This is a genomic window from Peribacillus asahii (assembly GCF_004006295.1).
GTDB classification, from domain to species: domain Bacteria; phylum Bacillota; class Bacilli; order Bacillales; family DSM-1321; genus Peribacillus; species Peribacillus asahii_A.
Genome location: NZ_CP026095.1, coordinates 4112844 through 4170514, shown reverse-complemented (window position 1 = coordinate 4170514; position 57671 = coordinate 4112844). Strand labels below are relative to the sequence as shown.

53 protein-coding genes (1 of these 53 only partly in view) are annotated in these 57671 nt (G+C 37.7%); 44 read left to right on the top strand and 9 right to left on the bottom strand.

Going from position 1 to position 57671, the window contains the following annotated elements; genetic code table 11:
• Positions 1-583 carry the 5' portion of a glycosyl hydrolase family 18 protein gene (locus tag BAOM_RS20565; RefSeq protein ID WP_127761875.1) on the bottom strand. 704 nt of this gene lie to the left of the window's left edge, so only the first 583 of its 1287 coding nucleotides appear in the window; its start codon is at positions 581-583; the stop codon falls past the left edge of the window.
• Positions 584-709: 126 nt separating this feature from the next.
• Between BAOM_RS20565 and BAOM_RS20560 the strand changes: the two genes are divergently transcribed.
• From BAOM_RS20560 to BAOM_RS20540, 5 genes are all read left to right on the top strand, one after another.
• Positions 710-904, top strand: coding sequence for an alpha/beta-type small acid-soluble spore protein (locus BAOM_RS20560; protein WP_119117277.1), 195 nt, complete (start codon positions 710-712; stop codon positions 902-904).
• 213 nt (positions 905-1117) lie between these two features.
• The gene (locus BAOM_RS20555) at positions 1118-1936 is read left to right on the top strand and encodes an undecaprenyl-diphosphate phosphatase (RefSeq protein ID WP_127761874.1); all 819 of its coding nucleotides are present in this window, start codon (positions 1118-1120) and stop codon (positions 1934-1936) included.
• A 246-nt stretch (positions 1937-2182) separates the two neighbouring features.
• Entirely contained in the window at positions 2183-3388 is a 1206-nt protein-coding gene (locus tag BAOM_RS20550; protein ID WP_252282664.1) for an MFS transporter, read from the top strand.
• A 155-nt stretch (positions 3389-3543) separates the two neighbouring features.
• On the top strand, positions 3544-3873 hold the full coding sequence (locus BAOM_RS20545; protein WP_127761872.1) for an HU family DNA-binding protein: 330 nt from the start codon (positions 3544-3546) through the stop codon (positions 3871-3873).
• 499 nt (positions 3874-4372) lie between these two features.
• Positions 4373-6736, top strand: a complete 2364-nt coding sequence (locus BAOM_RS20540) for a penicillin acylase family protein (RefSeq protein ID WP_127761871.1) — start codon at positions 4373-4375, stop codon at positions 6734-6736.
• A gap of 162 nt (positions 6737-6898) precedes the next feature.
• Here BAOM_RS20540 and BAOM_RS20535 read toward each other — a convergent pair whose 3' ends face one another.
• A complete protein-coding gene (locus tag BAOM_RS20535; RefSeq protein WP_127761870.1) occupies positions 6899-7774 on the bottom strand; it encodes a TetR/AcrR family transcriptional regulator in 876 nt (291 codons plus the stop codon).
• A gap of 209 nt (positions 7775-7983) precedes the next feature.
• Here BAOM_RS20535 and BAOM_RS20530 point away from each other — a divergent pair, with 209 nt between their 5' ends.
• The 3 genes from BAOM_RS20530 (at position 7984) to katA (ending at position 11546) form a co-directional block, all read left to right on the top strand.
• Positions 7984-9486, top strand: a complete 1503-nt coding sequence (locus tag BAOM_RS20530) for a DHA2 family efflux MFS transporter permease subunit (RefSeq protein ID WP_127761869.1) — start codon at positions 7984-7986, stop codon at positions 9484-9486.
• A 57-nt stretch (positions 9487-9543) separates the two neighbouring features.
• On the top strand, positions 9544-9723 hold the full coding sequence (locus BAOM_RS20525) for a hypothetical protein (RefSeq protein WP_127761868.1): 180 nt from the start codon (positions 9544-9546) through the stop codon (positions 9721-9723).
• A gap of 374 nt (positions 9724-10097) precedes the next feature.
• A complete protein-coding gene (gene katA / locus BAOM_RS20520) occupies positions 10098-11546 on the top strand; it encodes a catalase KatA (protein WP_127761867.1) in 1449 nt (482 codons plus the stop codon).
• Between the two features lie 49 nt (positions 11547-11595).
• On the opposite strand, the gene BAOM_RS20515 is transcribed toward katA, so the two are convergent.
• Positions 11596-13782, bottom strand: a complete 2187-nt coding sequence (locus BAOM_RS20515; protein ID WP_252282662.1) for a methyl-accepting chemotaxis protein — start codon at positions 13780-13782, stop codon at positions 11596-11598.
• Between the two features lie 317 nt (positions 13783-14099).
• On the opposite strand from BAOM_RS20515, the gene BAOM_RS20510 reads away from it, so the two are divergent.
• From BAOM_RS20510 to BAOM_RS20480, 7 genes are all read left to right on the top strand, one after another.
• Positions 14100-15014, top strand: coding sequence for a proline dehydrogenase family protein (locus BAOM_RS20510; protein WP_127761866.1), 915 nt, complete (start codon positions 14100-14102; stop codon positions 15012-15014).
• Positions 15015-15030: 16 nt separating this feature from the next.
• Complete coding sequence (pruA, locus tag BAOM_RS20505; RefSeq protein WP_127761865.1) at positions 15031-16578, top strand: L-glutamate gamma-semialdehyde dehydrogenase; 1548 nt, start codon at positions 15031-15033, stop codon at positions 16576-16578.
• A 110-nt stretch (positions 16579-16688) separates the two neighbouring features.
• Positions 16689-17036 (top strand): hypothetical protein, encoded by a 348-nt coding sequence (locus BAOM_RS20500; protein ID WP_164853300.1) that lies wholly within the window; start codon positions 16689-16691, stop codon positions 17034-17036.
• A 162-nt stretch (positions 17037-17198) separates the two neighbouring features.
• A complete protein-coding gene (locus BAOM_RS20495) occupies positions 17199-17852 on the top strand; it encodes a hypothetical protein (protein WP_127761864.1) in 654 nt (217 codons plus the stop codon).
• Positions 17853-18049: 197 nt separating this feature from the next.
• On the top strand, positions 18050-19207 hold the full coding sequence (gene purT, locus BAOM_RS20490) for a phosphoribosylglycinamide formyltransferase 2 (protein ID WP_127761863.1): 1158 nt from the start codon (positions 18050-18052) through the stop codon (positions 19205-19207).
• 458 nt (positions 19208-19665) lie between these two features.
• Positions 19666-20040: a nucleotide excision repair endonuclease gene (locus BAOM_RS20485; RefSeq protein ID WP_127761862.1), complete on the top strand. Its 375-nt coding sequence runs from the start codon at positions 19666-19668 to the stop codon at positions 20038-20040.
• A 203-nt stretch (positions 20041-20243) separates the two neighbouring features.
• A complete protein-coding gene (locus BAOM_RS20480; protein WP_127761861.1) occupies positions 20244-20807 on the top strand; it encodes a tyrosine-type recombinase/integrase in 564 nt (187 codons plus the stop codon).
• A 94-nt stretch (positions 20808-20901) separates the two neighbouring features.
• Here the strand turns inward: BAOM_RS20480 and BAOM_RS20475 are convergent, their stop codons facing one another.
• Positions 20902-21594: a universal stress protein gene (locus BAOM_RS20475; RefSeq protein WP_127761860.1), complete on the bottom strand. Its 693-nt coding sequence runs from the start codon at positions 21592-21594 to the stop codon at positions 20902-20904.
• A gap of 128 nt (positions 21595-21722) precedes the next feature.
• Between BAOM_RS20475 and BAOM_RS20470 the strand changes: the two genes are divergently transcribed.
• From BAOM_RS20470 to BAOM_RS20420, 11 genes are all read left to right on the top strand, one after another.
• On the top strand, positions 21723-24122 hold the full coding sequence (locus BAOM_RS20470) for a Na+/H+ antiporter subunit A (protein WP_127761859.1): 2400 nt from the start codon (positions 21723-21725) through the stop codon (positions 24120-24122).
• A 2-nt stretch (positions 24123-24124) separates the two neighbouring features.
• Entirely contained in the window at positions 24125-24550 is a 426-nt protein-coding gene (locus BAOM_RS20465; RefSeq protein ID WP_127761858.1) for a Na(+)/H(+) antiporter subunit B, read from the top strand.
• Positions 24551-24552: 2 nt separating this feature from the next.
• The gene (locus BAOM_RS20460; protein ID WP_127761857.1) at positions 24553-24891 is read left to right on the top strand and encodes a Na(+)/H(+) antiporter subunit C; all 339 of its coding nucleotides are present in this window, start codon (positions 24553-24555) and stop codon (positions 24889-24891) included.
• Positions 24884-26374, top strand: a complete 1491-nt coding sequence (locus tag BAOM_RS20455) for a Na+/H+ antiporter subunit D (RefSeq protein WP_127761856.1) — start codon at positions 24884-24886, stop codon at positions 26372-26374. The genes BAOM_RS20460 and BAOM_RS20455 overlap by 8 nt, the downstream gene beginning before the upstream one ends.
• A 42-nt stretch (positions 26375-26416) precedes the next feature.
• On the top strand, positions 26417-26905 hold the full coding sequence (locus BAOM_RS20450) for a Na+/H+ antiporter subunit E (protein ID WP_164853299.1): 489 nt from the start codon (positions 26417-26419) through the stop codon (positions 26903-26905).
• Positions 26893-27177 carry a Na(+)/H(+) antiporter subunit F1 gene (locus tag BAOM_RS20445; RefSeq protein WP_127761855.1) on the top strand — a complete coding sequence of 95 codons (285 nt, stop codon included), beginning with the start codon at positions 26893-26895 and terminating at the stop codon, positions 27175-27177. Before BAOM_RS20450 ends, BAOM_RS20445 begins: the two co-directional genes overlap by 13 nt.
• A complete protein-coding gene (gene mnhG, locus BAOM_RS20440; RefSeq protein ID WP_127761854.1) occupies positions 27155-27508 on the top strand; it encodes a monovalent cation/H(+) antiporter subunit G in 354 nt (117 codons plus the stop codon). Before BAOM_RS20445 ends, mnhG begins: the two co-directional genes overlap by 23 nt.
• Before the next feature lie 269 nt (positions 27509-27777).
• Positions 27778-28812, top strand: a complete 1035-nt coding sequence (locus BAOM_RS20435; RefSeq protein WP_127761853.1) for an FtsX-like permease family protein — start codon at positions 27778-27780, stop codon at positions 28810-28812.
• A 1-nt stretch (position 28813) separates the two neighbouring features.
• The gene (locus tag BAOM_RS20430; protein ID WP_127761852.1) at positions 28814-29500 is read left to right on the top strand and encodes an ABC transporter ATP-binding protein; all 687 of its coding nucleotides are present in this window, start codon (positions 28814-28816) and stop codon (positions 29498-29500) included.
• Positions 29501-29672: 172 nt separating this feature from the next.
• Complete coding sequence (locus BAOM_RS20425) at positions 29673-30353, top strand: response regulator transcription factor (protein ID WP_127761851.1); 681 nt, start codon at positions 29673-29675, stop codon at positions 30351-30353.
• Positions 30350-31726 (top strand): sensor histidine kinase, encoded by a 1377-nt coding sequence (locus BAOM_RS20420; protein ID WP_127761850.1) that lies wholly within the window; start codon positions 30350-30352, stop codon positions 31724-31726. Before BAOM_RS20425 ends, BAOM_RS20420 begins: the two co-directional genes overlap by 4 nt.
• 229 nt (positions 31727-31955) lie before the next feature.
• On the opposite strand, the gene BAOM_RS20415 is transcribed toward BAOM_RS20420, so the two are convergent.
• Positions 31956-32138, bottom strand: coding sequence for a hypothetical protein (locus tag BAOM_RS20415; RefSeq protein ID WP_127761849.1), 183 nt, complete (start codon positions 32136-32138; stop codon positions 31956-31958).
• A gap of 343 nt (positions 32139-32481) precedes the next feature.
• Here BAOM_RS20415 and BAOM_RS20410 point away from each other — a divergent pair, with 343 nt between their 5' ends.
• The 3 genes from BAOM_RS20410 to BAOM_RS20400 all read left to right on the top strand — a co-directional run bounded on the left by BAOM_RS20410 (position 32482) and on the right by BAOM_RS20400 (position 37456).
• On the top strand, positions 32482-33261 hold the full coding sequence (locus tag BAOM_RS20410) for an N-acetylmuramoyl-L-alanine amidase (protein ID WP_127761848.1): 780 nt from the start codon (positions 32482-32484) through the stop codon (positions 33259-33261).
• A 260-nt stretch (positions 33262-33521) separates the two neighbouring features.
• Entirely contained in the window at positions 33522-34871 is a 1350-nt protein-coding gene (locus BAOM_RS20405) for a 3' terminal RNA ribose 2'-O-methyltransferase Hen1 (RefSeq protein ID WP_127761847.1), read from the top strand.
• Positions 34871-37456: a polynucleotide kinase-phosphatase gene (locus BAOM_RS20400; protein WP_127762666.1), complete on the top strand. Its 2586-nt coding sequence runs from the start codon at positions 34871-34873 to the stop codon at positions 37454-37456. Before BAOM_RS20405 ends, BAOM_RS20400 begins: the two co-directional genes overlap by 1 nt.
• A 65-nt stretch (positions 37457-37521) precedes the next feature.
• Here the strand turns inward: BAOM_RS20400 and BAOM_RS20395 are convergent, their stop codons facing one another.
• Genes BAOM_RS20395 through BAOM_RS20385 form a run of 3 tightly spaced genes read right to left on the bottom strand, consistent with a single transcriptional unit; the run spans position 37522 to position 40416 of the window.
• The gene (locus BAOM_RS20395; protein ID WP_127761846.1) at positions 37522-38346 is read right to left on the bottom strand and encodes an ABC transporter ATP-binding protein; all 825 of its coding nucleotides are present in this window, start codon (positions 38344-38346) and stop codon (positions 37522-37524) included.
• Between the two features lie 13 nt (positions 38347-38359).
• Positions 38360-39415, bottom strand: a complete 1056-nt coding sequence (locus BAOM_RS20390) for a FecCD family ABC transporter permease (protein WP_127761845.1) — start codon at positions 39413-39415, stop codon at positions 38360-38362.
• On the bottom strand, positions 39415-40416 hold the full coding sequence (locus tag BAOM_RS20385) for a FecCD family ABC transporter permease (RefSeq protein ID WP_127761844.1): 1002 nt from the start codon (positions 40414-40416) through the stop codon (positions 39415-39417). The genes BAOM_RS20390 and BAOM_RS20385 overlap by 1 nt, the downstream gene beginning before the upstream one ends.
• A 198-nt stretch (positions 40417-40614) precedes the next feature.
• On the opposite strand from BAOM_RS20385, the gene BAOM_RS20380 reads away from it, so the two are divergent.
• From BAOM_RS20380 to BAOM_RS20340, 9 genes are all read left to right on the top strand, one after another.
• The gene (locus BAOM_RS20380; RefSeq protein WP_127761843.1) at positions 40615-41607 is read left to right on the top strand and encodes an ABC transporter substrate-binding protein; all 993 of its coding nucleotides are present in this window, start codon (positions 40615-40617) and stop codon (positions 41605-41607) included.
• Between the two features lie 198 nt (positions 41608-41805).
• Positions 41806-42957, top strand: coding sequence for an ABC transporter substrate-binding protein (locus BAOM_RS20375; protein ID WP_127761842.1), 1152 nt, complete (start codon positions 41806-41808; stop codon positions 42955-42957).
• Positions 42958-43086: 129 nt separating this feature from the next.
• Positions 43087-43971: a branched-chain amino acid ABC transporter permease gene (locus BAOM_RS20370; RefSeq protein WP_127761841.1), complete on the top strand. Its 885-nt coding sequence runs from the start codon at positions 43087-43089 to the stop codon at positions 43969-43971.
• 4 nt (positions 43972-43975) lie between these two features.
• Positions 43976-44944, top strand: a complete 969-nt coding sequence (locus BAOM_RS20365) for a branched-chain amino acid ABC transporter permease (protein WP_127761840.1) — start codon at positions 43976-43978, stop codon at positions 44942-44944.
• The gene (locus BAOM_RS20360) at positions 44928-45701 is read left to right on the top strand and encodes an ABC transporter ATP-binding protein (RefSeq protein WP_127761839.1); all 774 of its coding nucleotides are present in this window, start codon (positions 44928-44930) and stop codon (positions 45699-45701) included. The genes BAOM_RS20365 and BAOM_RS20360 overlap by 17 nt, the downstream gene beginning before the upstream one ends.
• A complete protein-coding gene (locus BAOM_RS20355) occupies positions 45694-46404 on the top strand; it encodes an ABC transporter ATP-binding protein (RefSeq protein WP_127762665.1) in 711 nt (236 codons plus the stop codon). Before BAOM_RS20360 ends, BAOM_RS20355 begins: the two co-directional genes overlap by 8 nt.
• A 248-nt stretch (positions 46405-46652) precedes the next feature.
• A complete protein-coding gene (locus BAOM_RS20350; RefSeq protein WP_127761838.1) occupies positions 46653-48335 on the top strand; it encodes a methyl-accepting chemotaxis protein in 1683 nt (560 codons plus the stop codon).
• Between the two features lie 102 nt (positions 48336-48437).
• Entirely contained in the window at positions 48438-48851 is a 414-nt protein-coding gene (locus BAOM_RS20345) for a YkvA family protein (protein ID WP_252282648.1), read from the top strand.
• A gap of 129 nt (positions 48852-48980) precedes the next feature.
• Entirely contained in the window at positions 48981-49160 is a 180-nt protein-coding gene (locus BAOM_RS20340) for an H-type small acid-soluble spore protein (protein WP_127761837.1), read from the top strand.
• A 301-nt stretch (positions 49161-49461) separates the two neighbouring features.
• On the opposite strand, the gene BAOM_RS20335 is transcribed toward BAOM_RS20340, so the two are convergent.
• Entirely contained in the window at positions 49462-49677 is a 216-nt protein-coding gene (locus BAOM_RS20335; RefSeq protein ID WP_127761836.1) for a DUF1450 domain-containing protein, read from the bottom strand.
• A gap of 239 nt (positions 49678-49916) precedes the next feature.
• Between BAOM_RS20335 and hppD the strand changes: the two genes are divergently transcribed.
• The 6 genes from hppD to BAOM_RS20305 all read left to right on the top strand — a co-directional run bounded on the left by hppD (position 49917) and on the right by BAOM_RS20305 (position 57371).
• Positions 49917-51035, top strand: coding sequence for a 4-hydroxyphenylpyruvate dioxygenase (hppD, locus tag BAOM_RS20330; protein WP_127761835.1), 1119 nt, complete (start codon positions 49917-49919; stop codon positions 51033-51035).
• A gap of 33 nt (positions 51036-51068) precedes the next feature.
• Positions 51069-52043, top strand: coding sequence for a hypothetical protein (locus BAOM_RS20325; protein ID WP_127761834.1), 975 nt, complete (start codon positions 51069-51071; stop codon positions 52041-52043).
• Between the two features lie 16 nt (positions 52044-52059).
• A complete protein-coding gene (gene fahA / locus BAOM_RS20320) occupies positions 52060-53340 on the top strand; it encodes a fumarylacetoacetase (protein WP_127761833.1) in 1281 nt (426 codons plus the stop codon).
• Positions 53341-53379: 39 nt separating this feature from the next.
• Positions 53380-54540 (top strand): homogentisate 1,2-dioxygenase, encoded by a 1161-nt coding sequence (locus tag BAOM_RS20315; RefSeq protein WP_127761832.1) that lies wholly within the window; start codon positions 53380-53382, stop codon positions 54538-54540.
• Between the two features lie 214 nt (positions 54541-54754).
• Complete coding sequence (gene nhaC / locus BAOM_RS20310; protein WP_127761831.1) at positions 54755-56182, top strand: Na+/H+ antiporter NhaC; 1428 nt, start codon at positions 54755-54757, stop codon at positions 56180-56182.
• Between the two features lie 31 nt (positions 56183-56213).
• The gene (locus BAOM_RS20305; protein ID WP_252282647.1) at positions 56214-57371 is read left to right on the top strand and encodes a Leu/Phe/Val dehydrogenase; all 1158 of its coding nucleotides are present in this window, start codon (positions 56214-56216) and stop codon (positions 57369-57371) included.
• Positions 57372-57671 lie beyond the last annotated feature (300 nt).

Here is a 57671-nt window from a genome sequence, read left to right as displayed (position 1 = left end):
TGTTTTGTACAGATGTACTGTTTAATAGGATATAACCAAGCTCTTCGCTAAATTGGCCGTTTTCCAGGTTGTTGATGACCATCATTAAGATTGTCCGATTATCTCTAGCGATGTCTGAGAAATTACTTAGTATCGGTTCCTTTAATGAGCCATCCCGAAGTGCTTGAAAGCTAAAAGGGGCAAGGTGAGTTAAATAAGGAGCACTTTCTATGGCGGATGCTTCTAACGTTTTTGAAACAGTTTCATCGCGGGACTCCACATAACCGACAAATTCAGCTGTTGTTTTTTGACGAGCTGGGATGTAGAGACGAGTGTTAATGGTTAATTGGGCAGCAGGGGAAATGCCGTTGGCTCTTACAATTTGTTCATATGGAATGCTTGCTTTTTCTGAGATTGTATATAAACTGTCGCCTGGTTGTACGAAATGATAACTGCCGATAATCGGAATGACAAGTGCTTGACCGGTGACAAGATTGTTGGGATTTGGAAGCTGATTTGTTTGAATAATTCTATCGACACCGACGCTATATGTTTGAGCGATACTAAATAACGTTTGACCTGGTTTGACAACGTGGATTTGCAATGTACTTCCCTCCTAAAACACTACGATATAAGAATTGTATGTATTTGAATAACGATTCATGATGCATTAATTTGGCAATTATAATTTTTGAATGATGAAAGATAATAGTACTAGGAGGTGATAAACATGGCAAATAACAATAGCAACAACTTATTAGTGCCTGGAGTAGAACAAGCTCTTGAGCAAATGAAGTATGAAATTGCTAGTGAATTTGGTGTGAATTTAGGGCCTGACACAACTTCCCGTGCAAACGGATCAGTTGGTGGAGAAATTACAAAGCGTTTAGTACAAATGGCCGAACAACAACTAGGCGGTCGTTAATTAAACTTAATAAATATGGATTGAAAAAGAAGGAGCATAGTTCTCCTTCTTTTTCTTGTTTGTAAGGATTTGTTGATAATAAAGCGTTTTATAAAGTATAGGATGTTATTATTTTACTTATTGTACATAAAGATTTCAGCAATTTACATTAGACTTTATAGTGAACAAGCGATAGAATCTAGCTATGTAAGTAAAAAATGCTGAGGTGGCAAGATGAATTTATGGGAATTATTCGTAGCTGTTATTTTAGGGCTTGTTGAAGGACTAACAGAGTTTGCTCCTGTTTCGTCAACAGGACATATGATTATTGTCGATGATTTATGGTTAAAATCGCAAGAATTGCTAGGTAGTGAAGTTGCAAATGCATTTAAAGTTGTGATTCAACTTGGTTCTATTTTAGCGGTTGTTGTTTTGTTTTGGGGTCGATTTATGGACCTATTAGGTTTGAAGAAAAAAGAGGCTGCAAACGGTCCGAAGTTGAATTTATTACAAATTTTTGTTGGACTTTTACCTGCGATGGTGTTTGGTCTATTGTTTGAAGATTGGATTGATGAATATTTATTTTCTGTTGAAACGGTTGTAGTAGGTCTCTTTTTTGGAGCATTTTTAATGATTGCTGCAGATAAGTTCCGTCCAAAGGTAACGGCACAAACTGTCGATCAGATTACATATAAACAAGCATTTCAGGTTGGTTTGTTTCAGTGTATCGCCCTATGGCCAGGATTTTCACGCTCCGGTTCAACCATTTCAGGTGGGGTATTACTTGGGATGAGCTACCGAGCGGCATCTGATTTTACCTTTATTATGGCTGTGCCAATTATGGCTGGTGCAAGTTTATTGAAAATGATGAAATATTGGGAGTTCTTTACACCTGATATGATTCCATTCTTCATTGTCGGTTTCGTAAGTGCCTTCATTTTTGCGCTTATTTTTATTAGATTCTTCTTACAGCTGATTGATAAAATTAAGCTTACACCATTTGCGATTTATCGTATTGTTATTGCTGTTATTTTAATGTTTATTATTTGGTAAAGTGCAAGGGCCTCCCCATTCGGTGAGGCTTTTTTCGGCTGTGTGAAACAAGCTTATGTTCATTTCATTATAGCTGAAAAGCGTGTGAGAACATGGTCTCACACAAGCGGGAGTTAAAAATCAACAGCGTATTCCAATAAACATGTTTATGTCGTTTTAACAGGTAGAACCTATATATATGGAAATAGACAATATTCGGAAAAAGTATTACGATAATAGTAGTTTATGTCGAAAGGTCTGAAGATTGTGAAGTATATTGATCTATCAGGAAAGTCATTTCGAGTCACCCTTTTAGCGTTATTTCTTGGAAGCTTTGTCACGTTTGCGGATTTATATAGCACACAGCCAGTGATTCCAATGTTTGTTAAACAATTCAGTGTGACGCCGGCTACAGCGAGTTTAACGCTTTCGTTTTCGACGGGGACATTAGCCATTTGTTTGTTGATTGTTTCGTTTTTATCGGAAAAGATTGATCGAAAAAAAACGATGGGGATAGCGTTAACCTTATCTGCTATTTTATCAATATGTGTCGCTTTAACGTCTAATTTGTATACGCTCATTGCTATTCGGGCTTTGCAAGGTGCAGTATTAGCTGGATTTCCAGCAATCGCAATGGCTTATATTAATGAAGAATTTCACCCCAAAAGCTTAGGGTATGTGATTGGAGTATATGTGAGCGGTTCGAGTATTGGCGGACTTTCAGGCCGGTTGATTATTGGAGTACTAACAGATCATTTTTCTTGGCAAGTAGCCATTGGAAGCCTTGGTGTGTTAAGTTTACTCATTAGTTTCGCTTTTTGGTGGATGTTGCCTGCACCTCAACATACGGTTCGTCACTCTATTTCGCTTTCTTGGATGAAGCAATCGTTACTAAATAATTTGAAAAAACGAGAGCTTATTTGTTTATTTCTGATTGCCTTTTTTTTAATGGGCTCGTTTGTTACTGTTTATAATTATGTAGGCATTCCGCTTATGGAACCACCATATAATTTGTCACAAACAGTGATTGGTTTCATTTTCCTTATCTATTTAGTAGGTACATTTAGCTCGACATGGATGGGGAAAATGGCGGATCGGTTTGAACGGACAAAAGTAATGGCATTAGGTATTTTGATTATGGCTGTAGGCGCTCTCGTTACATTAGCTGCTCCTTTAGCATTGAAGATAATCGGTTTAGCATTATTTACGTTTGGTTTCTTTGGTGCTCATTCGATTGCGAGCAGCTGGGTGGGGCTACTTGCGGATAAAACAGAGAAAGCTCAAGCTTCTTCTCTCTATTTATTATTTTATTATGCAGGTTCGAGTATCGTTGGGGCTGTAGGCGGACTATTTCTGCATCGATTCGCATGGCCCGGCGTGATTGCTTCTGTATCCATTTTACTTATGTTGGCTATGATGTGTTCGTTATCGATTGAGAAGGTGAAGAAACGAGCATATTCACGCTTGTTCTGAAATATATTTTCTTGTACTACTAAAATGTATGATTGGTTGCTGAGAAGTAATCTCAGTTTAGTAGCCAATTTAAGGCTGATAGTATAAGGAGAACAGAGTCTCTGTCTTAAAAGCGAACTAGAGTCGAGTTTTCTAATCAAAAGGGAAGTGTGTGATTGAATCCTAAAGCAATTATTCTAGTATTCTTAGTCGGAGTATTTGTTACACTCACCATTTTCACTTCTGTAAATCCGAGAGGCCTAGAAAAAGTCGTGATTGAAGAAAAATATTATCCTCACTTCGGTGATGGGAAAGCCATTGGATTTAAAACAGAAAAAGTCATTTCTGTTTCGCAAACAGAAGAAGGGTCAAATTGTGCGATGGATTTTAGTAACGGTGAGACGTTAGAAATCGATTGCGATCGCTATATTAATTATAAAATTGGTGAAACGGTTTATATCACCTATGATAAAAAGGAAGTCATTGAAATTAGACGAAAGCGATGAAAAAGTAGAGACAGCAACAGAAAGTGTGATGAACGCGGTTAATGAACAAGCGGCAGCTACCGAAGAAATCAGTTCTTTTACGCACTCTTTATAAGAATTGGGTGCCGAAATGGAGAGCATAGTACATACGTTTAAAGTATAGGAATGATAGAGAAAAGGGCTGATTAAATGTCAGCTTTTTTGTCGTCTAGGAAACTATAAAATTCTTGAATTGTGGATAAGCGTTTCGATATCCAGTTCCAGCGCCTAGTCCCTCAAGGTCGCAGTCTGCCCCAGTCGATGAAGTCAAAGGGCGACTTCACCTTCTGGCTCTCTACCGCTTGTCGGGGCTAATCAAGGCGCTTGCGCTTTTGTTCTGTGAATTTTTAGATAAATGTGTAATTTGAGATAGGAAAGATAGTATACAAGGCGAATATGTATTAATAAAGTTATATGGGATAATATGGTTATTGGCCAGGTCCTATAACTAAGTTCTTAGTTTAAGAAAGCAGGTGGGGAAATGGAGACAGTGCTGCCGAAGCAAAAGCCAAAACGGAAGTGGAGCAGGCGAACATTATGGGGTGTGGCGATTCTTCTATTATTAGCTGCAGCAGCCCTTATTGCCTTTAATCTATATGTGACTAGATCTCTTCCAGAAACGAAAGGAGAGGTGACTCTTTCTGGGCTGTCACAATCTGTTGAAGTGATTCGCGATGCACATGGAGTTCCTCATATTCGGGCAAAAAATGAACAAGATTTATATATAGCGCAAGGCTATATTCAAGCGCAAGATCGTTTGTTTCAAATGGACTTAAGCAGAAGGCAGGCATCAGGGAGGCTCAGTGAGGTCGTGGGTGAAGCGACAATTGAGAAGGATAAATACTTTCGAACGCTCGGATTGCGAAGAGCAGCGGAAGCTTCTTATAATCAATATTCTAAAGAAGGAAAAGCTGTGCTTCAGGCTTTTGCAGACGGAGTGAATTTGTATATTAAACAATTGCAGAAAAGTGGAAAGTGGCCGGTTGAATTTACATTATTAGGATATGAACCAGAGTTCTGGAGTCCAGTCGATTCTCTGACGATTGCTAAGTATATGGCTTTTGATTTAGGAGGACATTGGGAAGACCAAGCTTTTCGACAGTATTTATTGCAAAGCTTCTCAAAGGAGCAAGCTTATGATTTATTCCCAAGCTATCCAGAGAATGCGCCATATGTGATTTCGAAAGAAGAATTAGATATTGAGCAAAGTTTCGCCAAAGCTTATATCCCTAATCAATTTAACGGCAGCAATAACTGGGTTGTTAGTGGTGAGAAAACTGAATCAGGCTCCGCTTTATTAGCTGATGATCCTCATCTTGGCTTAGCTACTCCATCGATTTGGTACCAAATGCATTTACAAGCTCCAACTATCAATGTAAGCGGTGTTATCTTTGCTGGTATTCCAGGAATTATTCTCGGTCATAATGAACACATTGCTTGGGGGGTGACCAACACAGGACCGGATGTACAGGACCTCTATATTGAAAGAAGAAATCCGGAGAATAAAAGTGAATTTTTATACGCAGGCAAGTGGAAAAAAGCGAAGATTATAGATGAACCAATTCAAGTAAAAGACGGAAAAACAATAGATTATCAAGTAACAGTGACAAGACATGGCCCTGTCATTTCTGAATTCGCTGGTGCAAGCGGAAAGAATACTGTTTTAGCGTTACGTTGGACAGCGCTTGATCCATCTACTGAGCTGGAAGCCGTTTTAAATATGAATCGAGCAGAAAACTGGGATGAATTCGAACGAGCGCTATTTAAGTTTGAAACACCAGCCCAAAATTTTGTGTTTGCGGCTAAGGATGGCACAATTGCCTATAAGGCGAATGGTAAAATCCCAATTAGAAAGAAAGGGGATAGCTTGCTTCCTGTTCCAGGTTGGACAAAGGAATATGAGTGGGAAGGGTATATTCCATTTGAAGAGCTGCCAAAAACAATCAATCCAAAAGAAGGATTTATCTCAACAGCGAATAATAAAGTGATTGGTGACGATTATCCGTATCATATTAGTCATAATTGGGCGCAGTCATTTCGGCAAATGCGCATTCAAGAATATTTGAGAGCTAATAAGAAATTGACAGTAGAAGATATGCAGAGGTTGCAGATGGACGAAATGAATTTACAGGCGAAAGAATTTGCTCCACAATTTTTACATGTGTTGAATGGTTCAGTGGGTGTACAGGAAGAGAAAGCTCTAGCTGCACTTCAAAAGTGGAATTATATTGATAATAAAGGTGCCGCAGCTCCCCTTATTTTTAATCTGTGGATGCAGGAAATAGGAAATGTGCTGTTTGCAGAAAAAATTCCAGAAGAGACATTGAAGTTATTCGGTGGTCGTAAGCAGGCGGTGGATCAACTGTTACGGAGAGCGTTAAATGGAGAGCCGGGACCATGGATAGAAGCAGCAGGTGGTTTAGAGCAAGTGTTGATGAACTCCTTGCAGACAACACTAAAGGAAATTGAAAAGATGCAAGGGGACAACGTTGCGAAATGGAGTTGGGGAGACTATCACCAAGTTCGCTTTAATCATCCGCTTTCAAGCGTTTCGCCGTTACAATACTTATTTAACTCTGATGGTAGTATACCAGTCGGAGGAAGTTCTGTTACGGTAAAGGCGGCTTCCTATCTCAATGATGGTACGGTTAATCATGGAGGATCGTGGCGTTTTGTTATTGGTTTAAAAAATATAAGTGAGTCTTATCATACGGTTGGTCCTGGACAATCTGGACATGTGAAAAGCAAATGGTATCATGATCAAGCGGATGATTGGGTGGAAGGAAAGTATCATAAAACGGTTTTACACAATCCGGAAGGCGAGAAGTTGGTCTTAAAGCCTTGAGAGAAGAGAAGGATAAGAAAAAGGTGAGGAGCTATTAGTAGCTTCTCGCCTTTTTCGTGCTCGCTTCCTTATTTCTGATTGGCCGAGTGTAGAGATATGGGGTGAATCAGTGTCAAGTTTTATAAGCTATAAATTGGATTATCCATATATCAACAACGAAGCCTACTCAATAAATGTTTTCAATGTATCAAGAGCTTTCGTTTTTTGAAGAGCTGGGCATATTTTCAAGGATAAAATAGCACTTTCAATTAGAAAATAACGGGGAGCATTTTTTAATAGTAATTCCTCTTGAACAAAATCAAGCAATTGCATATATTTTTTTCGCTCTGTATCATTTGGAAGTTTGGCAATTTCTTTTTTTAATGTACCGATGCTTTGGAGTATTTCGTTTTTAGATGATTGTTTATCATTTGAACAATCTGGAAACCAAGTACTGAATTGTTCCGGTGAGATTAGCTGCACTTTTCTTTGGCTCACATCTTCAACAAGTGTTGTTAGCCGGTCCGTACAATAACGAATTAATTCAGTTTCACTAAAATCTAAATTCGTTGTACTGTGATAAAGAGATTGGTGCTGCAAGATTCCAAAAAACATAATGGCGCAATCTAATAAATAGGGTTTCTTGTCTTCACCGAAGATATCTACAAAACGATTATATAACCAGCGTAATTCGAAAAATTTACTTCGTTTAATAAACTGTTTCAATTCTTCATCATTTGAAAAAAACACTTCTTCAACGAGTATGAACAATTTATTTTGTTTATGGGAATGCATGCGTAGTTCCATTTGTTTAATGAAAATTTCTATATCAGCAGGATCTTGTCCAATAAGCAATTCATTTCGTTCTTTTTCAAAATTTTTATGCAAGGAAATAAAGATTGCTTTTAGTAATTCGCTTTTTGAAGAAAAATAATTATAGAAAGTGCCTTTTGAAATCCCGCTATAGTCTAAAATGTCTTGAATAGATGTTGCTTGATATCCTTTTTCGACAAATAGCTGATGAGCATTCTTTAGCACTTGCTGCTTCCGCTCTTTCATTTGGGTACATCACCTTTTAAAAATAATAAGAAAGCATGTTTAACTTGTAACTTTTAGACTGTCGTTCTAAAAAATATACTATCTCATTTATATTCAGATGACAAATTGACTTGAATGGATATTGCCAAAATAGCATGAAAGGAGTATGATATTTTTGTATTAGAACAATGGTATAAAAAATGGACTCGTAGTACAAGGGGGTCGAAAATATGAGCGATTCAGCAAATGCAAAGCGTCCACCGTATGGGATTATTGGAATTCTGTTAGCAGGTGCTTTTATTGCTTTTTTGAATGGAACGTTATTGAATATAGCCTTACCGTCTATTATGAAAGATTTTGATATTTCAGCGACGACTGTTCAATGGTTGGTAACGGGGTACATGTTAGTAAATGGAGTATTGATTCCAACAACAGCTTTTTTAATTCAGAAGTATTCTGTAAGGCATTTATTTTTAATAGCTATGCTTCTGTTTACAATTGGTACGGTTGCTTCAGCAGTCGCCCCTAGTTTTGCAATTATTTTAGCGGGACGCATGATTCAAGCCGCGGGTTCTGCCATTATGATGCCGTTGTTGATGAATGTTATGCTAACAAGTTTTCCGATTGAAAAGCGCGGAACAGCAATGGGTGTTTTCGGGTTAGTCATGATTTTTGCTCCAGCAATTGGTCCTACTTTATCAGGGTGGATTATTGAACATTACACGTGGAGAACATTGTTTTATATGATTGCACCAATTGCAGCGCTTATTGTAATCTTTGCTTTCTTTATGCTCAAAGATAAAAAAGAGAAAGTAAATATTACACTTGATATACTTTCGCTTGTTTTATCGAGTATAGGATTTGGTGGATTATTATACGGTTTCAGTTCTGCAGGAGATAAAGGCTGGGGAGATATAGAAGTTTATGGAACGATTATTATTGGAGCGATTGCTTTAATCTTATTTATTCTTCGTCAATTGAAATTGGAGAGACCCATGCTCGATTTCCGCATTTATAAACATCCGATGTTTGCACTTTCTTCTGTTATTTCGATGGTCGTGAATATGGCGCTGTTTTCTGCCATGATTTTAATGCCTATTTACGTACAAACGATTCGAGGCATTTCACCTATCCATTCAGGGTTATTAATGTTACCGGGTGCGATTGTTATGGGGATTATGTCGCCGATTACCGGTAAACTATTTGATAAACATGGTGCAAGAAGTCTAGCGATTATTGGATTAGTAATTACAGCTGTTTCTACGTACTATTTTAGTACTTTGTCGTTAACAACTCCATATTGGGAGCTGATTACACTGTACACCGTTCGGATGTTTGGTATGTCCATGGTTATGATGCCAATTATGACAAATGGATTGAATCAACTACCACAACAAATGAATCCGCACGGTACAGCTATGAACAATACCTTGTCCCAAGTGTCAGGGGCAATTGGTTCTGCTTTATTGGTTACGGTGATGTCTAAACGGACAGAAGCACATGCCGAAGAATTAATGGAATCTGCGATGAGTCAAGTAATGGGGCAGCCGACTGCTGAAGCGCTAGTAGCTATCAAAGGTGAAGTAATGGTGAAGGCGATGGTGGATGGAATCAATGATGCATTCTTAGTTGCTACTGTTCTTATAGGGGTAGCATTACTTTTATCGTTTTTCATTAAACGGGCTAAACCAGCAGAAGAAATATATGCTAAAGAAGCACCAAAACATGCTTAATGCAAAGGAGGCTGTCCCCAAAGTCATGAAAATGGCTTTGGGGGCAGCCTTCTTGTTTTGTTGAATCAGAAGATCATTCATTACTTTTTACCGTCCTCAAAAGGTATGTTTAAGACCAAAATGGAGGAATTTAGTCAGGAAAATGTCCTTCATGGAAGCCATGAGCAACAAAATCCAGCAAAGGAATGGGCTGTTTACGGGAATCTCATTGATACCTCTATTTTAGGAACTTTTTAGACACCCACCTTTGTATATCTGAAACATTTGATTTTCAAAAAGGATGAAAATGAATGATCTAGACTAGGTCTTTTTATAATTTATATTGAATATAGTAATTTTGGTCATTCTCTTTTATACCCTTTCCTTAGAGCTTATTGATAAATTATTAAAATCATATATTTAAAAGAAAGAATACAAAATTGGAAAATAGTTAATAGGAGTTATATAATTAATCTAGATTTCTACTTTTTATTTTACCAATTTTTCAGGATGTTATTCCAGATAAATATTATTACTTTATTAAAATTATTATAAATAAGTATTGATTTTTAATTAATATAGTTTATTATATTAATTATCAATAATAATTCTAATTAAGAGGTGACGTGAAGATGACGAAAAAACTAACGACAAGCTGGGGAGCACCAGTAGGCGATAATCAAAACTCTATTACAGCTGGACAACGTGGACCAGTTCTAATTCAAGATGTACATTTATTAGAGAAACTAGCTCACTTCAACCGCGAACGTGTTCCAGAGCGAGTTGTTCACGCAAAAGGTGCTGGAGCACATGGTACTTTCACTGTGACAAATGATGTATCGAAATATACAAAAGCGAAACTGTTCAATGGTGTTGGGAAAGAAACGGACATGTTTATTCGTTTCTCAACAGTGGCTGGAGAATTAGGTTCAGCTGATACAGTTCGTGACCCACGTGGATTCTCTGTAAAGTTCTACACAGAAGAAGGAAACTACGATATTGTTGGGAATAATACACCTGTTTTCTTTATTCGTGATGCAATTAAATTCCCGGATTTCATTCATACACAAAAAAGAGACCCGAGAACGCATTTGAAAAATCCAACAGCGGTATGGGATTTCTGGTCACATTCTCCTGAATCTTTACATCAAGTAACAATCTTAATGTCTGACCGTGGTATTCCAGCTACTCTTCGTCATCAACATGGGTACGGAAGCCATACGTTTAAATGGGTAAATGCAGAAGGACAAGCGGTATGGGTAAAATACCACTTTAGAACAGAACAAGGAGTTAAAAACCTTGATGTGGACCTTGCTGCAAAACTTGCGGGGGAAAATCCAGATTATCATACAGAAGATTTATTCAATGCGATTGAAAAAGGTGATTTCCCGGCTTGGAAGCTTTACGTTCAAATCATGCCTTTAGAAGATGCTGACACGTACCGCTTTGACCCGTTTGATGTAACAAAAGTTTGGTCTCAAAAAGATTATCCATTAATTGAAGTAGGACGTATGGTTCTAAATAAAAATCCAGAAAACTACTTTGCTGAAGTAGAGCAAGCAACATTCTCGCCAGGAACATTTGTACCAGGTGTAGAAGCTTCTCCAGATAAAATGCTTCAAGGACGCTTATTTGCATATGGAGATGCACATCGTTACCGTGTTGGTGCGAATCATAACCAACTTCCAGTTAATCGTCCAAAAGCAGAGGTTAATAATCATCAACGCGATGGTTTTATGGCTGGAGATGGTAATGGTGGACGTTCTGTATACTATGAGCCAAATAGCTTTGGTGGTCCAAATGAAGTACCTGAAGCGAAAGTTACTCCATTTGATGTAACAGGACAAGCTGCGCAAGTAGCATATGATCATGATGATCATTACACTCAGGCTGGTGACCTTTATCGCTTGCTAAGTGAAGAAGAGCGTACTCGTCTAGTAGCCAATATTGTAGGGGCGATGAAGCCGGTAGAGATTGAGGAAATTAAACTCCGTCAAATTAGCCACTTCTATAAAGCAGACCCAGAATATGGTACACGTGTTGCTGAAGGACTTGGCCTAGCTGTGCCGCAACAAGCTTAATAGATTAGTAAAAAATAGGTATCCCCATATTGAGGGGATACCTATTTTTTTAAGATTTATCGTTAGAAAGATGAAACTTGGATACATATTGTGCAAGTGTATTGATTACGAGAGAACTTAGTTCATTATCATAGCGTGTGTCTTGAATTAAATGCACCATTTTCTTAGTGGACATATCAACATTTTCCACCGTACGGAAGTTTTGTTCGTTGACGATGGCAATGCTGCGAATGATATCACGCATCTGTTCTGTTACATTTGGTTGGGTTGCCGATGCTTGAGACATAGATGTTAATACATCACGTACAACGCGAATATATTCAGAACCTTTTTCCACTTCGTCGCTGCTGTTTTGAATAGAATTCTGAACAAGTGAAGAACTGTGTTCGATGTTTTCTAACGTATGTTTAATTTCCTTTGTTGCAAAAGTCGTTTGATCGGCGAGCTTGCGTATTTCTTGGGCAACAACAGCAAAACCTCTTCCATACTCACCAGCGCGAGCAGCTTCAATTGTTGCGTTTAAGGCGAGTAAATTCGTTTGTTCAGCAATAGCATTGATTGTATTGACGATGCGTTCAATATTTTGAGAAGATTGTGTGAATGTTTCGGTTAAGGTGAGCGTATCATGAACCTTTTTCACAATCTCGCTCATTTTATGGTCAATGCCTGCGACTTGTTTTTGTGCTTCAAGCAATTGTTCCTGACTCATTTTTTCCATACCATTTAATGTTTCGTGGATTTGATTGACTTGATTCATAGCTTGATGCACGTCGTGTAATTGCTGCTGTGTGCTCTCTAACATTTCATTCATTTGTTCAATAACGGAATGGGAGTTTTGCTCAACGATAATGGTTCGCTTACGCAATGTTTGATTCATTTGTTCGACATCAAGTGCAGCTGATTTTACTTGATAAATCAATTCTTCTTGACTGTCTATGAAATTATTAACCCAGCGTCCCATAGCCCCCGTTTCATCATTGGAAAGCAGTTCTTTTTTAACACGAATCGTTAAGTCACCGCCGCCTTCTGCGATTGTTTGAATCATTTCCGTCATTCGATTTAGACGATTAACAATTGGTTTTAATTGTTTTTTATGAAAATAGGAAGTGGCGAGTACACCGTATAAAATGTTAATGAGTAAAGCTAACCAGGGCGGAACGAAAAAAGCCGTTAAAAGTTGATAGAGTACAATTCCAAGCATGGTAAGCAGGATGAAGCTTTTACCCAGACGAAAGCCGATAGAGCGTGTTCGATATACTTCTTCTAAATCACCTTCACACATCATCCCCCAAACATCAGGTGAACCAGGCAGCTGGAAAGTAACTCCTTTTCCGATGACGGGAATGTGGCGATAATCAGAATATCCGGGGAACTCAACGAATAGATTTTCGCCATTATCAATTGTATGTTGAACACCAGGATGTAATTTTTTTGTGGCAGGATTGGTGAAGCGAATTTCGAATTCAGTATGCTTCTTAATTTTTACAATTCCCCAATGTTTTGTTGTTACACCATCTTTTAAATTCTCTCCGAGTGAGAAGGTGTGGTCTTCAAACCGGCTGCGAGATAATGCTATCCCTTGTTCGATAGATGGATCTAGGTGAGATTCAATCATAAAAATATAATTATCGCCGGAATCTTGATAAATATGTCCAGCCTCTCGTTGAATTAAATCTCCTATCACATCATTTGGAAGTCGACCGACTAGTATATAAACGAGGGCGCCATCTTTTATGACAGGTTGGAAAAATAAAATCGTAACTTCATCATGGAATTTGGAAGTGCGGGATCCGATTTCTAATGTTAACGAATCCGTAAAGGGACCGTAAAGAAGGTGCTGCTCCGTTTGGATGACCCGCTCTATTGCTTTTTTATAGATTGGAGTTTGATTTGTATTGTAAGTGTGACCGATATGCTTTGGGTAGCTTGAAAAGACTACTTTTCCTTGTGGGTTTAGAATGAATAATTCAGTAAAATATGTACTTTTTTCCTTGGAAACTTCTAAAAAAGAATTTAAATCTTGCTCAGAGATACGTTCTAATTCTTGCGCTCGTTTTTCTAAAGAAGCCCATCGCTCATTTGTCCATTCGTATAAAAGATTAACGCGAGTCTTCGCGATGCTTTCAAAAATTTCCTCGACTGACTCTTTGGATGAGCGATTTAACCTATACGACCACCATAAAGGGAGACCTTCTTTAAAATCTAACCAGTCAAAAAAGCCCATATGTATTCTCATTCCCTTCTGACTTTATTAAAAAATAGGTTCTGTTACATAACGTTGTTGACTTTCGTTTCTCTTATTATGAATATTCAAAAAATAATATGTAATATTATTTGACATGTTTTGTTAGGAGTATTGTAGCATGAAAGTATAGAAAGGGAAACAGCAAAATCAATTATGTTAGTTCTTTCGTATGATATAAGCGTTAATATTCGTTTTTTTGTTAATCTTGTAGAGTTATTATTTAAAAAGAATAAAAGCTTAGGTATGGAAAATATAATGAATATAAGAGGGGTGGCTGTAACACTTTTCACCGTAATGGAGGAATTGGAATGGAAGCGATAATGAGGAACTTCTTTCAATTTTTAGCGAGAAATAAACGCGTGAATAAGTGGGCTGCGAAATATGGGTTGCACCTAGGTGCGCAAAAATTTGTGGCAGGATTATCTATTGAACAAGCAATTACACAAGTACGGCTGTTACATGAAGACGGGCGAGTAGCGACATTAGATCATTTGGGTGAATTTGTAAAAAGTGAAGCGGAGGCAAGGCAATCTGCTTATATGTGTTTGAAAGCGTTAGAGGCAATTGCTGAAGCAAATGTTCCTTCCCATTTATCTGTTAAGTTGACATCGCTTGGACTAGATATAAGTGATGATTTATGTTTTGAACAGATGTGTCATATTCTAAATAAAGCGAGTGAGCATCGGATTTTTGTTCGGATTGATATGGAGGATTATGCACATTGTCAACAAGCGATTGATCTCTTTAAGCGATTGCGGAAGATGTATGACGGAGTAGGTCTTGTTTTACAAGCTTATTTATATCGAACGGAACAGGATCTACGAGACTTGGGTCAAATCAGTGCCAACCTTCGTCTTGTGAAAGGGGCTTATAAAGAATCACCTGAAGTGGCTTTTCCAAAGAAAGTGGATGTAGATAAGAATTATTTAAAAATTATTAAACAGCATTTGTTAAATGGGCATTATACAGCGGTAGCTAGTCATGACGAGCAGATTATTCATCAAGTGAAAGAGTTTGTAAGAGAAAAAGAGATAAAAAGAGATCAATTTGAGTTTCAAATGCTTTTTGGCATTCGCGAAGATTTGCAAAAGAAATTAGCAAGTGAAGGATATACAGTACGCGTCTATGTACCGTATGGAAAGGATTGGTTCGGTTACTATATGAGACGCTTAGCTGAAAGGCCGGCTAATGTTTGGTTTGTGATGAAGAATTGGATGAAATAAGAGGAGGAATGACGAGATGGTATTTTCCTATAAACATGAACCATTTACTGATTTTTCTTTACAAGAAAACAAAGATGCTTTCATAACAGGTCTAGCAAAGGTGGGGGCGTGCCTCGGTCAAGAGTATCCGTTAATTATTGGGGGAGAGCGAATTTCAACAAAAGAAAAAATTATTTCGGTTAATCCAGCCAATCATAGCCAGGTTATAGGCAATGTGTCAAAAGCAAATAAGCAACTTGCAGAAAATGCGATGCAGGTAGCTGCGGAAACATTTAAAACATGGCGTAAGACAAAGCCAGAGATGAGAGCGGATATTCTTTTTCGTGCAGCTGCAATTGTTCGGCGTCGCAAGCATGAATTTTCAGCATGGTTAGTGAAAGAGGCGGGAAAACCATGGAATGAAGCAGATGCGGATACGGCAGAAGGAATTGACTTTATGGAATATTATGGACGGCAAATGTTGAAGCTGAAGGACGGGATTCCGGTAGAAAGTCGGCCATCTGAATTCAATCGTTTTGCCTATATTCCACTTGGAGTAGGTGTTATTATTTCACCATGGAATTTTGCTTTTGCAATTATGGCAGGGATGACAACGGCGGCTGTCGTATCAGGCAATACGGTCTTATTGAAACCGGCTAGTACAACTCCGGTTATTGCAGCCAAGTTTATTGAAGTGCTTGAAGAATCGGGTCTTCCTGCTGGTGTTGTGAACTTTATTCCGGGAAGTGGAGCAGAAGTAGGAGATTATTTGGTGGATCATCCAAGCACACGTTTTATTAGTTTTACGGGTTCACGTGATGTGGGGATTCGTATTTTTGAACGAGCATCGAAAGTGCAGGATAGTCAAATTTGGTTGAAGCGTGTCATTGCGGAAATGGGAGGGAAGGATACGATTGTTGTCGATAAAGAAGCAGACTTAGAGCTTGCGGCGCAATCGATTGTTGCCTCTGCATTCGGGTTCTCAGGTCAGAAATGTTCAGCTTGCTCACGGGCGGTTGTTGTGGCGGATGTGTATGATACGGTTTTAAATCGTGCTGTTGAATTAACGAAGAAGTTAATGGTTGGTGATCCAGCTTATCAAGAAAATTTTATGGGACCGATGAATGACCAAGCGGCTTTTGATAAAGTTATGAGTTATATCGAAATAGGGAAACAGGAAGGGAAGTTAATGATTGGAGGCAAGGGGGATGATAGAGAAGGATGGTTTATTCAGCCTACTATATTCGCTCATGTAGAAGAACATGCACGTATTATGCAGGAGGAAATTTTCGGACCTGTAGTTGCTTTCTGTAAGGCGCGTGATTTTGCTCATGCGCTGGAAATTGCGAATAATACGGAGTATGGCTTAACGGGTGCTGTTATTTCGAATAATCGTTCTCATATTGAAAAAGCACGTGAAGATTTTCATGTTGGAAATTTATATATTAATAGAGGGTGTACGGGTGCGATTGTTGGTTACCAACCCTTTGGTGGATTTAATATGTCAGGGACAGATTCAAAAGCAGGCGGTCCAGATTATTTGATTCAGCATATGCAGGGAAAGACCATTTCTGAAATGTTTTAAAGTACTTTTATATGATTAAATTCCCCTTCAGCTTTAATCACTATTTTTCTTCATTATCATATTTTAGCAGGGTAAGGATGATAATGAAGGGGGAAAAATGATGAATATAGATGAAAGATCTCCGTGGTATTCTCAAGGAGTTAATTGGCAAGGGATGGGGCAAGGCGGCTATTGGCCTGGAACATGGCAAACAGGTTATTGGCCAGGCGGTCATTGGCACGGCGGAGGTCACTGGCATGGAGGCCATCACGGAGGTCATTGGCACGGAGGTCACTGGCATGGGGGACATCAGGGCGGAGGTCATTGGCATGGAGGAGGCCATCATCATGGAGGACAGTGGCAAGGAAGGTATTAGTAAAGTGGTCAATGATTGCGCGTGTATGAGAAATGATAAAAAAGCTGTTCCTGAGTTTGGAACAGCTTTTTTATGTTGTTATTCCGCATGTAACGAGCAGTAAGCCCCCTCTGATAGAAGCTTTACTTCATGATGAAAAATGATATTCTTTTACAAAGAAATCGACCGTTCTTAACAAGAGATTAATAATTCTCCTTTATATTGTAGGAAAGAAGAGGAGAAATCTTTGTTGTTAGTTAGTTTATAACGAACGGGAGATGATTCAGTGCTTAAAAGGTTCATCAGTGGATTTTTAATGATAGTCATCATCAGTTGTATTTACCTCTATGCTCCTGAAGCGCCGCGCAATCAAGAAGAAACGGCATTGGCACAAACGTTTGTTGAAAATGAAGAATGGTTCATTCCGAATCGGCATATCCCAGATGATTTACATGTAACGGAAGTGGGGCAAAGTATTACAGATTCTAAGGGTGAGCTTACATTGCTTGCAAAAGCAACAGAAATTGCACCTATTGTGGTTGGTCCTATTGAAATTATGATTAAAGATGTGAAAGTCATTCATGTTGTACCTGATAATAGCATGATGGATTTCTTTCAAGCTTATACGAAGAAACAAGAATTTGATATGATAAAGATGAGTGTCGAAATTCATAATACATCAAGTGATACGGTACAGTTCACCCCGGTTACTCGTTTAGAAACGACCGATGGTGAGCAGAAAACCGAAGAGGATAATTTGTTTTTAGAAGAGATACAGGGGACATTCATAGGTGGAGATGTGAAGCGAGGGGATATTGGGTTTATCCTAAATGACCAAGCCCAATCAACGTTGCAAGGTATACACATATTTACAAGTGATGCGGTAAATACTGACGGAACCGTTTTCGAACAAGGAAAAGAAATTGAAATTAACTTTTAAATGGAAACAGCGATTCTTGTCTGAGGGGAATCGTTTTTTTTTTTTTTTTTGTTTGGATAATATTCGTGAAAAATGGTGATTTTATATTATGATGTGGTTTCTTTGATGGAAAAAGTGAACATTGACGAATAAAATATTGTTTTATCAGATTGATAGTTCGTATATAATGATGAGAAAGACAGGAGGGGGAAGTGCAGATGTTTAAAACAAAGAAAGTGTTGCTGTTAGGGTCAGGGGAGCTTGGGAAAGAGGTTGCTATTGAAGCGCAGCGTCTTGGTGTGGAAACCATTGCAGTGGATCGCTATGAACAAGCTCCAGCGATGCAGGTTGCTCATCGGAGTTATGTGGTTGATATGTTAGATGGAGAGAAAATTCGTGAAATCGTTGAAAGAGAAAAACCAGATTTAATTGTCCCGGAAATTGAGGCCATTGCGACTTCAGAATTATTGAAGCTAGAGGATGAGGGATTTCGTGTCATTCCAACCGCACGTGCAGCGAAGTTAACGATGGATCGGGAAGGAATTCGCCGTTTAGCGGCTGAAACATTAGGTCTTCCAACGGCTGGCTATCGATTTGCGGATACATATGAAGAATTCGTGCAAGGAGCGCAAGAAATTGGTTTTCCGTGCGTTGTAAAACCCTTAATGAGTTCATCGGGAAAAGGGCAAAGTGTATGTACGTCTGAAACGGAACTTGCTAAGTCTTGGGAAATTGCGATGGAAGGCGGACGCGTACAAAATGGCCGTGTAATTATTGAAGAGTTTATTCACTTCGATTCTGAGATTACATTGTTAACAGTTCGTTCAGTAAATGGTACGAATTTCTGTGCTCCAATCGGTCACGTTCAAAAAGGCGGTGATTATATTGAATCTTGGCAGCCTCATAATATGACAGAACAGCAAATTGAAGAAGCGAAGCGAATTGCGAAGACGATTACAGATGAGCTAAGTGGATTTGGTTTATTTGGTGTTGAATTATTCCTTTCTGGAGAAAAGGTTTATTTCAGTGAGGTATCACCGCGCCCGCATGATACAGGTCTTGTCACGCTTGTGACGCAAGACTTATCTGAATTTGCCCTGCATGTGCGTGCGATTTTAGGATTCCCTATTCCCGAAATTACACTTATTACACCGGGAGCGAGCCGTCCGCTTAAGTCAGATGAAGAATACGAGGACTATTCAATTACTGGAGTAGACCAAGCTTTGTCTGTTCCGAATACACAAGTCCGTGTATTCGCTAAACCGGTTACGAAGATAGGTCGTCGTGTTGCTGTAGCGTTATCGACGGCTGAAACAGTAGAAGAAGCGAGGGATAAGGCGAAGCGAGCTTTAGACTTCTTACATGTTGAAAAATAAAGGCTTTCTTTATTCCACATTTAACGGGCAGTAAGACCCCCACCTCAAGCTTATGAGGAGTCAAAGAAGATAGGTGGGGGAAACTGCCCTTATTTAGTTGCGGCTCCTAGCCCCTCGAGGTCATAAGCTGTAATGCTCTGTGGCAAACTGCGCCACGCCGCATTTCATCTTATGCTTGTCGGGGCTGAACAGTCGCCTCACTTTTGTAGTAAAGGTCCGATTGGTGAGATATAGTGAAACTTACCTTTGCGGTTTTCAAAGGTAAGCTTTCACCAATCAGGTTCGTACGGTCACTTGATTGAAGCGAAGCGGAGATCTTAGTGACCGTAGAACGTGACTAACCATCAGTGGGGGATGAAGCGCCCCCCGCTGATGGAAGTTTCACTTTATGCTGAATGGCTTTTCAAGTATAAATATGATAGTATTTAGCTTTACTTAAATAGAGGAAGTGACATATTGTGATTCACATTGAAATACCTGAAGCAGACATTACAATTACACAGCGAAAACAAGTGCGAACAGCAGATGAGCCGGTAATTAAGGATATTTATGGATTTATTGATTTTCATCAAATTCCAAGAGATAAAGGCGGCATCTTCATGTTTTATAATGAAGCAGGCGAGCTCCTTTTTATTGGAAAAGCTCGAAAGCTTAGACAAAGAATTAAAAGACATTTTGAAGACCAAGTTTCACCGATGAAACATCATCGAAAAGAAGTTTACCAAATTGATGTTTGCGTCGTCGAGTCCCCAATGGAACGTGAGATTTATGAAACGTACATCATTAATGAATACCAAGCGAAATATAATATTGATAAAGTGTTTTTTAAATAATAATCAAAGAGTCGGAAACTTTAAAGTTTCCGGCTTTTTTAACTTGTAGGCGTTATTTTTTGAGAACTTGTTAGATAACGTTGTTAATTTTATGCTTTAGATATAATAAAAGGGCAAAAACTAAAAGAACGTTAAAATTGTAATGTTACATAGTATTTGTTAATATAATAATTAAGTAACATTAGATTGTGGGAGGAAACGGTGTGGAGTATGTCAATCCTATAAAAGACATCGAGAGTATTAATGCGATTAAACAAATTTTGCAACAGCAATCACAAAGAGATCTTTTGCTTTTCGTATTAGGTATCAATACGGGAATCAGAGTGAGTGAGTTACTGGCTTTAAAGGTGGATGATGTTTGGGAGGATTCTCATATTAAAGAATTTCTCCGTATTCGCGACACTAAGCATGAAGAGGTAAAGGCGTATTATTTAAATAATAATGTGAGAGATGTTCTCGGAAAATATTTGGCACAATGGAATTTTACCAGCAGTGATTATTTGTTTAAATCTAAGAAAAATAATCAACCGATTACACGCCAGCAAGCTTATCGAATTATTAATCATGCCGCCAAAGAAGTTGGAATTCCAGGGAAGATTGGAACACATACTTTAAGGAAAACATTTGGCTACCATGCGTATCGAAAGGGCATTGCGATTTCAATCTTAATGTCGATTTATCATCATCATTCCCCTGCAGAAACATTGCGTTATTTAGGGATTGAAAAGAATGAGGAACATTTAATTAGAGTAGACGTCAATTTATAGCGAAGCGAATTGTGATAAAACTATTTAACTCATAATAAAAACCTCCACAAGTATGAACTTGTGAAGGTTTCTAGAGTAGTGCTCGTATAAGTAGTTATTGTTCATCGTTATAGGTTTCGAGCGTAGCAGTCATATTAACATTTGTTAAATCTTTAACGTAGTCTTCTATAACATGAACTTGCAGTGTTTCTTTATTTTTCATGAACTTGAATATTCCGTTATTAAAATCTGTGCCGAGTTCCTTAAAGAAAATTCCTTCAAACTCAACATTCTTTGTATGGTTGAAAGTAAGTCGGTATTGATCATTTTCTTTAATAAGATACGCACGTACCCCTTTTTCAAAATGTCCTTCTTGGTCTTTAAGTGAACGAGACACAGATATGATATGAAGGTCAATAAATGGAATCTCACGTAATAAGGAGTTAATCACTGATTCTTTTGTGATTTGTTCCCAGCGGCTTTGCGCTGTTTGCCCCAGAACGATTTGTGTAATATGTTTCTCTCTTGCCACTTCAGCGATTACTTTGGTGACGGATCGTTTTTCATTATCTTTAATAATGAATTCTTCAGCGTTATGCTGTTCAGCTAATTGTTTCCATCTCGTAATATAAAATGATTTTTCTGCATCCAATTCATCGAAAGGCTTTGGATCAATCGTTAGGATATAGAGCGGGCAGTCAAGCATGCTCGCAATCTTACAGCCACGTTGAATGAGGCGTTCGCCATTTGGTCCATAATAAACGCAGACGAGGATGCTCTCATCCATGCGTCCTTTGATCTTCTTCATGATTTAGTTCACCTCAATAAATAGATGGGAATGAAACAAGTTAGTAAGTATCGTTAGACTATGTATGACTATAGCTTATGGTTCGGCTACAGTCAATTAAATTTATAAAGAATAAGGAGGGAGCCTGATTGTCTTGGTTACACATCATGATTGTAATGCCATTTATCTTTGCGCTATTGGTACCATTTCTATATAAATTCTTTACACCTCGAATTCATACAGGGTGGTTTGTATTCATTGTGCCGCTTGTATTATTCTTATCTCTTCTAAAATACATCCCTGCTATTGCTGACGGAAAGACTGTCCATCACTCCGTACCGTGGATGCCATCTTTAGGAATTAATTATACAACCTATATGGATGGGTTGGGGCTTATTTTTGGACTTTTAATTACTGGAATCGGCACATTAGTTGTTCTTTACTCCATTTACTATATGTCCAAACACCGTGAATCCCTTCATAACTTCTATGTGTATTTGCTGTTATTCATGGGAGCAATGCTTGGAGTTGTTTTTACTGATAATGTTTTAGTTTTATATGTATTTTGGGAAATGACTAGTATCTCCTCGTTCTTATTAATTGCGTATTGGTACCAGCGGAAGAAATCTCGCTATGGTGCTCAAAAATCTATGCTTATTACAATATTCGGTGGTTTGGCGATGCTTGCTGGGTTTATCATGCTATCCATGATAACAGAAACGTATAGCCTGCGAGAAATGTTCAATCAAGTAGACGTCATTACTGCACACTCTTTATTCCTTCCTGCAATGCTTTTAATTCTATTAGGCGCTTTTACGAAATCTGCTCAGTTTCCATTTAGCATTTGGCTGCCAGATGCCATGGAAGCACCCACACCAATTAGTGCTTATCTGCACTCTGCGACAATGGTGAAGGCTGGTATTTATTTGGTAGCTCGGTTTACGCCCATATTTGGCGGAAATGCGGAATGGTTTTGGACGATCTCAAGTATCGGGCTCATCACTTTGTTGTATGGTTCTATCAATGCGGTTAAACAAACGGATTTAAAAGCGTTGTTAGCTTATTCGACCATTAGTCAATTAGGGTTAATTATGTGTCTGCTTGGCTTGGGATCTGCGGCTCTTTATTTCGGGTATGGAGATGAGGCAACGGTCTATGCAGCGGCCATTTTAGCAGCCATCTTCCACTTAATTAATCACTCTACATTTAAAGGTAGTCTGTTTATGGTCGTTGGTATTATTGACCATGAAACAGGGACCCGTGATATTCGAAAACTTGGCGGTTTGATGGGACTTATGCCGATTTCCTTTACACTAACCATTATTGGAAGCTTTGCTATGGCGGGGTTACCCCCATTTAATGGATTTTTGAGTAAGGAGATGTTTTTTACAGGTGTCTTGAATGCCTCTCAAATGAACATATTTAGCATGAATACATTCGGCTTACTCTTCCCAACGATTGCGTGGATTGCTAGTGTATTTACGTTTATTTACTGCATGATTTTACTGTTCAAAACATTTATGGGAAGGTATCAACCGATCAAATTAGAGAAGGCAGCGCATGAAGCTCCGTTAGGCATGGTGATTTCGCCTATTATACTAGCCTCGCTCGTCATTCTTATTTTCTTTTTCCCAAATGTGCTTTCCCATTATTTATTACAACCTGCGTTAATTGCTATTTTACCAATCTTTGCTCAAAGCGGTGGCATTGATGTGAAGATTAGTGCTTGGCACGGTTGGAATACAGAGTTATTTATGACGTTGGGGATTGTAGGACTGGGAACCTTCATGTACATCTATTTGAAAAAGTGGTCCAGGGTATACGGCCTGTTTTCTCAAAGGTGGACGCTCAATGCTGGATATGATTTTGCGATTGAGAAGATGGAGAGGTTTTCCCAAGGATTCACAAATCGATATATGACTGGTTTTATTAGAGATTATGTTGTGTACATTTTTGCAGTGCTGATTGTTATGATTGGTGGTTCTCTTTGGTTATTTGATGGAATCGCGATGGATATTTCAAATGATGCTCCTATTAGTCTATACGAAGGAGGAGTAGTTGTCGGGATGATTATTGCGGCAATTACCGTTCTGTTAGCTAAATCCAGGCTGACGGCCATCATTGCGGTTGGAGTGCTTGGCTATCTTGTATCTATGCTGTTTGTCATCTTCCGTGCACCTGATTTAGCTCTTACTCAATTGGTTGTTGAAACGGTGACAGTTGCTCTATTTTTATTGTGTTTCTACCACCTGCCAGAATTTCGAAAAGAAACGGTTCGGATGCGATTTAAATTAACTAATTTAATCATTTCTATTGGAGTGGGAGTAATTGTTACCATCATCGCATTGTCTGCCAATAGCACAAGGCTTTTTGAACCAATCTCAAGCTACTTTGAGAATTCTTACGATCTTGCAGGTGCTAAAAACATAGTAAATGCTATCCTTGTTGATTTCAGGGGTATTGATACGATGCTGGAAATATTTGTTCTATGTATTGCGAGCCTTGGAGTGTACACATTAATTAAACTTCGATTAGCGGGGAGGGATTAAGCATGAAGAAGCCTAATGACATTATTTTGCATGCTGTCACAAAAGTGGCTGTACCGATTATCCTCGCCTTCTCGTTTCATCTTTTTTTCTCCGGACATCATAATCCGGGTGGAGGGTTTATCGGCGGGCTAGCGATTGCCTCCGCATTGACACTTTTATTTCTTGCTTTTGATATTGAAACGGTGCGTGCCAATATTGGTGTAGATTTTAAAGTAGTTGCAGCAATTGGCGTTTTGCTTGCGGTACTAACTGGAGTAGGGTCATTTTTTTTCGATGCTCCATTTTTAAGTCATACATTTGACTATTTCAATCTTCCTATCTTTGGGAAGACAGAGCTTGCAACGGCTGTTCTTTTTGATGTCGGGGTTGCGTTAGCTGTTATTGGAACGTCTGTTACGACTATTTTAAGCATAAGTGAGGATCGATAAAGATGGAAACGTTAATGTCTTTCCTTGTTGGGATATTGTTTATGATTGGCACATATTTAATTTTGGCTAAAGGCTTATTAAGAATCATATTAGGAACTTCTATTATCAGTCATGCAGTCCATCTGCTCATTTTAACAATGGGGGGACTCAAGACAGGGGGGCCTCCGTTATTAGGTTTGAAAAATACATCCTATACGGATGCCCTGCCACAAGCCCTTATTTTAACAGCAATTGTGATTAACTTTGCCGTAACGGCTTTGTTTTTAGTGCTAAGCTATCGCGCGTATAAACTTGTGGGTACTGATGATGTGGGTCAAATGAGGGGTAATGCGGATGAATAATATTGTGATTTTGCCAATCATTATCCCATTAATAATGGGGATGATATTGGTAATATTCAAGAAAAATATTCAATTTCAACGGTGGATGAGTCTTATTGCCATTGCAGCTGTTGGGAGTACATCAATTTATTTGATGACTCAAATTAAAGAGCATGGTATACAAACGCTGCAATTGGGCGGCTGGCAGGCTCCTTTTGGAGTGAGCATGGTAGCGGATATGTTTGCTGTATTACTGCTTACTACAACGAGTTTTGTTGCCTTTTGTTGTTTAATATATGCGTTCGGTTCGATTGGGAAGGAGAGGGAATCCTACTATTTTTACCCGATGTTCTTGTTCCTTCTTACAGGTATTAATGGGTCATTTTTGACAGGGGATATATTCAATTTATTCGTCTGCTTTGAAGTGATGTTAATTTCTTCTTATGTCCTTTTATCTTTAGGAGGAACGAAGATACAGCTCTGGGAGTCTATTAAATATGTTCTTGTGAATATCATTTCTTCTTTTCTCTTTTTGCTTGCCGTTGCCTATTTGTATGCGATGACAGGCACGTTGAATTTAGCTCATCTATCTGTACGTATAGCAGAGGTTGGGCAAGATGGCTTGATGACTACCGTTGCTATCTTATTTTTAATCGTATTCAGCCTGAAGGCAGCGCTATTCTTATTCTTTTGGCTGCCGGGTTCTTACAGTGCTCCCCCAACAGCGGTTGCAGCGGTTTTTGCAGCATTGCTCACAAAGGTCGGGATGTATGCGATCTTTCGAATGTTTACGCTCGTATTTTATCATGAACCTCAAGTTACCCATTTAATCATTGGGATACTAGGGGGATTAACGATGGTGCTTGGAGCATTTGGAGCAATCGCTTATTGGGATATTAAAAAAATATTAGCGTATAACGTAATTGTCGGAGTTGGCCTGATTATGTCTGGCCTAGCTGCTTTTACATCAACGGCGATTACTGGCTCTATATACTATCTTATCCATGACATCATTATTAAAGCCCTTATCTTTCTTCTAGGGGGGACGATGATTCATTTAACAGGTACAAGTAATTTGAAAGACATGAGCGGATTAATTCGTACACATCCCTATGTAGGATGGATGTTCTTTATCGCTGCTCTATCATTAGCAGGTATACCGCCTTTGAGTGGTTTTATCGGTAAAGTATTGATTACAAAAGGAACGTTTGAAGCGAGCTATTTTTGGTTAGGCGGTATAGGTCTGTTAACAAGCTTGCTAGTTTTGTATTCGGTTATGAAGATTTTTATGAACGGTTTTTGGGGAGAAACGCTTTTGAGTGAGGATATGGAGAAGGGAACTACGAAAGGATTAATGTTTCCTATGGGATGTCTCCTTGCTGCTACTGTTGTATTAGGCTTTGGTGCAGAGGGGATTCATGAATATGTGAGTATGGCAGCAGAAGGCTTATTACGTCCTGAACTATATATTGAAGCTGTATTAGGAAGAAATCCAATGCCTTAGAGTTCTACTTTATATGATATATGATTGAAAGGGGGGAGTTCATTGTCTATCCAAGTATTAATTAATTTATTTCTTGCTGCCCTGTGGATGTTTCTCCAAGATGAATTAAGCATATTGACTTTTTTCAGCGGCTATTTAATCGGGTTAATTGTTCTATGGATTTTACGTCACTTTTTTGCTAAACCTTTTTATCTTAGCAGCTTTGTGGCTGTATTCAAATTGTTCCTTGTCTTTATTTACGAATTGATTACATCAAGCCTCCTTGTTATGCGGCAAGTGTTACGGCCAAAGATCAGTATTACACCTGGAATTATTACGTTAAAAACAGATTTAGAAGGAGAGTTGGAAATAACTTTACTTGCTTTGCTTTTAACATTGACTCCTGGTTCTGTCGTTTTGGAAGTATCTCAAGACGGGAAGGTCTTTTATATTCATGCGATGGACATTCCTGAATCAAGTGATGCAGTTTATCGATCACAACATAAATTCGAAAAGGCCATTAAGGGGGTAACACGCAAATGGTGGAATTAATTTTGATGAGTTCGTTGTTTTTGTTAATCCTCTCTATTTTACTTACTCTTTATCGGGTTATTAAGGGACCTTCGATGCCTGATAGAGTGCAGGCATTGGATGCGATTGGTATCAATTTACTTGCTGGAGTAGCAATTTTTGCTGTCCTGCTTAGAACGTCAGCTTTTTTAGAAATCATTCTGTTAATCGGCATTCTCTCGTTTGTTGGAACGGTGGCTTTTGCTAGGTTTATTGAAAGAGGTGTGGTCATTGAACGTAAGCCTGCCGATTGAAGCGATAGCGGTTATTTTGATTTTTACCGGAACGGTGTTCGCTTTTTTAAGTGCAATTGGATTAATTCGACTACCCGATGTGTACACGCGTTCCCATGCAGCATCAAAAAGTGCGACGCTTGGTGTACTTTGTGTCTTATTTGGGACGTTGCTCTATTTCTGGATTACAGAGGGCGTTTTTAGTGTCCGTTTACTTCTTGGAATCTTCTTCGTATTCCTAACGGCTCCTGTTGCAGCCCATGTGATTTGTCGCGCTGCTTATCGTTCTAATGTAGAATTGGCTGAAGAAAGTGTCCAAGATGATTTGAAAAAAGTGATGCGAGAAAAATAAAAAAATGAAGGGTTACTCTGTAATATTAAAGACAGGTGATTAATAGATACTTAAAATCAACATTTGTCTATAATGTTGCACATTATATTATATATGGTACATCACTATGCATATAGTGGTGTATTTTTTATTATAGAAGACCTCATTTAATACAACAACTACACTCTATATAAAATGATTCACAAATACATAATGTAATTTTCTGTTCATCTTCTGTTCACATACCGATTATAAACTAAGGATGTCAAAAAGAGATTGGAGGAATTAAGATGAACATTGCCTGGAAAGAAATAAAGAAAAATAAAATAAGATTTTTGATTTTAGGCTCAATCGTTTTTCTTGTTAGTTTATTAACATTTATAATATCAGGTTTAGCAAATGGATTATCTCAAGACAATGCTGCATTAATTAAAAATCTACCAAACGGACAGTTTTATATGACTAAAGATGCAAACGAAACTTACAACCTGTCAAGAATCCATAGCAGGATCCAAGATGAAATATTAAACAAACAAAGTGATGCTGTAGCTTTTTCAATTCAAATGGGGTTTTTAAATGATCATGAGGAGAAGCAACGAAGCATTGCCTTTGTTACTTCGACCCACTCAGAGTTTTTTCAAAATGTGAATAAAGGAGAAATCATACTAGACCGTTCTATGGAAGATGAGGGTATAAAAATTGGGGACATTTTAACGAATAATCAATACAATGGGCAATTTATTGTAAAAGGTTTTGTAGACCAAAGTAAATTCAGTCACGCACCAGTCGCTTATATCAGTGTAGAAGACTATAAAGAAATGTACAAGGTCAACGAAATGCAATTACTTTTCATACCGGGAGATGATTCCACACAAGTAGCAGCTGATTTACAATCATTTTCGAAGAATGAGTTCCTTAATACCATTGCGAGTTATAAAGCGGAACAGATGTCCTTGAATATGATTATTTGGTTTTTAGTTGTGATTAGCGGAATGTTATTTGCTATCTTTTTCTATATGATGAACGTTCAAAAAATAGGTTTATACGGAATCCTTAAAGCAATTGGTGTCAAAACGAGTGTCTTGTTTAAAATGATGTGGACCCAAATGGTTTTTATAACCGTCATTGCACTTTGTACATCCATTGCGCTTAGTCAAGTTTTTAACTTGATGGCACCTAAAGGAATGCCTTTTTATTTAACCCCTGAAGCCACCATTCAATTGTCAATCATCTTCTTAATAATTGGATTTATTGGAGCTACTCTTTCAGGTATACAAATAAAAAAAGTCGAACCATTACAAGCCATTCAACAAGGAGAGAGTTAATATGTCTATACTTACAATAGATGAAGTTAGGAAAACATTTATAAATGGTGAAGTGAAGGAAGAAGTCCTAAAAGGAATTCATCTCTCCCTGAGAGAAGGAGAAATAACCGCATTAATGGGGGCTTCGGGTTCTGGTAAAAGCACACTCCTAACTATAGCGGCTGGACTTCAACCTGCATCAGATGGGCAAATCATATTTGAAGGGGAGAATTTGACTACTTTGAATTCAGAGCGAGTTCGGAAAATACGCGCGAGTAAATTTGGTTTCGTCTTTCAATTTGCACATCTCGTTCCTTTTCTGACAGTTGAAGAGCAACTGATGCTCATGCTGGATGTGTCTGAATCGAAACTTGAGAAACGGGAACAAAAAAAAGAAGTGAACAAACTACTGAAATTAGTGGAAATGGATCATCGGAGAAATGCCTATCCATCTTCTTTATCAGGTGGCGAAAAGCAGCGTGTTGCCATTGCTCGTGCCATGGTCCATAAACCAAAAGTTCTTTTTGCGGATGAACCAACTGCAAGTTTAGATTCAAAAAGGTCTAAAGATATTATGATATTAATTCGAAATCTATCTAAAACTCTAAACTTAGCGACTTTAATGGTCACACATGACGAAGAAATGCTTTCTTATGCAGACCATATTATTAAAATGAGTGATGGACGGATTTTGCGAAGTATAAAATAAATTCATTCAATGATGATAGTAAAAGTATGGTATCTATTTATTAAGTGTATATGTATTTTAGTCATAGGAAACTGAAATTTTACCACTTAGATTTCCTTGCTTTTCAATCGTTAATGATTATAATGCAAGTAATTAAACATAGTCATTTTGAATGATATAGGAGCAAACATTTATGACAAGTATTCTAATTGTTGATGACGATATCAATATTTTAAAACTTGTAGATATTCACTTATCTGAACAGGGGTATAAAGTATTCCGAGCAAAAAATGGTATTGAAGCTTTGGAAATTCTTCAAAAGGAAATGTGTCATTTAGCTGTAGTTGATATAATGATGCCTTTTATGGACGGCTATGAACTTACGAAAGAGATTAGAGATAAGTATGATCTTCCTGTCATCCTTTTAACTGCTAAAAATCAACTTGAAGATAAGGAGCAAGGATTTTATGCGGGAACGGACGACTATTTAGTCAAGCCATTTGAACCGAAGGAATTAAGTTTCCGAATAAAAGCTTTGTTACGGCGATATGACAATCATTCAGACGAAAACATTATACGAATCGGAAGTACAACAATTAACAAAAAAAGTTATGAGGTTCAAAATGGAGACCGAACCATGCTTTTACCTTTAAAAGAGTTTGAACTTTTGTATTTTCTCATGTCAAATCCAATGCAAGTGTTTTCCAGAAGTCATCTCATTGAACAGATTTGGGGTTTAGATCATCAAGGAGATGAACGAACAGTAGATGTTCATATTAAAAGATTGCGAGAACGTTTTTCAAAATTGACAGAGGATTTTCAAATTAAAACAGTGCGTGGAGTCGGATATTCATTGGAGGCAAAACGCGGATGAGATCCCTTTATGTAAAATTTGTTGTGATTACCATTGGAATCATGATTATAAGTAGTGTGACTGCCTTTTTACTTTCTAATGCTTATTACCAACAAAAATTAAAGCCCTATAATGATCAAAAAAATACGGTAATCGCTCAATCTATCGCTTCGTTTGTGAACGATTATTCAGGTGTCGACCTCCAAGCCTATTTAGAACATATTTCTACCATTGGATATCAGATTTATTTGGTTGATTCTGCCGGTAATGAATCTTATTTTGGTGCATCTTTTAGGGATGAAACTCTTTCTGTTTCAACTAAAGAGTATGTGTTAAATGGGAATACCTATCATGGAATTCTTGATTTTCCAAATAAAACATTTGTAACTGGCTTTTTTGCAAATGAACTACAAAATACAATCGGTGTTCCGTTGGAATATAAAGAAAAAAACTATGCACTATTTATTAGACCAGATATCAAACTTCTCTTTAATGAAATGCACTATTTATTTGGTTCGATCCTTATACTATCTATCGCCTTGAGCATTGTTATGGTAGTATTTAGTACTAAGTATTTAGTAAAACCGATATCAAACCTAACGAAAGCGACCAAATCACTTGCAAATGGTCAGTTTAATGTAGACCTCTCAGTTACTCGTCATGATGAGTTAGGAGAACTGACTCATAGTTTTTTAAGAATGTCGAAAAAATTAGAACAAATAGATGACGTGAGGAAAGAATTCATCTCAAATATATCTCATGATATACAGTCACCACTTTCGAATATTAAAGGATATACGAACTTACTAGAAAATGAATCAATAAGCCAAGAAGAAAGAGGCCAATACATTTCAATCATTAACGGTGAAATTAGAAGACTTTCTACTTTAACAAAACAATTATTGCTGCTCGCCTCGTTAGATCGAAATGAGGATATTATGAAGAAGGAATCCTTCAACGTGGGTCAGCACATGAAGGAATTAGTTCATCATTACCAATGGTTAGTAGGTGAAAAAGGTATCATGCTTAGCTACTCCTTACCAGATATTAAGATTACTGGGGATCCATCCTTACTTAATACAGTTTGGGATAACCTTTTATCAAATGCCATTAAATATAATAAACCGAACGGTAGTATAGATATATCAATAGAAGATAAAGGAGAATTTGTCTCCGTAACTTTTGAGGATACAGGAATAGGGATGAAGGATACGGAACTAAAAAGGATATTTGATCGCTTTTATCGAGCAGATATAGCACGTACAAGAACTGTTGAGGGGTCAGGCTTGGGTTTATCGATTGTTGCTACAATTGTCAAACTGCACGGGGGGCATATTATTGTGAATAGTGAAGAAGCAGTAGGGTCTACTTTTATTGTAGAAATACCAGTTTAGGTAGGCGTAGAAAAGAGATTGCGAGGGATTCTACTTAAACTATATGGTGCGTTTTGGTGAAGAACACACGATAATTTTTGTTGTGGTAGTAAATGAGGTCATATGTAGTACAAAAAGGGATAGATAAGGCAGAATATTATCTGCTTTATCTATCCTTATTTTTTATCACATGTAGTGTGCAACATCCTATACAAATCTTTTAATACCATGTTGCCATATGCTTGTGTTATTATTTTCCTTGCTGTTTTCCAACCAGTCTAAATAAAATAATGCCGACAATAGAATCATAAGCTTCGGAAATGGTTGTGCTGTTATCAAGAAAAAAGCGACGTTCCAGTGTTAAATTTGTCACATTCATAATAGGTTTCATAATGAGCGGACATTTTGACGCTGGGGCTGTTCCAAAAGTCATGAAAGTAGCTTTCGGGGCAGCCCTCCCGTTTAATTGAACAATCATTCTTCTCAGATCATTACTTTTGTACCATCCTCAAAAAGTGTGTTTAAGGACAAAACTCTAGAAATCCAGCCAGGGAAATGTCCTTCATCAAAGTCATGAAGGACAAAATCGAGCAAAGGAATAGAGCTGTCCATTGGATTTTCGTTGATCCTTTTTATTTTGCGGACTTTTTAGACAGCCTCATGGTTATGTATAGTTCACTATATTTTTACAGATTTATCAATGCTGCGGAATAAGATTTCCGGAAGCCTAATCAAATGTAGTGAAATAAACATAAGGTATAATGAGGTGATTTCAAATGGTAAAAGTGTATCTTGATCCAGGCCATGGCGGTTCAGATCCAGGAGCAGTAGGAAATGGATTGCTAGAGAAAAACTTGACGTTAGATATTGCTAAAAGAGTTCGCGATGGGTTATTGAATAGATATGAAAATGTTTCCGTTAGGATGAGCAGAACGACAGACAAGGCAGTTTCTTTAGGAGCACGGGCTGATGACGCTAATCGTTGGGGAGCTGATCTATTCATCTCAATTCATATTAATTCCGGTGGCGGAACGGGATTTGAGGATTATATCCATCCAAATGCCAGCAAAAAAACAGTCAGTTATCGAGACGCTTTTCATAAGGAATTTATAAAGCATGTGAGTTTACGAAATCGAGGTCGGAAAATGGCTAACTTTCAGGTGCTGCGAGACACACAGATGCCAGCTATTTTGACGGAGAATGGTTTTATTGATCGTGCCAATGATGCGAACAAGTTAAAGAAGTCCAGCTTTCTGGATGACCTTGCTCTTGGTCATATTGAAGGAATTGCAAAAAGCTTGAATCTTCGACTGAAAGAGAATCAAAACAATGATGAAGAAGGCAATGAGAAAGATGATTCGACATTTCTCATTCGTGTCATCACACCGGATCTGTACTATTATAATAAGCCTGATTGGAATGCAAAAGTGGGCAAGGTACAGAAAGGGGAAGTTTTTACCGTTGTTGACACATTAACCGTTAATGGGTCTAAGATGTACAAGCTAAAGAGTGGAAATTATATAACAGCTTACTCAGGATATGTGGAAATCATCTAAGCTTATGATGTTCTATCAGAGTTTGTAGTTGAATAGTTGATAAATAGCTAAATTCGTAGATCAACTTGATAGATAGTTGGTGCAAAGTGCAGATGACGGATTAGTTCATGATAAAATGAAAAAACATCAAGCATTCACTTGATGTTTTTTCATTTTTAACTTGCCTGTAACGATAGCAACACTAAAAATAGATACGATGATTCACCCTTCTTTACTGTGTTATAATTACTTTTATTACCTTTTTTAAAAGGAGTGTTCCCATGCAATTAACGATTCGAGCTACGGGCGAAAATGTGAAAGTTATTTCATATTTATTAGCAAAAAACCCGAACAATGTATATGAACGGAATCATAAGGGGCATTTAGTAAGGCTTTTTTATAGTGCATGTAGTGAAAAGGAGTTAGATGTAACCATTTTTGTCACACCTGATTCATTGGAGTTGAAGCAGAATGGCTCTTATACATATGATATTACACATTATATTAACGATCGGGAGTTTGCGGTAAGTAGTATTTTTTGTTCTTTTATTCGACCGGCTCTTGGGACAGCACTAAATGGTCAGCCGAAAGAAGAATATAAGGAGTGGGTTAACCATTGTTTTCCTTTCGAATTCCAATTTGGACCTGTTTCCTCAACCCTTTCTGATGAAGAGATTAGAGCTCTTTTTGAACCGTTAGGGTATGAGACAGCTATTTCTCACGCTGAAACGAATTACTCTTTTCATTTGAAGAAAAAAAGTACAGCGAGATTCATTTCGTTAAAAGGCTCAACAACTTTACAACATGGACTTCGTCAGCTGTTTGTATTAATTCCTGTTTTAGATAATTATAAACATTACTATATTGATGAAAAAGAAATCGAGAAGATTGAACGATATGGTGAAGGATGGTTGGAAAATCATCCGTTGAAATCATTTATTTTACGCCAAGCTTTACGTTTTAAAGAAGTCTATAGCATCGTTCAGAAGACAGAAGAATCTGAAGAAAGTAAAGAGAAAACGGTGAAAATACGTCTTAATGATTTACGTTACGAAAAAATTATAGAAATGGTCAAAGGAATCGAACCAAGAAGAAGGATTGTGGACTTTGGTTCTGGAGAGGGAAAGTTATCACTAAGATTAGGGTTTGTGGATGGAGTGCAGGAAGTACTAGCTGTTGAACCTTCAGAAACAGCTGCACTTCAGGCTATAGAGCGGTTTGAAAAAGTTCGTCATCAAGAAGGATTTGTGATGCCGACACCATTATGGGGTTCCCTTTTTTATTATGATGAACGATTGAAGAATAAAGATATTATGATTTTATGTGAAGTGATTGAACATATTGATGTGTATCGATTGCCGAAGATGATGGATGCGATTTTGAATGAATATCAACCAAATGTGTTAATGATTACGACACCAAATCAAGAGTATAACGCGGTTTATAATCTAGGAGAACAGATTCGCCATCATGATCATCGATTTGAATGGACGAGAGCAGAATTTCAAACATGGTGTGTGGATAGAAATAATGGCAACTATGAGCTAACGTTTATTGGAATTGGCGAAGCGCATGAACAGTATGGCTGTCCAACCCAAATGTGTGTGTTTTCAAGGAAGGAGGTTGAATGATGCAAATTACACTGCCGTATGCAGGAATTGTATTACTTGTCGGACCGTCTAATAGTGGGAAATCTACGCTATTAAAAAGAATGATTGATAACGATTGTATTCTTGCTTCTGAAGTAGCTAGTTCAGATGATTTTCGAGTGTTAGTCAGTGATACCGAGTTTATCGATTATCAAAACAGACCGAAGGACGAGGCAGACGGCCTATTCGACCAATATCAACGTATTTCAAAAGAAGCCTTTTCGATGTTAGATTCGGTCGTTTCAGCACGGAGTCGGTTGAATAAACTGACGTTTGTCGATGCGACTCATCTTCATCCGGATGATCGAAAAAGATATATCGCGATTGCGCGAAAATATCATGTACCGCTTATTGCACTTGTGTTAGATATTCCTCAAGATGTTCTTTTAGCAAGAGATACACAAAGGGAAAATCCACGAGGGAAAAGAAGGATTAAACAGCAAGACCAAGTATTTAAGCGAGAAAAACGTTTTTTGAAAAAAGAAGGTTATACGGCAATTTACTATATTAATGAGACAAATGATATAACTTTTATGAGACGGAAAAATCCAATTGAACAAGAAACCGAGCATGGTTTAGATATTATTGGAGATATTCATGGCTGTTATGATGAAATGATTGCACTGTTAGAAAGGCTAGGTTATCAAGAAAATGAGGATGGATTATATATACATCCAGAAGGAAGAAAATTTCTGTCCATTGGGGATGTGATGAGTCGTGGTCCACAATCTTTGCATACGATGCAATTCTTCTTACATCATGTTCAACATCAACTCGCCTATATGATTGATAGTAATCATGGCTGGAAAATCGCTCGTTGGCTAGATGGAAAAAAGGTGACGTTACAACATGGCGATGAAAAGGTAGCTCAAGAATTTGAAGAGTACGAAGTAGGATATGGAGCAGAGCAGGCGGAAGTACTGAAACAGAATTTGAAGGAATTTTTGCTGAAGGCTCCTTCACACTATGTGTTTACCAAAAATGGTGTCCCGACATTAGTTTGTACTCATGCCGGGATTAAAGATGAATATATTGGGAAGCAATCTCGTGATATTAGTGATTTTTGTCGTTATGGAGATACAGATGTATTGGATGAAAAGGGGAAACCAAAGAGGAAGGATTGGTTTGTCCACCATCAAACAAGTACACTCATTGTTTGGGGACATGATCCAAAACCGCAGCCACTGCTTATTAATAATACTATTAATATTGACCAAGGTGTTGTGTTTGGAGGAAAGCTAACCGCATTTCGTTATCCAGAAAAGGAATTTGTATCGGTTAAAGCTGCTAAGGATTATGCTCAGTCTCCAGATAATCCGCTCGTAGAATGGGAAGCAAACCGATTGAACCCACCGAACATTGGTAAATTTATTAATGGATATTCAGTATTAACGGAACAATTAGGAGAAGTACGCATTCAGCAAGGAATTGTCAAACCGGCGATTGACGCAATTTCACATGATACAATTCCGATTGAGCAATTAATCTATATTCCTCCAACAATGAGTCCAACTCCAAGTGCATCTGTTTTAGGTGATTTTCTAGAGCATCCGAAAGAAGCAATTGACTATTATCGAAATCAAGGAATAACAACAATGGTTGCTGAGAAAAAGCATATGGGAAGTCGAGCTGTTCTCTTTTTATTCAAAAATGAAGCAGCAGCGGAAAAACATACGGGATTTCAAACATTGGGGACTATCTATACAAGAAGAGGCAGACGTTTCTTTGATGCTGCCACGGAGAATCAGATTGTTCGAAGGTTGAATCAAGATTTACAGTCTTATTTCGATAAATATAATACGGAATTTGTTCTATTAGATGCAGAAATTATGCCATGGAATTTAAAAGCGCGTGAACTAATTAGCAATCAATATGCTCATGTTGCCGAAATTGCCGTATTGGACCGAGCAACATTGAAAGGGAAGTTAGAAGCTGTTGCAGGAACAAATGAAGAGCTAAAGGCATGGCTTCAAGAGTATGAAGTAAAACTAGACCATGCAAAAACGTTTAAAGAAGTGTTTCAGAAATATTGTTGGGATGTTGACGGGGTAAGTAAGATTCAAATTGCTCCATTTCATGTGTTAGCTCATAGCAGTCAGACCTTCTTCAATCAACCGCATACTTGGCATATGGAAGTGAATCGAGAATTGGCTGAGCTTTCTACTATATTTGTTGAAACGGAATATAAAGTTATTAGAGATGAAGCAAGTGAAGCGGAAATCATTCAATGGTGGGAAGAGATGACAAGTGATGGACATGAAGGGATTGTGATTAAACCGGAATTCTTCATTGCTGAGAATCGGGGGCAATTGCTTCAACCAGCGATTAAAGTAAGAGGTCGAAAATACTTGAATATTATTTATGGTATGGACTATTTATTTCCTAACAATCTTGAACGATTGAAGAGAAGAAATACAGGAAAAAAACAAAAATTAGCATTAAAAGAGTTTGCACTAGGTGTTGAAGGGATACAAAGATTTGTTAATGGGGAATCGCTTGAACGGGTACATGAATGTGTACTTGCAACATTAGCAATGGAGTCGGACCCTGTTGACCCAAGGTTATAAAAAGAAGCACTGAACCTCCATTCAGTGCTTCTTTTAGTAAGCCGATTAAAGACAAGCTTTTTACATTATAAGGCATTTACATGTTGTATCCTATTTGCAATACGACGACCTTTTCCATAAGGAATACATAGGGGAGTGCCAAAGAGAGGATCTTGTGCAATTTGGCAGTCCATGTCAAAGACGTTTTTGACAAGATCAGGACTGATAATCTTTTCTGGTTTTCCTTGGGCAAAGACGGTTTGATTACGAATAGCTACGATATGATGAGCGTAGCGACAAGCGAGATTTAAATCGTGTAAGACCATGATGATGGTTCGCTGCTCTTTTTCATTAAGTTCAAATAGTAAGTCTAGAATTTCAATTTGATGTGTTAAATCGAGATAAGTCGTCGGTTCATCTAATAGAATGACTTCTGTATCTTGTGCTAATGTCATTGCAATCCATGCTCGTTGTCTTTGGCCACCAGAAAGTTCATCTACTTGTTTGTCTTTAAACTCACTCATACCTGTAGCTTGTAGCGCGTTTATTACTTTTTCTTCATCTTCTTCGGACCATTGCTTCAGCCAATTCTGATACGGATAACGTCCTTGTTTGACAAGCTGCAAAACGGTTAATCCTTCAGGAGCTGTTGGAGACTGGGGTAAAATGGATAACTTCTTTGCTACTTCTTTTGTCGGCAGTTTTGCAATGGCTGCACCTTCTAGAAGAATGGCACCGTTAGTCGGTTTTAATAAGCGAGCCATAGAACGCAATAAAGTCGATTTACCACAACCATTTCCACCAATAAAAACAGTGATTTCCCCTTTTGGGATGCTTAAATCTAATTCGTGAATAATGGTAGATCCACCGTAACCTAATGTTAAGGCTTGTGTACGAATGGCTTCTTTCATTGTAAAAACTCCTTTATCTTTTTTTGGTTCTAAACAGTAAATAAATAAAATACGGTGCACCAATTGCCGCTGTAAAAACGCCTGCTGGTACTTCAATCGGTGAAAATAATGTTCTTCCGAGAAGGTCGGCTAACATGACGAGCAATCCTCCGATTAAGGCTGAAGTCGGTAAAAGGACTCCGAAAGAAGAACCAACTAAACGCCGTGCGATATGAGGGGCCATTAACCCGATAAAGCCAATTCCTCCAGCGAAAGCAACAGCGCCAGCTACTAAACAAGTACTAATGAGTAATAATAGCAATCTGTTTTTTTGTACAGCGTTGCCGACACCTGCAGCTAATTCCTCCCCTAACTCTTGGATATTTACATCACGGGAATAGATAAAAGCAATAAGTAAGAAGATAGCTGTCCAAGGGAGAATCATCCATACTTGTTCCCAAGTAGCTTTACTTACACTACCAGTCGTCCAAATGCTTGCTTCACTAGCACGGTAAATAGGTCCAAGTATCATAAGTAAAGTCGTCATTGCTTGCATAAGAGCTGAAATACCGATACCAATTAACACAAGTCGTATCGGAGTTACTCCGTTTCGCCAAGCTAGCGAATAAACGGTAAATCCCACTAGTATCGCCCCTAAGAAGGCAGCAAGCGGCAGCCATTGAATACTGACTGTTAAAGAATGATTTTTGTCGCTAAAGATCGATAAAAATCCAACTACGGCTGCACCGGCACCTGTTGTAATTCCAATAATATCAGGGGATGCCAATGGGTTTTTAATCATTCCTTGAAGTATTCCGCCTGCGACTGCTAATGCCATTCCGGCAACTAAGGCAATGATGATGCGCGGTAAGCGAAAGTTTAAGACTACTAATCTTTCCATATCTGTTCCGCCGCCAGTAAACACGTGAAGGACGGTTAATGGACTAATCGCCATCCCGCCGAGTCCGGCACTAATAATGAATATTAATGCAGTCAGAATAAATAAAATACCTATTTTTTTAACTGCCTTTTTATCGAATAAAAAGGAAACTTTTCCGTTGAAAGCTCGAAATCCTCGATAGTTACTCATTAGTTTCTGAACCCCTTTCTTGCGATGTAAATAAAGAATGGAGTCCCGATAAAGGCTGTTATAACACCTACTGGTACTTCTCTTGGCATAATGATATATCGTGCTCCGATATCAGCTACCAATAGAAGAATACCTCCAAGTAGTCCAGCAAAAGGAATCAACCAGCGATGATCAGTTCCGATAAGTTTTCTTGCGACATGCGGGACGACAATACCGATAAAGCCGATTGGTCCTGCTACTGCAACGGAGCCGCCTGCTAGTAAAATAACAATTACAACGACCACGATTTTGACAATGCCTAATTTAAGACCTAATCCTTTTGCTACATCATCGCCCATCGCTAATACATTCATCTTCGGTGCAATGAGGACAGCTGCTATCCAGCCAATCAATAAATAGGGGAGAACAGCAATCAATAATTCTAGCTTTCTTCCTTGGACAGAACCAGCTAACCAAAACAGCACTTGCTCTAATTCTGCTTCATTGGCTGTAAGGATACCTTGTGTAAAAGAAGCAAATAAAGCGGCCATGGCTGCACCTGCGAGAGTGATTTTCAGCGGTGTTAGTCCATCATGTCCAGCAGAGCTAATTACATAAACAGCAATGGCTGCAAATCCAGCACCAAGAAAAGAAATCCAAGTAAATGTTTGCAAGCTTGCTGTATGCATAAAGGTAATTGCCAATACAACTGCAAATCCCGCTCCAGCATTAATACCTAAAATATCGGGTGAAGCTAATGGGTTTTTCGTTAACGTTTGCATCAATATCCCTGTCATAGCAAGTGAGGCGCCCACTGCAGCGGCAATTAAAGCTCTTGGTAAGCGAACATTTTGAATAATAAGATGTTCGTTCGAATCATTAAATTGTGTAAATGCTTCATATGCAGTATGAACGGATGTATTTGTATAACCAAAAACAATGCTCATACCGATACAGACTAGCAATAGTAGAAGTGCAACAATCATACCAAATAGTTTTGTAGAATTTTTAATCAGTATCATAGTTTTACCATTCTTTTCATTTTTTATTTCGGCAATGTCATATAACATGGTTTTTATTTACAATCAAAATATTTAATTTGTTATTGACAGTAGTTGCTCCTTGTTTTAGTATTAGTGAAGAACTTATATGATAACGATTATCAATATCATTATCATCAATGTTAATATCTTACCATATACATAGGAGGAAGAAAAGAGATGAATAAAAGAATTCAGCGATTATTATCTATGTTTGCTATACTAGCTGTCTTCGTTTTAGCCGCGTGTGGTAACACAAAGGATGAAGGAACAGAGCAAGCGGATAATAAAGAGAAGAAAGAAACAAGCTATACAGTTGAACATGCAATGGGAACAGCAGAAATTAAAGGAAATCCAGAGCGTATCGTTGTGTTAACAAATGAAGGAACGGAAGCTCTTTTAGCTTTAGGAATCAAACCGGTCGGTGCTGTACAATCATGGTTAGGTGATCCTTGGTATGATCATATTAAAGATGATATGAAAGATGTTGAAGTAGTCGGTTTAGAAAGTGAAGTAAATTTAGAGAAAATTGCGGCTTTAAAACCTGATTTAATTATTGGAAATAAGCTTCGCCAAGAAGCCGTATATGATAAATTAAGTCAAATTGCTCCTACTATTTTTTCTGAAACATTAAGAGGAGATTGGAAAGAAAACTTCTCATTATATGCGAAAGCTGTGAATCAAGAGGAAAAAGGAAAAGAAGTTTTACAGCAATATGATGATAAAGTAGCTGCGCTTAAAGAAAAACTAGGTGATAAAACGAATCAAGAAGTATCTGTTGTTCGTTTCATGGCTGGAGTGACTCGTATTTACTACACAGATTCATTTTCAGGTGTGATTTTTAATGAGTTAGGATTTAAACGTACAGAGCAGCAAACAGAGATGTTTAAGGCTGATAGTAAATTAGGTAATTTAGCTATTGAAGTAGGGAAAGAAATGATTCCTAAAATGGATGGAGACGTTCTATTTTACTTCACATATGCACCAGAAGGCGATCCAAATGCTGTAGCGACAGAAGAAGAATGGACAAATAATCCGCTTTGGAAGAAGCTATCTGTTGTTCAAGATGGAAAAACGTATAAAGTAGATGATGCTGTTTGGAATACAGCTGGTGGTGTATTAGCAGCAAATATTATGTTAGATGATATCGAGAAAATTTTCTCAGAAAAATAATTGTAATAGAAGTTAGACGCATTCCATAGTTTGGAATGCGTCTATTTTTTGTCTGTCATGCAGGAACAATTCAATCTATTTATAGATTGGCTATTTTTGCATTATACTAAAAATTCTTAATATTATATTTACATTATAGTTAGAATGCTATTTAATAGATATATGTTTTTCAATTACTATTAAAATAGGGGGAAGGAAATGAGACAGACAGTTAAAAAATCTCTAGTATTAATTTCTGTACTTATGCTTGTATTGTTAGCTGCTTGTAGTGGAAATAGTTCACAATCAGGTAAGGAAGGAAATGAAGATGGGACCATCAATGCGAAAATTGGAGTTATTTCCTATTTAACGGGTCCAGGGGCTGCATATGGGGAAGCGATTACAAATGGATTTAAATTAGCTCAAAAAGAAATCAACAAAGAAGGAAAAGTGAAAATCGATCTTGTTATTGAAGACTCTGTTGGAAAACAAGAACAAGCTTTATCCGCTGCTCAAAAGCTAATGAGTGATGATGAAATCGTTGCGCTATTAGGACCAACATTAAGTACAGAAATGAATGTTGTTGGACCTGAGGCAGATCTAAATGGTATTCCAATTATGGGAACATCGACTACAGCAGTAGGCATTCCACAAATCGGTGAATATGTATTTAGAAACTCTATTCCTGAATCACTAGCTATTCCTGCTGCTATGAAAAAAGCAGTGGAAAAATATGATGTGAAAAAGGTTGCTCTTCTATATGGAAATGACGATGTATTAACAAAGTCTGGTTATGACACGATGAAAGAGGAAGTAGAGAAAATGGGTCTTGAAGTTGTAACGACTCAAACATTCCAAAAAGGGCAATCAGACTATAATGCTCAATTAACGAAAATCAAATCTCTTAAACCTGATTTAATTTTAGCTTCTGCTTTATATAATGAAGGTGCTGTTATTATGGACCAAGCTAGAAAGCTAGGCATTACAATCCCGTTTGTTGGCGGAAATGGGTTTAACTCTCCAGAAGTTATTAATATCGCTGGAAAAGCTGCTGATGGATTAATCGTTGCTACGCCTTGGTTTGCTGGAAAAGAAGATCCAAAAGTACAAGGATTTATTAAAGCGTATGAAGCTGAATATGGCAAGAAACCAGATCAATTTGCAGCTCAAGCATACGATGCCCTTTACATTTATGCGGAAGCTTTGGGAAATGCCGGAGAAGCTGATCGTGATGCATTCCGTGACGCTCTTGCAGAAATTAAAGGCTTTGAAGGAATTTTAGGATCATTCTCTTTTGATAAAGACGGTGACGTTGAAATGGAACCGACGGTTATTACTATAAAAGACGGAAAATTCCAATTGTTTGAATAAATAAAGCTTGTTATTTGAAAATCCATATCGGTATAAGTTTTAAAACGTGCTATACCTTAGGCAACATACTAGGGTATAGCCTTTCTGTTGATTGTAGTCAAAAAAATTTGAAGAAAGGGATGAGATGACTTGCTTTTAGAACAGTTAATTAACGGAATCACACTTGGGAGCATTTATGCAATCGTTGCCCTTGGATTCACCCTTGTATTTGGGGTTTTAGGTATCATTAATATGGCACATGGAGAAATCTTCATGTTTGGTGCATTTATTGGGGTTATTGTAACAAGTACATTAAAATGGCCGCTCTGGGCAGCCTTTCTTGTCGCAATTGTTGCGACAGCCATTTTAGGGTATTTACTAGAGCGATTTGCTCTTCGTCCACTTCGAGGAAAGCAAGGCGTTTCCCATCTTGCACCATTAATCAGTACGATTGGTGTATCTATTTTTCTTGAGAATGTTTCCCATCATTTATTTGGTGCTGGTAACCAACCGTTCCGTAACTCTTTTGCAGAAATTAACTTTCAAATTGGTTCAATAACGGTTTATCTCGTACAGATTGTCATTTTTGCTATTTCGATTGTATTAATGATGGGTCTATCTTATTGGTTATTAAGAACAAAGGCAGGTAAAGCCCTTAGAGCAACAGCTGAAAATTTAGAAACAGCTAGTATACTAGGGGTAGATACAAAAAGAATTATCATTTTAACCGTCATCATTGCCTCTGCACTGGGCGGAATTGCTGGTATTTTAGTAGGAATGGCTTTTAACTCTGTGAACCCGCAAATGGGATTATCAATGGGTTTAAAAGGGTTAGCGATTATTATTTTAGGTGGAATGGGTAATGTGAAAGGCGCTATGGCAGGTGGATTAATTCTTGGATTAGCTGAGACGCTCGTTGTTGCGTATGGGGATTCAGGCTATCGTGATGCAATAGCATTTATTACCATTATTGTCATTTTATTATTACGACCACAAGGAATTTTTGGTAAAAAATCAGCGGCGGAAGGAAGGTAATTGTATGCTAGCTGAGCTTCTTAATCCATATTACTTACAAATAGGTTCATTTATTTTAATCAATATTATTTTAGCGATTAGCATATATGTCACGCTGTCTTCTGGACAATTATCCCTTGGAAGTGCTGGCTTTATGGGAATTGGAGCTTACACATCAGCTCTAGTAACAATCAATTTCGATCTTCCGATTATAGTAGGAGTTATTGTAGCTTCCTTAGTAGCGGGTATTTGTGGAATCATTGTTGGTCTTCCTTCATTACGATTAAGTGGCGTATATTTGGCGATTGCCACTCTAGGTTTTGGAGAAGTTATGCGTGTATTTTTTGTGAACTGGGAATCTGTTACAAAAGGTTCTGTTGGCCTTTCTGGAATTCCCCATATTGGAAGGGAACTGCTAAATTTATTCAGAGATGCTGGATTAGATCCAAGTAGCATTGGCTTGAGAAATAACCAATTTGTTTATTTACTCGTCTTAATTCTACTATTATTAATCACTATTTTTATTATTTGGTTTTTTGTTAGACAAAATAATTCACGTGTTGGTCGTGCTTTCGCCGCTATTAAAATGGATGAAAAAGCTGCAGAAGCGATGGGAATCAATATTACGTATTATAAAGTGCTATCCTTTACACAAGGAGCTATTGTAGCTGGTTTTGCAGGATCGTTATTTGCCCATGTATTAGCTTATATTAGCCCAGCTGATTTTGCTTATCATCGTGCAGTTGAAATACTGATTTTTGCTGTTTTTGGTGGTAGTGAAGTAATTTTAGGAGCGATTTTTGGTGCAACGTTTATGACGCTGTTGCCGGAGGCACTTCGTGTGATTAGCGAATATCGTTATATGATTTATGGTCTAATCTTAATCTTCATGATGGCATTCCGCCCTCAAGGGATTATTACTGAAAACATGGTTCAGTGGTTGAAAAAGAAATTTTCATCGAAAAGGGGGAACAGTCATGGTTCTAGAAATTAAAAATATCACTAAAAACTTTGGCGGAATCTCTGCTTTAACCGATGTGTCATTTCAGCTAAAAGAAGGAGAAATACATGGTTTAATAGGTCCCAATGGAGCAGGGAAAACGACGATGTTTAACCTTATTACTAATATGTTCCCGCCAACTACGGGAGAAATTATCTTTTCAAATGAAACAATAACAGGAATTAAACCACATAAGATCACGGATAAAGGTATTTGCCGTACTTTTCAAAACATTCGTCTATTTTCTCAAATGACAACATTGGAAAATGTAATGGTTGGTGCACATTCTCGTAGTAAAGCTGGTGTGTTTAGCGGTGTGTTTCGTCCTAAATCGCAACGTACAGAAGAAAGGAAAATACGTGAAAAAGCAATAGAGCTTTTGGATTTAGTAGGATTATCAGATTTCCATGACTTTGTATCAGAAAACTTATCCTATGGTCAGCAAAGACGATTAGAAATTGCTAGAGCATTAGCGAGTGATCCGAAGCTATTATTACTAGATGAACCTGCAGCTGGTATGAATGAAACGGAAACAGCAAGCTTATTCGATTTAATTAAACAGGTTCAAGTAAGAGGAATTTCGGTTTTAATTATTGAACACGATATGCCTCTAGTTATGAAGCTATGTGATCATATTACTGTGTTGAACTTCGGTAAGAAACTAGCAGAGGGAACACCTGAGGAAATTCAAAATAACCCTGCCGTGATTGAAGCCTACCTTGGATCCGAGGAGGATGATGAAATTGCTTAAAGTAACGAAAATTGAAACTTTTTATGATAAAATTCAGGCGTTAAAAGAGGTTAGTCTTGAAGTGGAGCAAGGTCAAATTGTCACGATTTTAGGGGCAAATGGGGCCGGTAAAACGACGACTATGAAAACGATTGCTGGTTTATTAAAACCTAAAAAAGGGAAAGTAGAGTTTTTAGGTGAAGATATCACAGGACTAAGACCCGATCAGCTTTTGAAAAAAGGAATTGCTCTTGTTCCAGAAGGTAGAGCTATACTATCTTCTATGACCGTGTATGAAAATTTAGAAATGGGCGCTTATCAACGTAATGATAAGGAAGTCGAGCAAGATATTGAAAATGTAATGAGCCGCTTTCCAATTTTGAAAGAAAGAAAGACCCAGCTAGCTGGAACCCTTTCAGGTGGCCAGCAGCAAATGCTTGCTATTGCTCGGGCCCTTCTTTCAAAACCAAAATTATTATTACTAGACGAGCCTTCAATGGGACTGGCACCTTTAATTGTGGCTGATATTTTTAAAATTATTACAGAAATTAAAGATGGAGGAACAACGGTTCTTCTTGTTGAACAAAATGCAAAACAAGCATTGAAGATTGCTGATTATGGCTACGTTTTGGAAACGGGTAAAGTTATTATTAGTGGAAATGCTAAAGACTTACTAGAAGATTCTAGAGTGGTTGAAGCGTATCTTGGGAAAAAATCGAGTTAAGAATGAATAATACCATCCAGGGAGCTTAAAAGCTCCCTTTTAGTTTGAATATACAGATGTCTACCACATCGATTTATTTAAAATCTGATGTGGCTGGAGAGAACTTTACAAAAGGTATGCTCTAAATGATAGGTTTAAAGAACTAGTTATCTCTCTATAGTTGAAAAACTAGTCTTTCTTCCTAGTATTCTTATAGGTGGATTGATATAATTTACGATGGTAAAGGATAAGCATCGTAGGAGGGTATCATGAGAATTAAGACCAGGCTTATAAGTGTGATTGTTTTATTAGTTTTGTCTTTACTGGCTGTTGGAGTTATAGCTATTACGTCTTTACATAAAAATGTAGACGAAAACGAACATATGGATCGTCTTTCGGAAATGCAATATATATCGAAGCAAATTGAGTTTCGGATGGCGGGACAGTCCAATGATGAGAGAGCTTTACTGCTTACAAAAGATGAAACGTATGCTCAACAAATGCAGGAAAAATCGGACGAGATTTTTCTTCATTTAGAACGATTAAGTCAACTCGCCCCAGCATCTGATCAAACATTAGTTGCTGAAATTACGCGAAATTATGGAAAATATTGGGCAGTTAGTCAACAAGTCATAGAAACAATAAAAGATGATTCTGAAAAGGCGAATACACTTCATTTTGAAGAAGGTCGTCAGTTACGTAAAGAAATTTTAGATCCATCTTTTGAGCGTTATATTGAAAAGTTGGATACAGAGATAGTTGAAGCAAGAAAGCAGTTAAAATCGGACTCCAGTCTTAGACAGACATTATTAGTCGTGATTGCAGGGATAGCGACTATAGTAGGAGTAGTATTCGGAATTCGTTTAATTAAAGCTATTTTGGTTCCATTACATAAGCTGAAAGAGCAAATGAATGATATTTCTGAAGGAGAAGGAGATTTAACGAAGACCATTGAGGTGAAGAATCAGGATGAATTCGGTGAAGTAGCACAATCATTTAATGCATTCATTGTTTCATTAAGAGAGATGATTTCTCGTATTAGTGTTTCATCCGAACAAGCAGCTTCTTCATCCGAACAGTTCTTAGCTAGTGCAGAGCAAACAACGGCATCAGCTGATCAAATTGCAGACTCTCTTCAACAAATTTCAATGAATATGAATCATCAGAACAAAATTTTAGATGAGAGCTCGTTAGCCGTAAAGGAATCGTTAGATGGAATATTAAACATCGCTACGAGTGCAGCAAATGTTTCGAGTGCTGCTGAAGTCGTTAGCATGAAAGCGGATAATGGCGAGAAAAGTGTAGAAAAGATTGTAGATTCTATGGAGTTTATTCATCAGTCAGTCGATGAAGCTGATCAAAGTATCCGTTCTTTAGCGGAGGATGTGTTAAAAATTAATCACATTACAGAGATCATTAATGATATTGCGAATCAAACGAATTTATTAGCATTGAATGCAGCGATTGAAGCGGCAAGAGCCGGAGAGCATGGAAAAGGCTTTTCCGTTGTAGCGGAGGAAGTGCGCAAATTAGCAGATCAATCGAGTCAATCGGCTAATCAAATTCGGGAGCTGATTGATCATATACAAGTGGAGACGAAAAATACTGTGAATACAATTGTTGTTGTGAAAGATAATGTAAATACGGGAAATGACTTGACGAAAGAAACAGCGGTACAATTTAAGGAAATATTAGACTCGATTTCTAGTGTATCGACGCAAATTCAACAAATTGCAGCGACGACGGAACATCTAGGTACAAGTTTTGAATCCGTTTCTCAAAGAGTGGAAGACGTTTTATCATTATCTGAGGTTATTTCAGAAAATACGAGTGAAATTACAGCGACAACAGAAGAACAATTAGCGACAATGCAAGAAATCCAAGCAGCAGCTCAGTCTTTAACGGTTATATCAGAATCTCTTTATGAGCTAGTTCATCGATTTAAGATGTAATCATGAAAGTGTCAGCTGTGAAACTAAATTTGTAGATTATCCAATATAGGATTAAGATATGGATAAGAACATATTCAGAGATTCACAAAGGAGGGACTCATTATGACCAATCATGTTGACGAACAAGAAGTCATCAATAAGATGCAAAGGTCGGAGAAACACTATTCAGATGATAAGTTTTGGGATAAATTAAAGAAGTTTGGCAAAAAAGCCGGGGCGTCTGTTGTTTATGCTGTCTTACTTTTGTATTACACGTTACAAAAGCCTGAAGTTCCAAAAAAAGCAAAAGCGGTCATTATTGGGGCATTAGGATATTTTATTCTTCCGGTAGACTTACTTCCAGATATGATGTTAGGAATCGGATTTACAGATGATTTAGGTGCATTAGGTGTGGCGCTATTTCAAGTAGCGATGTATATCGATGATGAGATTAAAGATAAGGCGAAAACAAAGCTTGCAGACTGGTTTGGTCAAGACGTAGATACCGCTGATATTGATGAGAAAATAGGAAGATAAAGAGTACCAGATAAGTTCCAAATGATTTGGAGCTTATCTGGTACTTTTGTTTGTTCAAAAATTCACCGCATAAAATTTGTTTTCTTGCAAATACTATAATGACTATTAATGATAGGGGGAAAAAAGAGAATGGATGCCAATCGTGTAAAGCAAATACTCTCTTCTTCAGCAGATATTGAAGTTCAATATAATGGAGTATCCGTGTGGATTGATAAATTGCATGAAGATGGAAAGACGGCTACTGTTGAATTAAGAGGGCCTTCAGAAGAAAGATCCGAAGTAGATATTTCTGAGCTTCAGGAATTTTAATACCAAAACAACCACTCTAAATTTAGAGTGGTTGTTTTGGTTTATGAGTCTTAGTATATTTTTTTACCATACAACATTTAATCCTTCAATTAATCTCTTTAATTTGTTTTAATCCTTCGTTAAGAATTAATTTTTGACAATTAGTGAAAGATTGAAAGAGTTTCTACAAAGAGTAAGATTTATATTTTAATTTATGTGATATTAATCGAATGATTTTCAGTTATCCTTATTGCTGTCATAATTTTTTTCAAAAATTTATCTAAAAACTTTTCAACAAAGTTCGTCAATTATCGTCAATTTTCTATTTTGCCTCTATCTTTTCTAAGAGTTCTTCATATTTTTCTATCACTTCAGGTGTTTGGTTAATGACTGCAAAACTTTCTGTCATGCATTGTCCACAATTGCCCAGACAGTAATCTTCTTCAATCGTTATTTTTGGGTTTTTTTTCGCCATTTCCTTGATTTCATAAGACCCATTGATATAATTTGATGTGCAAAATTTTACTATACATGCCATAATTTTTTCCTCCCTTTTTAGCTGATTGAAGCTAATTGTATTCGGAAAAATCTGTAAATGCAAACGTATACACCAAAGTGAAAACGCTTTAACACGGTAACGCTGTGTAGGTTTTTGGTTTTAATGGAAGTTTTTGCGTAATAATATTTTCCCCTTTATAATGACGATATTGTTACAAAATTCCGAACGTTTTTAATCGGAAAAATAGTGAGAATGATAAAACAAAGGGAGGATACATTATGAAAAAACAAACTGAGGTAGAAAAGAATGTACTAGAAAAGGAATTTTTCGCTATAAAGGATATTGATTATATTGAGCTTTACGTTGGCAACGCTAAACAAACAACTTTTTATTTATGCAACGGATATGGTTTTCGCCCCCTTGCTTATTCAGGATTAGAAACAGGTCAAAGAGACAAAGTTTCTTATGTTCTTCAACAAAAAAACATCCGTCTTGTTGTAACTGGTGCTCTTCAATCGGATCATCCGATTGCCGAGTTTGTAAAACTACATGGTGATGGTGTAAAAGATGTCGCTTTACGTGTGGATGATGTTGAAGGCGCTTACAAAGAAGCGGTTTCACGCGGTGGTATTCCAATCATGGAACCTCAAGTGTTGGAAGATGAAAATGGATCAGTTAAAAAAGCAATTATCGGAACATACGGTGATACTATTCACACACTGATTGAAAGAAATGATTATAAGGGTGAATTTTTACCAGGATATCAAAAAGCAGATTTTGATTTTCCTGTTGCTGAAACAGGATTAATTGGAGTGGACCATATTGTTGGGAATGTAGAGCATATGGAAGAATGGGTTTCCTACTACGAAAAGGTAATGGGCTTTAAACAAATGATTCACTTTGATGATGAAGACATCAGCACTGAATACTCTGCCCTTATGTCAAAGGTTATGCATAACGGTGGAAGAATTAAATTCCCTATTAACGAGCCAGCGAATAGTAAACGCAAGTCCCAAATTGAGGAATATCTTGATTATTATAACGGAGCAGGGGTTCAACATGTTGCCGTACTAACGAATGATATCGTTACAACGGTAAATGCATTAAAGGCCAACGGGGTGGAATTCCTTGATACTCCTGACAGCTACTACGATATGCTGACAGAACGAGTAGGCGAAATTGATGAAAGTATTGAGAAATTACGTGAGCTAAAAATCCTTGTAGACCGTGATGATGAAGGGTACCTATTGCAGATTTTCACAAAACCAATTATGGATCGCCCAACTTTATTTTTTGAAATCATTCAGAGAAAAGGATCTCGAGGTTTTGGAGAAGGAAACTTTAAAGCATTATTCGAATCTATCGAAAGAGAACAAGAACGCAGAGGGAATTTGTAAGATCTTATTATGAACCAATAAAGGGGGGATCATATGAAATTAGATGATAGAATAGATAATTTTAATCAAAATACTAGTCTATATCCCTTTTTGAATCAATTAATCGATTATGCAGGGATTTTCCCACCAACAAGTCTTACTCTAGATGAAGCAATCCGTAACTATGCTTCCTATCAGTTAGACAAGGATTCATGGATGCTTGGACCGTTTATCGTCCAGGCATCCCGTTTAGATGAACTGGATCCATATATTACTTTGTTTTCAAACGAACGGCCTTTAACGATTTCGGCAGTAGGAACGAAAACTAGTAATCCAACAGAACATCATAAAAGTTTGCTTGCTGATTTGAAAAAAATTGATTTATTTCGGGAGCGCCATGGTCAGGTTGTACAAATAACTACTTTGGAAATGCCATTACTTCCTAATATACCAGACTTAAATCTATTAAATACAACCTCTAAAGAAACAGTGAAACTTGGATTACAAACTTACTGTGAGGTTCCTGCACCTTTAAATGCTGAGTGGGAAAAAACATTACATAAATCTTTAGATGTTATTGCTGCCCATAATAGCGAAAGTTCAGTGACTTTAGGATTTAAACTCCGTACTGGCGGCGTAACAGCTGATGCTTTTCTAAATCCGAGACAGGTAGCGTTGGCAATAAAAGGATGCTGCGACCGGAATCTTGCAATGAAATTCACGGCTGGATTACATCATCCAATTCGAATGTATCGAGAAGAGATTGGCGCAAAAATGCATGGGTTCATCAATGTATTTGTAGCAGGAATGTTGACCCATCTGCATCATCTTGATTTACCAACGATAGAGAAGATACTCGCTGATGAAGAGGTAAGCAACTTTACTTTTCATCCGAATGAAATTTCTTGGTGTGGTTTAAAAATGACCAGTAACGAAATAAAAAATCTTCGCGACTCAGTATTACGTTCATATGGATGTTGTAGTTTCGATGAACCACGCGAAGATATGAAAGCATTGGATATTTTGTAATATGAGGAGGATACAAATGACTCATTCGTTCATTGAAGTTAAAGCAGATTCCCATTTCCCAATTCAAAATCTTCCTTATGGAGTATTCCAACCTAAAAATGGAGGATCTCCTCGTGTTGGTGTGGCGATAGGAGATTTCGTCTTAGATCTTTCGGTTATAGAAGATGCGGGACTTTTAAACATCCCAGAATTACAGGGAAAAGAAGTTTTTAAACAATCCACCCTTAATGCATTTATGACGACGAACCGGAAAGTATGGAGCACAGTTCGTACAAGCCTTCAAAAACTATTAAGTTCTGATGAACCAACTCTTCGGGACAATTCTACCCTTCGCGATCAAGCATTTTATCAACAAAAGGATGTTGAAATGCTTTTGCCTGTAGAAATTGGTGATTACACAGATTTTTATGCTTCAAAAGAACATGCGATGAATGTAGGGGTCATGTTTCGGGGGAAAGAGAATGCATTAATGCCGAACTGGTTGAATCTACCGGTTGGATATCATGGACGTGCTAGCTCAATCGTATCAAGTGGTACAGATGTACGTCGACCACTTGGGCAAATGAAAACGTCAGAAAGTGATACTCCTGTATTTGGGCCTTCCCTCCGCTTTGATTTTGAATTAGAAATGGGATGGTTTATCGGCCCTGGTAACGATCTTGGAAAATCTATTCCGGTTGATGAAGCGGAGGATCATATCTTTGGTCTCGTGCTTGTAAATGATTGGAGTGCACGTGATATTCAAGCTTGGGAGTATCAACCACTAGGACCTTTCCTAGGCAAAAACTTTGCTACCTCGATCTCACCTTGGGTTGTACCACTAGAGGCGCTAGAGCCTTTCCGAGTAGATGGGCCTAAACCAGAAGTGGAGCAACTCCCATATTTACAACAATCCGGAAAAGGATCCTTTGATATTCAATTAGAAGTACATCTCCGTGGAGAAAGGATGGATTCACCGCAGCGTATTTGTCAAAGTAACTTCCGCCACCTCTACTGGAGTATGGCTCAGCAAATCGCTCATCATACGGTAGGTGGTTGTAATTTACGTACAGGGGACTTGCTAGCTTCGGGAACCATTAGTGGATCAACACCTGAATCACGAGGCAGCTTATTGGAATTAACATGGGGAGGATCTGAACCCATTCAAATGAATAATGGTGAACAGCGAAATTGGTTAGAAGATGGCGATGAATTGACCCTAACTGCATGGTGTCAAGGAGATGGCTATCGCATCGGATTTGGTGAAGTGACTGGATGTATTCTCCCCGCACTAGAATACTCTAAAGTCCAGAAATAACCCTTTTTTCTACTAATCTATCATCCAGGAGGAATCGTTATGCCATTTTACAAAAAACTAGGAAACATTCCAAGAAAGAGACATACTGCTTTTCGAAAAGAAGACGAGTCTCTTTATCGTGAGCAAGTCATGGGTACAAAAGGGTTCTCTGGTATGCAATCCATTCTTTATCATCATGATGCTCCTACAGAAATTGTGAAATCTGAACTATATGCAGACTGTCATCTTGAATACGAGGAACAAAAAGATTTATGTCACCGTCATTTTCAAACAGATTTTGAATCCAATCTTGGCGATGCCGTTAGCGGGAGACAGTTCATTCTTGGTAACGACGACTTGCTAATCGGAGTAGCGAAAACAACTAAAAGTATGGACTATTACTACAGGAACAGCGACGGGGATGAACTACTTTTTGTTCACTATGGTACTGGGAAAGTAGAAAGCATGTTTGGAACTATTCACTATGAACCAGGGGACTATATTGTTATTCCGGTTGGAACTATTTATAGAGTAGTACCTAATATTAATGAAGAAACTAAGCTTCTAGTGATTGAAACGACCAGCTGGATTACAACACCGAAACGTTATCGAAATGAGCATGGCCAACTTCTTGAACATAGCCCATTCTGTGAAAGGGATATTTTTGGGCCGGAAAAACTTGAAACTTTTTCGGAAAAGGGAAGTTTTGAAGTAAGAACAAAATCAAGAGGATTCCTTCATTCTCATTTTCTAAGCCACCATCCAATGAATGTTGAAGGATGGGATGGATATTTATATCCATGGAAAATTAATATTAGAGATTTCGAGCCAATAACAGGCAGAATTCATATGCCACCACCAATTCATCAAATGTTTGAAGGACATAATTTTGTTATTTGTTCTTTTGTTCCTAGACTATATGACTATCATCCTGATGCGATCCCAGCACCTTACTATCATAGCAATGTGGATAGTGATGAAGTTCTCTATTATGTAGAGGGGAATTTTATGAGTCGAAAAGGAATAAATGAAGGTTCAATCACTCTACATCCTTCTGGTATTCCTCATGGTCCGCACCCTGGAACCATTGAAGCAAGTATAGGCAAAAAGGAAACATTGGAATTAGCGGTTATGATTGACACATTCAAACCTTTAAAAGTAGTAAATCAGACCAATATTTTGGAAGACTCCAATTATAAATATAGTTGGGCCCCGAAATAAGTTTCATTCTTTAATTCTGTTAGGCATGAATACTTTCCTTTTTGCCACCCAATAAAAATGGGTGATAAAAAGGAAAGCAAAAAAAAAACAATCAATAGAGAATAGAAGTTGCAATGCAAATAAATTTGTTTTATTGCAAACGCTTGCCTTCGAAAGAAGACATTGTAGTCTTTAAGGTATCAGTCCTCATTACAGAAGATAAAGGAGAAGATGCATGAAAAAACCTTCATTTCTAGCCTCGATAGTGGTTGTGCTAAGTGTTATTACTTTATTAGCTATAAGTATTCTTTATTATGGTGTTGCACCTCATATTCCGATTGTCGCAGCAACGATTTTCGTTACCTGTTATGGCCTTATATTGGGTCATAAATGGAAAGATCTAGAGAATGCCATGGCAAAAGGGATTTTTTACGGAATCCCATCCATCTTAATTCTCTGTTTAATTGGAATGTTAATAGGGGTATGGGTTCTAAATGGAACAGTCCCAACAATTACTTATTATGGTTTACACATCTTATCTCCTGAATTTTTCTTAATGTCAACATTATTGATCTGTTCAATTGTCTCAGTTTTCTGTGGAAGTTCATGGAGTACTATCGGTACTATCGGGGTTTCTTTAATGGGAATTGCGTACGCTTTAGATATTTCACCAGCAATGACAGCTGGTGCCATTGTCTCTGGAGCTATTTTTGGAGATAAAATCTCTCCACTTTCAGATACTACTAATCTTTCATCAGCAACAGCAAAAGTAAATATTTTTGAACATATTAAACATATGCTATGGACAACAATTCCGAGTTATATCATTACATTGATTGCATTTACTGCAATTGGATTATTTCTGGATAAGGGCAGTGTAGATAGTAAACAAATCGAAACAATTATTAATGTTCTAAATGACGAATTCATGATTACACCCATCACACTACTTTCGCCACTGTTAATCATTATTCTAGCTGTAAAACGTGTGAGTCCTATTCCAGCACTTGTGATCGGTTTAATCGTAGCGGTTTTAACCACTTTCTATACTGTTCCAAATGTCGCGATTAAGACCATTATAGGAACAGCACATAATGGTTATGTTGCAGAAACAGGTGTAGAAGCGATTGATAGTTTACTTTCTCTTGGCGGGTTAAGCAGTATGTTATTTGGGGTTTCACTCATTTTAATATCACTTGCCTTTGGAGGGGTCATCCAACAAATTGGAATTGCCGAGTCCATTATTGGGGGAATTCAAAAAATGTTGAAAAGCAGGGGAAATGTTATCACGGCAACCGTTTTCTCTTGCCTGGGCATTAACCTAACTGTCGGTGAACAGTATCTATCCATCATTTTACCTGGGCAGTTATTTGAATCAGCTTATAAAAAGGTAAAACTCCATCCTAAAAATTTATCTAGAACGTTGGAAGATGCAGGGACAATCATCCATCCAATGATTCCATGGGGAGTAACAGGTGCCTTTATTATGTCCACCTTAAATATAGGCATGGAATACGTTCCTTATGTCTTTATTAGTATGATTACACCGGTTGTTGCGATTATCTATGGTTATACCGGAATTGGTTTGGCACCTTTGCAAGAAGAGGAAATAGAACCAATTGAAAATACGATTGAAGTAACAAGAAATGTAATGGAAGGTTAATAACTTACCAACTTACTAGGAGGAAATTAAAATGACATTAACATTACCAACTGAAAATATAACTATGCAATCAACAGGTTCATTTGACATGTTTACTAAAATTCAAGGCCATGAACAAGTAGTATTCTGTAATGATCCGGCGACAGGATTGAAAGCCATTATTGCGATTCATGATACTACCCTTGGACCAGCATTAGGCGGTACGAGAATGAGACCTTATCACACATTTGAAGAAGCTTTAGAAGATGCTTTACGCTTATCAAAAGGGATGACATACAAAAATGCTGCGGCTGATAATGATTTCGGTGGAGGTAAGGGTGTTATTATTGGGGATCCAATGAAGGACAAAACTCCAGAATTATTCCGTGCATATGGACAATTTATTGATTCCTTACATGGTCGATTTTATACAGGAACAGATATGGGAACCGTCCTAGATGATTTCGTTCATGCACATAAAGAAACAAACTGTATTGCTGGTTTACCAGAGGAGTACGGTGGGGGCGGTGAAACATCAATTCCTACAGCTCTTGGAATTTTATACAGTATTCAGGCAGTTGCCAATACATTGTGGGGCCACGAAAATTTAACTGGAAAAAGATTTGCCATTCAAGGTTTAGGGAAAGTTGGTTTTAAAATAGCGGAACATTTACTAGAACATGGGGCTGATTTATATGTTACAGATGTTTCCGACGAAGCAGTAAAAACATTAGTAGAAAAAGCAAAACAAATGGGCGGAAAAGCAATCGCTGTCAAGGGTAATGAAATTTATGGAACGGATGCGGATATATTTGTTCCATGTGCCATTGGGGGCATTATCAATGATCAAACCATTGATCAACTAAAAGTACAAGGAATTGCGGGTGCGGCAAATAACCAACTTCTTCACGAAAGCCATGCTAAAGTTTTAAAAGAGAGAGGAATTCTCTATGCACCTGATTATATTGTAAATAGCGGCGGTGTTATCCAAGTAGCGGATGAATTATATGGACCGAATAAGAGTAGAGTATTAAGTAAAACGAAAAATATTTATCGTTCCGTTCTTGAGGTTCTACAACAATCAGAAAACGAAAATATTACAACTGTAGAAGCAGCCAACTTGATGTGTGAAAACAGACTGAATGTAAGAAAGACAAGAGATAGCTTCTTCTCTCCAAATAAACGTCCAAAGTGGCAAATCCGTCATTAATCAAATCCATTGTCAGTGGGTATATAAAGTGAAACTTCCATCAGTGGGGGGAACTTACTGCCCGTTAAGTGTGGGATAAAAATTCCAAGAAGAGTAGTGATTGCTACTCTTCTTTTGTGCGTTTGGTTGCTTATCGGACTAACGGGTGGACACACTACTTGATGGCGTAAGTGATAGTTGACAGGGCAGTGCATATCTGTGAGGAATCGTGCGGAGGGATGACAGCAAATCTCGGAAGAGGAGACTCTACATCATTAGCTGTTCCTTGAGGAGCTTTACCTAAATTATATCGTATCATAA

Bases quoted from the DNA above. Each gene is read 5' to 3' on its own strand.
- nhaC (WP_127761831.1), top strand. From the start codon at position 54,755: ATGAAAAAACCTTCATTTCTAGCCTCGATAGTGGTTGTGCTAAGTGTT.
- BAOM_RS20415 (WP_127761849.1), bottom strand. From the start codon at position 32,138: ATGACTTTTGGAACAGCCCCAGCGTCAAAATGTCCGCTCATTATGAAA.
- BAOM_RS20510 (WP_127761866.1), top strand. From the start codon at position 14,100: ATGGAAGCGATAATGAGGAACTTCTTTCAATTTTTAGCGAGAAATAAA.
- BAOM_RS20400 (WP_127762666.1), top strand. From the start codon at position 34,871: ATGCAAATTACACTGCCGTATGCAGGAATTGTATTACTTGTCGGACCG.
- BAOM_RS20425 (WP_127761851.1), top strand. From the start codon at position 29,673: ATGACAAGTATTCTAATTGTTGATGACGATATCAATATTTTAAAACTT.
- BAOM_RS20435 (WP_127761853.1), top strand. From the start codon at position 27,778: ATGAACATTGCCTGGAAAGAAATAAAGAAAAATAAAATAAGATTTTTG.
- BAOM_RS20345 (WP_252282648.1), top strand. From the start codon at position 48,438: ATGACCAATCATGTTGACGAACAAGAAGTCATCAATAAGATGCAAAGG.
- BAOM_RS20390 (WP_127761845.1), bottom strand. From the start codon at position 39,415: ATGAGTAACTATCGAGGATTTCGAGCTTTCAACGGAAAAGTTTCCTTT.
- BAOM_RS20500 (WP_164853300.1), top strand. From the start codon at position 16,689: ATGAAAGATCTCCGTGGTATTCTCAAGGAGTTAATTGGCAAGGGATGG.
- BAOM_RS20405 (WP_127761847.1), top strand. From the start codon at position 33,522: ATGCAATTAACGATTCGAGCTACGGGCGAAAATGTGAAAGTTATTTCA.
- BAOM_RS20335 (WP_127761836.1), bottom strand. From the start codon at position 49,677: ATGGCATGTATAGTAAAATTTTGCACATCAAATTATATCAATGGGTCT.
- BAOM_RS20530 (WP_127761869.1), top strand. From the start codon at position 7,984: ATGAGCGATTCAGCAAATGCAAAGCGTCCACCGTATGGGATTATTGGA.
- BAOM_RS20350 (WP_127761838.1), top strand. From the start codon at position 46,653: ATGAGAATTAAGACCAGGCTTATAAGTGTGATTGTTTTATTAGTTTTG.
- BAOM_RS20375 (WP_127761842.1), top strand. From the start codon at position 41,806: ATGAGACAGACAGTTAAAAAATCTCTAGTATTAATTTCTGTACTTATG.
- BAOM_RS20455 (WP_127761856.1), top strand. From the start codon at position 24,884: ATGAATAATATTGTGATTTTGCCAATCATTATCCCATTAATAATGGGG.
- BAOM_RS20395 (WP_127761846.1), bottom strand. From the start codon at position 38,346: ATGAAAGAAGCCATTCGTACACAAGCCTTAACATTAGGTTACGGTGGA.
- BAOM_RS20465 (WP_127761858.1), top strand. From the start codon at position 24,125: ATGAAGAAGCCTAATGACATTATTTTGCATGCTGTCACAAAAGTGGCT.
- katA (WP_127761867.1), top strand. From the start codon at position 10,098: ATGACGAAAAAACTAACGACAAGCTGGGGAGCACCAGTAGGCGATAAT.
- BAOM_RS20460 (WP_127761857.1), top strand. From the start codon at position 24,553: ATGGAAACGTTAATGTCTTTCCTTGTTGGGATATTGTTTATGATTGGC.
- BAOM_RS20365 (WP_127761840.1), top strand. From the start codon at position 43,976: ATGCTAGCTGAGCTTCTTAATCCATATTACTTACAAATAGGTTCATTT.
- BAOM_RS20535 (WP_127761870.1), bottom strand. From the start codon at position 7,774: ATGAAAGAGCGGAAGCAGCAAGTGCTAAAGAATGCTCATCAGCTATTT.
- pruA (WP_127761865.1), top strand. From the start codon at position 15,031: ATGGTATTTTCCTATAAACATGAACCATTTACTGATTTTTCTTTACAA.
- BAOM_RS20430 (WP_127761852.1), top strand. From the start codon at position 28,814: ATGTCTATACTTACAATAGATGAAGTTAGGAAAACATTTATAAATGGT.
- BAOM_RS20380 (WP_127761843.1), top strand. From the start codon at position 40,615: ATGAATAAAAGAATTCAGCGATTATTATCTATGTTTGCTATACTAGCT.
- BAOM_RS20305 (WP_252282647.1), top strand. From the start codon at position 56,214: ATGACATTAACATTACCAACTGAAAATATAACTATGCAATCAACAGGT.
- BAOM_RS20560 (WP_119117277.1), top strand. From the start codon at position 710: ATGGCAAATAACAATAGCAACAACTTATTAGTGCCTGGAGTAGAACAA.
- BAOM_RS20475 (WP_127761860.1), bottom strand. From the start codon at position 21,594: ATGAAGAAGATCAAAGGACGCATGGATGAGAGCATCCTCGTCTGCGTT.
- BAOM_RS20360 (WP_127761839.1), top strand. From the start codon at position 44,928: ATGGTTCTAGAAATTAAAAATATCACTAAAAACTTTGGCGGAATCTCT.
- fahA (WP_127761833.1), top strand. From the start codon at position 52,060: ATGACTCATTCGTTCATTGAAGTTAAAGCAGATTCCCATTTCCCAATT.
- BAOM_RS20325 (WP_127761834.1), top strand. From the start codon at position 51,069: ATGAAATTAGATGATAGAATAGATAATTTTAATCAAAATACTAGTCTA.
- BAOM_RS20385 (WP_127761844.1), bottom strand. From the start codon at position 40,416: ATGATACTGATTAAAAATTCTACAAAACTATTTGGTATGATTGTTGCA.
- BAOM_RS20315 (WP_127761832.1), top strand. From the start codon at position 53,380: ATGCCATTTTACAAAAAACTAGGAAACATTCCAAGAAAGAGACATACT.
- hppD (WP_127761835.1), top strand. From the start codon at position 49,917: ATGAAAAAACAAACTGAGGTAGAAAAGAATGTACTAGAAAAGGAATTT.
- BAOM_RS20410 (WP_127761848.1), top strand. From the start codon at position 32,482: ATGGTAAAAGTGTATCTTGATCCAGGCCATGGCGGTTCAGATCCAGGA.
- BAOM_RS20540 (WP_127761871.1), top strand. From the start codon at position 4,373: ATGGAGACAGTGCTGCCGAAGCAAAAGCCAAAACGGAAGTGGAGCAGG.
- BAOM_RS20420 (WP_127761850.1), top strand. From the start codon at position 30,350: ATGAGATCCCTTTATGTAAAATTTGTTGTGATTACCATTGGAATCATG.
- BAOM_RS20515 (WP_252282662.1), bottom strand. From the start codon at position 13,782: ATGAGAATACATATGGGCTTTTTTGACTGGTTAGATTTTAAAGAAGGT.
- BAOM_RS20445 (WP_127761855.1), top strand. From the start codon at position 26,893: ATGGTGGAATTAATTTTGATGAGTTCGTTGTTTTTGTTAATCCTCTCT.
- BAOM_RS20340 (WP_127761837.1), top strand. From the start codon at position 48,981: ATGGATGCCAATCGTGTAAAGCAAATACTCTCTTCTTCAGCAGATATT.
- purT (WP_127761863.1), top strand. From the start codon at position 18,050: ATGTTTAAAACAAAGAAAGTGTTGCTGTTAGGGTCAGGGGAGCTTGGG.
- BAOM_RS20555 (WP_127761874.1), top strand. From the start codon at position 1,118: ATGAATTTATGGGAATTATTCGTAGCTGTTATTTTAGGGCTTGTTGAA.